Annotated in this window: 48 protein-coding genes, 2 tRNA genes and 1 pseudogene (1 of these 51 running past the window's edge); 20 read left to right on the forward strand and 31 right to left on the reverse strand. The window is 74.4% G+C overall.

Translation table 11 applies throughout. From position 1 onward, the window contains the following. Positions 1-332 (reverse strand): annotated as a pseudogene (locus LWC35_RS09600) (nucleoside triphosphate pyrophosphohydrolase); the annotation flags it as partial. 100 nt (positions 333-432) lie between these two features. Next, complete coding sequence (locus LWC35_RS09605) at positions 433-1344, reverse strand: hypothetical protein (protein ID WP_232869698.1); 912 nt, start codon at positions 1342-1344, stop codon at positions 433-435. Positions 1345-1541: 197 nt separating this feature from the next. On the opposite strand from LWC35_RS09605, the gene LWC35_RS09610 reads away from it, so the two are divergent. After that, positions 1542-1832, forward strand: a complete 291-nt coding sequence (locus LWC35_RS09610; RefSeq protein ID WP_232869699.1) for a hypothetical protein — start codon at positions 1542-1544, stop codon at positions 1830-1832. Between the two features lie 9 nt (positions 1833-1841). Here the strand turns inward: LWC35_RS09610 and LWC35_RS09615 are convergent, their stop codons facing one another. Next, positions 1842-2414 (reverse strand): RDD family protein, encoded by a 573-nt coding sequence (locus LWC35_RS09615; protein ID WP_232869700.1) that lies wholly within the window; start codon positions 2412-2414, stop codon positions 1842-1844. Between the two features lie 257 nt (positions 2415-2671). On the opposite strand from LWC35_RS09615, the gene LWC35_RS09620 reads away from it, so the two are divergent. After that, on the forward strand, positions 2672-3403 hold the full coding sequence (locus LWC35_RS09620) for a VOC family protein (RefSeq protein WP_232869701.1): 732 nt from the start codon (positions 2672-2674) through the stop codon (positions 3401-3403). On the opposite strand, the gene LWC35_RS09625 is transcribed toward LWC35_RS09620, so the two are convergent. The 8 genes from LWC35_RS09625 to LWC35_RS09660 form a co-directional block, all read right to left on the reverse strand. Continuing rightward, the gene (locus tag LWC35_RS09625) at positions 3400-4038 is read right to left on the reverse strand and encodes a response regulator (protein ID WP_232869702.1); all 639 of its coding nucleotides are present in this window, start codon (positions 4036-4038) and stop codon (positions 3400-3402) included. The genes LWC35_RS09620 and LWC35_RS09625 overlap by 4 nt on opposite strands. After that, the gene (locus LWC35_RS09630; protein WP_232869703.1) at positions 4020-5135 is read right to left on the reverse strand and encodes a hypothetical protein; all 1116 of its coding nucleotides are present in this window, start codon (positions 5133-5135) and stop codon (positions 4020-4022) included. The genes LWC35_RS09625 and LWC35_RS09630 overlap by 19 nt, the downstream gene beginning before the upstream one ends. Continuing rightward, entirely contained in the window at positions 5132-6241 is a 1110-nt protein-coding gene (locus LWC35_RS09635; RefSeq protein ID WP_232869704.1) for a sensor histidine kinase, read from the reverse strand. Before LWC35_RS09635 ends, LWC35_RS09630 begins: the two co-directional genes overlap by 4 nt. 77 nt (positions 6242-6318) lie before the next feature. Continuing rightward, positions 6319-9900: a transcription-repair coupling factor gene (gene mfd / locus LWC35_RS09640; protein ID WP_372463026.1), complete on the reverse strand. Its 3582-nt coding sequence runs from the start codon at positions 9898-9900 to the stop codon at positions 6319-6321. Positions 9901-10030: 130 nt separating this feature from the next. Continuing rightward, the gene (locus LWC35_RS40200; RefSeq protein ID WP_232869706.1) at positions 10031-13387 is read right to left on the reverse strand and encodes a S41 family peptidase; all 3357 of its coding nucleotides are present in this window, start codon (positions 13385-13387) and stop codon (positions 10031-10033) included. A gap of 192 nt (positions 13388-13579) precedes the next feature. Then, a complete protein-coding gene (locus LWC35_RS09650; RefSeq protein ID WP_232869707.1) occupies positions 13580-13849 on the reverse strand; it encodes a DUF2277 domain-containing protein in 270 nt (89 codons plus the stop codon). 45 nt (positions 13850-13894) lie between these two features. Then, the gene (locus tag LWC35_RS09655; protein WP_232869708.1) at positions 13895-14926 is read right to left on the reverse strand and encodes an NAD-dependent epimerase/dehydratase family protein; all 1032 of its coding nucleotides are present in this window, start codon (positions 14924-14926) and stop codon (positions 13895-13897) included. Positions 14927-14987: 61 nt separating this feature from the next. Further along, positions 14988-15659: a PIG-L deacetylase family protein gene (locus LWC35_RS09660; protein WP_232869709.1), complete on the reverse strand. Its 672-nt coding sequence runs from the start codon at positions 15657-15659 to the stop codon at positions 14988-14990. 207 nt (positions 15660-15866) lie between these two features. On the opposite strand from LWC35_RS09660, the gene LWC35_RS09665 reads away from it, so the two are divergent. Next, positions 15867-16750 (forward strand): IS5 family transposase gene (locus LWC35_RS09665; RefSeq protein WP_232869710.1). Its coding sequence is split into 2 segments (ribosomal slippage): positions 15867-16248 and positions 16248-16750, totalling 885 coding nucleotides; the frame shifts between segments, so codons are not numbered across the junction. 24 nt (positions 16751-16774) lie between these two features. Here the strand turns inward: LWC35_RS09665 and LWC35_RS09670 are convergent. Then, positions 16775-18004 (reverse strand): class I SAM-dependent methyltransferase, encoded by a 1230-nt coding sequence (locus LWC35_RS09670; protein ID WP_232869711.1) that lies wholly within the window; start codon positions 18002-18004, stop codon positions 16775-16777. Positions 18005-18170: 166 nt separating this feature from the next. Here LWC35_RS09670 and LWC35_RS09675 point away from each other — a divergent pair. Next, positions 18171-18241 (forward strand) — tRNA-Gln (locus LWC35_RS09675). 212 nt (positions 18242-18453) lie between these two features. Here LWC35_RS09675 and LWC35_RS09680 read toward each other — a convergent pair. Continuing rightward, entirely contained in the window at positions 18454-18891 is a 438-nt protein-coding gene (locus LWC35_RS09680; protein ID WP_232869712.1) for an OsmC family protein, read from the reverse strand. Between the two features lie 112 nt (positions 18892-19003). Further along, complete coding sequence (locus tag LWC35_RS09685) at positions 19004-19477, reverse strand: L,D-transpeptidase (protein ID WP_232869713.1); 474 nt, start codon at positions 19475-19477, stop codon at positions 19004-19006. Between the two features lie 149 nt (positions 19478-19626). Here LWC35_RS09685 and glmU point away from each other — a divergent pair, with 149 nt between their 5' ends. The 4 genes from glmU (at position 19627) to pth (ending at position 23853) form a co-directional block, all read left to right on the forward strand. After that, entirely contained in the window at positions 19627-21123 is a 1497-nt protein-coding gene (gene glmU, locus LWC35_RS09690) for a bifunctional UDP-N-acetylglucosamine diphosphorylase/glucosamine-1-phosphate N-acetyltransferase GlmU (protein ID WP_232869714.1), read from the forward strand. Then, positions 21120-22100 carry a ribose-phosphate diphosphokinase gene (locus LWC35_RS09695; protein ID WP_504937472.1) on the forward strand — a complete coding sequence of 327 codons (981 nt, stop codon included), beginning with the start codon at positions 21120-21122 and terminating at the stop codon, positions 22098-22100. The genes glmU and LWC35_RS09695 overlap by 4 nt, the downstream gene beginning before the upstream one ends. Before the next feature lie 472 nt (positions 22101-22572). Beyond that, positions 22573-23253, forward strand: coding sequence for a 50S ribosomal protein L25/general stress protein Ctc (locus LWC35_RS09700; RefSeq protein WP_232869715.1), 681 nt, complete (start codon positions 22573-22575; stop codon positions 23251-23253). A gap of 3 nt (positions 23254-23256) precedes the next feature. Continuing rightward, positions 23257-23853, forward strand: a complete 597-nt coding sequence (gene pth / locus LWC35_RS09705; RefSeq protein ID WP_232869716.1) for an aminoacyl-tRNA hydrolase — start codon at positions 23257-23259, stop codon at positions 23851-23853. A gap of 45 nt (positions 23854-23898) precedes the next feature. On the opposite strand, the gene LWC35_RS09710 is transcribed toward pth, so the two are convergent. Beyond that, complete coding sequence (locus LWC35_RS09710; protein WP_232869717.1) at positions 23899-25566, reverse strand: fatty acyl-AMP ligase; 1668 nt, start codon at positions 25564-25566, stop codon at positions 23899-23901. A 190-nt stretch (positions 25567-25756) separates the two neighbouring features. Between LWC35_RS09710 and LWC35_RS09715 the strand changes: the two genes are divergently transcribed. Next, positions 25757-27121: a dipeptidase gene (locus LWC35_RS09715; protein ID WP_232869718.1), complete on the forward strand. Its 1365-nt coding sequence runs from the start codon at positions 25757-25759 to the stop codon at positions 27119-27121. A gap of 57 nt (positions 27122-27178) precedes the next feature. Further along, the gene (locus tag LWC35_RS09720; protein WP_232869719.1) at positions 27179-30256 is read left to right on the forward strand and encodes an AfsR/SARP family transcriptional regulator; all 3078 of its coding nucleotides are present in this window, start codon (positions 27179-27181) and stop codon (positions 30254-30256) included. Here LWC35_RS09720 and LWC35_RS09725 read toward each other — a convergent pair. Together LWC35_RS09725 and LWC35_RS09730 are read right to left on the reverse strand one after the other, a co-directional pair. Continuing rightward, positions 30238-31083 carry an ABC transporter permease gene (locus tag LWC35_RS09725; protein ID WP_232869720.1) on the reverse strand — a complete coding sequence of 282 codons (846 nt, stop codon included), beginning with the start codon at positions 31081-31083 and terminating at the stop codon, positions 30238-30240. The two genes, LWC35_RS09720 and LWC35_RS09725, sit on opposite strands and share 19 nt — an antisense overlap. Then, entirely contained in the window at positions 31080-32042 is a 963-nt protein-coding gene (locus LWC35_RS09730) for an ATP-binding cassette domain-containing protein (protein WP_232869721.1), read from the reverse strand. The genes LWC35_RS09725 and LWC35_RS09730 overlap by 4 nt, the downstream gene beginning before the upstream one ends. Positions 32043-32351: 309 nt before the next feature. On the opposite strand from LWC35_RS09730, the gene LWC35_RS09735 reads away from it, so the two are divergent. Continuing rightward, the gene (locus LWC35_RS09735) at positions 32352-33902 is read left to right on the forward strand and encodes an MFS transporter (protein ID WP_232869722.1); all 1551 of its coding nucleotides are present in this window, start codon (positions 32352-32354) and stop codon (positions 33900-33902) included. A 104-nt stretch (positions 33903-34006) separates the two neighbouring features. Here the strand turns inward: LWC35_RS09735 and LWC35_RS09740 are convergent, their stop codons facing one another. The 4 genes from LWC35_RS09740 to rsmA all read right to left on the reverse strand — a co-directional run bounded on the left by LWC35_RS09740 (position 34007) and on the right by rsmA (position 39226). Then, positions 34007-35794, reverse strand: a complete 1788-nt coding sequence (locus LWC35_RS09740) for an ABC-F family ATP-binding cassette domain-containing protein (RefSeq protein ID WP_232869723.1) — start codon at positions 35792-35794, stop codon at positions 34007-34009. Between the two features lie 10 nt (positions 35795-35804). Beyond that, the gene (locus LWC35_RS09745; RefSeq protein ID WP_232869724.1) at positions 35805-36779 is read right to left on the reverse strand and encodes a 4-(cytidine 5'-diphospho)-2-C-methyl-D-erythritol kinase; all 975 of its coding nucleotides are present in this window, start codon (positions 36777-36779) and stop codon (positions 35805-35807) included. Between the two features lie 9 nt (positions 36780-36788). After that, entirely contained in the window at positions 36789-38282 is a 1494-nt protein-coding gene (locus tag LWC35_RS09750; RefSeq protein WP_232869725.1) for a DHA2 family efflux MFS transporter permease subunit, read from the reverse strand. 62 nt (positions 38283-38344) lie between these two features. Then, complete coding sequence (gene rsmA, locus LWC35_RS09755) at positions 38345-39226, reverse strand: 16S rRNA (adenine(1518)-N(6)/adenine(1519)-N(6))-dimethyltransferase RsmA (protein WP_232869726.1); 882 nt, start codon at positions 39224-39226, stop codon at positions 38345-38347. Between the two features lie 43 nt (positions 39227-39269). On the opposite strand from rsmA, the gene LWC35_RS09760 reads away from it, so the two are divergent. Genes LWC35_RS09760 through LWC35_RS09770 form a run of 3 tightly spaced genes read left to right on the forward strand, consistent with a single transcriptional unit; the run spans position 39270 to position 40624 of the window. Further along, complete coding sequence (locus tag LWC35_RS09760; RefSeq protein WP_232869727.1) at positions 39270-39737, forward strand: VOC family protein; 468 nt, start codon at positions 39270-39272, stop codon at positions 39735-39737. Then, complete coding sequence (locus LWC35_RS09765) at positions 39734-39955, forward strand: hypothetical protein (protein WP_232869728.1); 222 nt, start codon at positions 39734-39736, stop codon at positions 39953-39955. Before LWC35_RS09760 ends, LWC35_RS09765 begins: the two co-directional genes overlap by 4 nt. 12 nt (positions 39956-39967) lie before the next feature. After that, positions 39968-40624: an HAD-IA family hydrolase gene (locus tag LWC35_RS09770; RefSeq protein ID WP_232869729.1), complete on the forward strand. Its 657-nt coding sequence runs from the start codon at positions 39968-39970 to the stop codon at positions 40622-40624. Here LWC35_RS09770 and LWC35_RS09780 read toward each other — a convergent pair. The 3 genes from LWC35_RS09780 to metG all read right to left on the reverse strand — a co-directional run bounded on the left by LWC35_RS09780 (position 40621) and on the right by metG (position 45697). Further along, positions 40621-42747, reverse strand: coding sequence for a resuscitation-promoting factor (locus LWC35_RS09780; protein ID WP_308194502.1), 2127 nt, complete (start codon positions 42745-42747; stop codon positions 40621-40623). The genes LWC35_RS09770 and LWC35_RS09780 overlap by 4 nt on opposite strands. A gap of 199 nt (positions 42748-42946) precedes the next feature. Then, positions 42947-43819, reverse strand: coding sequence for a TatD family hydrolase (locus LWC35_RS09785; RefSeq protein WP_232869730.1), 873 nt, complete (start codon positions 43817-43819; stop codon positions 42947-42949). A gap of 87 nt (positions 43820-43906) precedes the next feature. Beyond that, positions 43907-45697 carry a methionine--tRNA ligase gene (metG, locus tag LWC35_RS09790; protein ID WP_232869731.1) on the reverse strand — a complete coding sequence of 597 codons (1791 nt, stop codon included), beginning with the start codon at positions 45695-45697 and terminating at the stop codon, positions 43907-43909. A 187-nt stretch (positions 45698-45884) separates the two neighbouring features. Here metG and LWC35_RS09795 point away from each other — a divergent pair, with 187 nt between their 5' ends. Next, on the forward strand, positions 45885-46247 hold the full coding sequence (locus LWC35_RS09795) for an ATP-binding protein (RefSeq protein WP_232869732.1): 363 nt from the start codon (positions 45885-45887) through the stop codon (positions 46245-46247). A 230-nt stretch (positions 46248-46477) separates the two neighbouring features. Here the strand turns inward: LWC35_RS09795 and LWC35_RS09800 are convergent, their stop codons facing one another. Both LWC35_RS09800 and zwf read right to left on the reverse strand, forming a co-directional pair. Next, entirely contained in the window at positions 46478-46702 is a 225-nt protein-coding gene (locus tag LWC35_RS09800; protein WP_232869733.1) for a trehalase-like domain-containing protein, read from the reverse strand. After that, positions 46699-48105 (reverse strand): glucose-6-phosphate dehydrogenase, encoded by a 1407-nt coding sequence (gene zwf / locus LWC35_RS09805; protein WP_232869734.1) that lies wholly within the window; start codon positions 48103-48105, stop codon positions 46699-46701. Before zwf ends, LWC35_RS09800 begins: the two co-directional genes overlap by 4 nt. Before the next feature lie 78 nt (positions 48106-48183). Here zwf and LWC35_RS09810 point away from each other — a divergent pair, with 78 nt between their 5' ends. Further along, positions 48184-48666 carry a cation:proton antiporter regulatory subunit gene (locus tag LWC35_RS09810; protein WP_232869735.1) on the forward strand — a complete coding sequence of 161 codons (483 nt, stop codon included), beginning with the start codon at positions 48184-48186 and terminating at the stop codon, positions 48664-48666. Between the two features lie 3 nt (positions 48667-48669). Then, positions 48670-49863 carry a cation:proton antiporter gene (locus tag LWC35_RS09815; protein ID WP_232869736.1) on the forward strand — a complete coding sequence of 398 codons (1194 nt, stop codon included), beginning with the start codon at positions 48670-48672 and terminating at the stop codon, positions 49861-49863. A 34-nt stretch (positions 49864-49897) separates the two neighbouring features. Here the strand turns inward: LWC35_RS09815 and rsmI are convergent, their stop codons facing one another. Beyond that, a complete protein-coding gene (gene rsmI, locus LWC35_RS09820; RefSeq protein ID WP_232869737.1) occupies positions 49898-50719 on the reverse strand; it encodes a 16S rRNA (cytidine(1402)-2'-O)-methyltransferase in 822 nt (273 codons plus the stop codon). 174 nt (positions 50720-50893) lie between these two features. On the opposite strand from rsmI, the gene LWC35_RS09825 reads away from it, so the two are divergent. Continuing rightward, the gene (locus LWC35_RS09825) at positions 50894-52462 is read left to right on the forward strand and encodes a dolichyl-phosphate-mannose--protein mannosyltransferase (RefSeq protein WP_372463028.1); all 1569 of its coding nucleotides are present in this window, start codon (positions 50894-50896) and stop codon (positions 52460-52462) included. Positions 52463-52468: 6 nt separating this feature from the next. Here LWC35_RS09825 and LWC35_RS09830 read toward each other — a convergent pair whose 3' ends face one another. Continuing rightward, positions 52469-53302: a DMT family transporter gene (locus LWC35_RS09830; protein WP_232869738.1), complete on the reverse strand. Its 834-nt coding sequence runs from the start codon at positions 53300-53302 to the stop codon at positions 52469-52471. Positions 53303-53409: 107 nt separating this feature from the next. Between LWC35_RS09830 and LWC35_RS09835 the strand changes: the two genes are divergently transcribed. Next, positions 53410-54024, forward strand: coding sequence for a helix-turn-helix domain-containing protein (locus LWC35_RS09835; protein WP_232869739.1), 615 nt, complete (start codon positions 53410-53412; stop codon positions 54022-54024). Between the two features lie 175 nt (positions 54025-54199). Beyond that, positions 54200-55570 (forward strand): FAD-binding oxidoreductase, encoded by a 1371-nt coding sequence (locus LWC35_RS09840; RefSeq protein ID WP_232869740.1) that lies wholly within the window; start codon positions 54200-54202, stop codon positions 55568-55570. A gap of 75 nt (positions 55571-55645) precedes the next feature. On the opposite strand, the gene LWC35_RS09845 is transcribed toward LWC35_RS09840, so the two are convergent. The 3 genes from LWC35_RS09845 to LWC35_RS09855 all read right to left on the reverse strand — a co-directional run. Next, positions 55646-55721, reverse strand: a tRNA-Ala gene (locus LWC35_RS09845). A gap of 45 nt (positions 55722-55766) precedes the next feature. Next, positions 55767-57116: a divisome protein SepX/GlpR gene (gene sepX / locus LWC35_RS40870; protein ID WP_372463027.1), complete on the reverse strand. Its 1350-nt coding sequence runs from the start codon at positions 57114-57116 to the stop codon at positions 55767-55769. A gap of 238 nt (positions 57117-57354) precedes the next feature. Beyond that, positions 57355-57671, reverse strand: the 3' end of a protein-coding gene (locus tag LWC35_RS09855; protein WP_232869741.1) for a GNAT family N-acetyltransferase. It continues 346 nt past the right edge of the window; 317 of the gene's 663 nt are visible here — the last part of the coding sequence; its start codon lies beyond the right edge, outside the window; the stop codon is at positions 57355-57357.

Raw genomic sequence — 57671 nt, forward strand, 5'->3', positions numbered from 1 at the left:
ACGAGGTACTGCAGCAGCGACTCGTGGGTCTGCTCCGCGTCCCACGGGCAGCCGCCCGGCGAGCGCAGCCGGTCCATGACGGCCACGGCGTCGAGCAGCGCGGCGCCCTGCGGCTCGGGCACCGCGACGGCACCCGCGGTCGGCTCGCAGGTCAGCAGCACCGCGTCGGCGGCGAGCTCCCCTGCCGGGGGCTCGGCCCCGGCCGCCCGCGCGACCTCCTCGGGCACCGAGGGGTCCGCGTACACGGCGGAGGCGGCGCGCAGGGCGGGCAGCGCGGCGGCCGGCAGGACGGCGCCGAGCCGCCGGGACAGGACGATCACCGTGGGAGCCACGCCCCCAGTCTCCCCCGGGGCCGCCCGCGGAGGGCGCGGAGGGCGCGCGGGGGCGCGCGGGGGCGCGGAGGGCGCGGGGGAGACTGGGGCCGCGGGGGGCTCAGCCCCTGGCCGGCCCGATGATGCTGCCGGCCTGCTGGCCCTCGGCGACGACCCGCATGCGCACCGGGTCCCACACCCCGAACCGGGGGTTGACCTGGACCGTCCCGGCGTCGGGCTGGGTGAGCCGCTGCCCGATCGACGCCAGGGTGTCCTGGTCGATCGAGGTCGCCGCCGAGGAGCCCGCCGCGGGCGCGTCCGTCACGCGGTCCGTCACGGGCAGCACGAGCCAGACGCCCTGCCCCGGCGAGGGCTGGAAGGCCACGGTCTGCCCCGCCGGGGTGCCGAAGAGCACCGTCGTGGCGCTGTCGGGGTCGGTCGCGGCGCGGTAGGTCTGGCCGGGCTGGGCGGTGCGCGGGTCGGACAGCACCGCGCGGGCCCGGTCGCCGCCGGCGGCGAGCGCGCGGGCCTTCTCGTCGGCGTCGGCCTGCGAGGTCGCGGCCACCACGTCGGCCGTGACCGCCAGGCCGTCGACGTACCTCTCGGCGAGGGCGATGGCGAGCAGGCGGTCCCGGGCCCGCTCGCGCAGGGCGGCGCCCTCGAACAGGCTGCGGTCGAGCTGCAGGGCCGAGGGGTCGGCGAGCAGGGCGTCGACCCGGTCCTCGCCGACGGCGATCCCGTCGCGTGCCGCCGCCGCGGTGATCAGCTCGTGGCTGACCTGCGTGCTCACGACGTAGCGGGCGATGTCCGCGTCGGCGACCTCGCCGGTGCTCTGCGCGGAGAGCTCGGCCTTGTGTGCCAGGGCCGTGTCGATCCGGGTCTGGACCTCACCGAGGCCCACCGACCGGTCCGCCACGATCACCGCCGAGCCGACCTGGCCGGGGCCGCTGCCGCACGCCGTGGCCACCGTGGCCACCGCGCACGCGGCGACGATCACTCGGCCGATCCGGCCCGGGCGTCCGATGCTCCGCACGGCGGTCACCTTCTCACGGCCTGACGTGGGCCAGGTCACCCGACCCCGGTCACCGCACGCCGACGACGACCGCCTCGCGCACCCCGTCCGTAGTTCTGCGTATTGACGCCCTCGGACGGGCGGCGGGGCGCTCTACTTCTCGGACCGCCACCGTGCCGGGTGGCGGTCCGAGTCGCCCGACCGGACGGAGGTCCGTCATGCGCATGCTGCTCGTCGCCCAGCCCGACGTCGACAAGGGGAGCGAGGCCATCGTCAGCGGCGACATGGCCAAGACGATCCAGGCGACGATCGAACTGATCAAGCCCGAGGCCACCTACTTCGCGCCCGTGCGGGGCCGGCGGACCATGATCGCGGTGTTCGACCTGGACGACCCGGGCCAGCTCCCGAGGATCAGCGAGCCGTTCTTCAGGATGGGCGCCGTGGTCGAGATCGTGCCCGCGATGAACCTGGAGGATCTGCAGCGTGGTCTCGCCGCGATCGGCGGCTGACCCGGCCGGTCAGAGCCGTACCACCACGGTGTCGCACACCTTGTCCGCGAAGGTCTGACGCCGCTCGTCCCACAGCGGCCACAGGTAGCCGAGATACAGCGGCACCGCGTCGAGGACGTGCGCGAGCTGGCGGGCGAGCGTGGCCCAGAAGCCGAGCGTCCCGCCGCCCCGGGCCCGGACGAGCCGCGTGCCCGTCACCTGCTTGCCGAGGCTCTGCCCGGTCGTGCCCTGCCGGTAGCAGGTGTTCCACAGGGCGAAGGCGAAGGCGGCCAGGTAGGCGACGCCGGCGATCCCGAGGACGACCCCGAGATCGCTCGAGAGGGCGAGGCCGACCAGCCCGAGCGAGGCGACGACGCCCGGGATCAGCCCGTCGACGAGCGCCGACCCCACGCGCGAGCCCCACGACGCGTAGTCGGTCCGCGGCGGGACGGGCTGTGGCGGGTACGGCGGCGAGTACTGCGGCGGGTACTGCGGCGCGGAGGGCCCGCCGTAGGGCGGCGGGGCGTACCGCTGAGGTGCGTACCGGGGCTGCTGCGGCTCCCACGGCGCGCGGGCCGGCTGCGGTGGCGGGGTGACGGTCACGAACTCCTCCTGGCTGCCTGGACGATCACGGCAGCCCGCACTCGACCGGTGGGCCCGCGCCGTTAGCACCAGGGGGCCGGTGCCGTGCGCAGCGGGGGGCGGACGCCCCGACCAGCTGTCGGGCGATCGCCCGATCCCCACCCGCCCGGGCCTGTCCTACCGTCGACGGTGCCCGGCGCCTGCGGTCCACCGCCCCACAGGTGCCGGGCCCCGCGTCGATCCCGGCATTCCGCCGATCCGGCCCGTACGCTGCGGCGATGACGCACCGGCTGGCCAACGTCGTGGTCGACAGCGCGGACCCGCGGCGCCTGGCCCGGTTCTGGGCCGAGCTGCTGGGCTGGCCGGTCGCGCACGAGGCCGACGACGAGGTCGACGTCCGGTCCCCGCACGCGCCCTGGACGTTCGACCTGGTGTTCGTGCCGGTGGCGACACCGCGCAGCGGGAAGAACCGGGTCCACCTCGACCTCGCGAGCAGCTCGCCCGGCCAGCAGCTCGAGCTCGTCGAACGCGCGGTCCGGCTCGGCGCCCGGCCCGCCGACGTCGGCCAGCACGCCGTCCCCTGGGTGGTGCTCGCCGATCCCGAGGGCAACGAGTTCTGTGTGCTGGACCCCCGCCCGGAGTACGCCGACACGGGTGCGCTGGCCGCGGTCGTCGTCGACGTGCCGGAGCCCTCGGCGGCCGCCGCGTTCTGGTCCGCGGTGGCGGGGCTGCCCGTCGGGCGCGACGACGGCGAGGTGGCCGGCCTGCGCCCGCCGCCCGGCCTGCCGTGGCTGGAGTTCCTGCCCGCGACGGCGCCCAAGACCGGCAAGGACCGGCTGCACCTCGACGTCGACCCGGTCGGCGACCAGGCCGCGGCGGTGGCCGAGCTGGAGCGGCGCGGCGCGACCCGGGCGGACGTCGGGCAGGGACCGGGGGTCTCCTGGGTGGTCCTCACCGACCCGTGGGGCGGGGAGTTCTGCGTGCTCCGGGCGGGAGCCACCGGAACCTAGAGACCCGCCAGGTCGATCAGGCCGTCCTGCAGGGCACGGGCGACCAGGGCGGCCTTGGTGGTGGCCGGGCGGCCGGCGTCGGCGTACTTGATCCGCACCCGGCCGATGTAGGTGTCCACGGTCTTCACCGACAGGTGGAAGCGCTCCGCCACCAGCTGCTTCGAGTCGCTCTCGAACCAGGCGAGCAGGACCTCGCGCTCGCGCTCGGAGAGCACCGGGCGGTCCGGCCCGGGGTCCGCGGCCATCGCCCCGCCGAGCACCGGCGGCGTGTACGGCCGGTCCTGCACCGCCGCGCGCAGCGCCGGGATCAGGTGCTCCGGCCCCTCCGCCTTGGTCAGGTAGGTCGCCGCGCCCAGCTCGAGGCAGCGCAGGGCGGTGTCGCTGTCCGCGTGCTGCGAGTAGACGACGACGCGCCGGCCGGCGTCGACGAGCCGGGTCAGGTCGCCGAAGGCCGGCGCACCCGGCGTCAGCTGCAGGTCGAACACCACGGCGTCGGCAGCGGGCTCGTCGAGCGCCACCTCCGTGCGGGGCCCCGAGGCGAGCACCCGGATCTCCGGCTCGGCGCGGGCGCACCAGGCGCGCACGCCGGCCACGATCGCCGGGTGATCGTCGACGATCACGATCGAGGGGCCCATCTCGCCTCCACCCATGTCGCACCGCCGGCCTCGACCGTGCTGGTACCCACATCCGCGACGTCCTGCACCGGTACCCGCGCCGCGCCGTCCGTCACCACTCCGACGACGACCGCCCCGCCGACGCCGGCGAGGGTCACCCGCGCCGCGGCCCGTGCCGCGTGCAGCGCCGCCTCGGCCGACGCGAGGAGCGCGCCGGCGGCGTCGGGCGGGAGGACGGGGCGCCGCCCGCGCTCCGAGTAGCGCACCACGACGCCGCGCCGCTCCGCGATGTCGATCAGCGCGGCGAGCTCGCCGGCGAGCGCGTCGCCCGCGTCGCCCTCCTCGGCGAACATCCGGCGCAGCCGCGCGGCCGCCCGGGCCGCCGCCTGCTGCACCTCGGGGTCGGCCGGGGCGAGGGTGCCGTCGCCGATCCCCTGCAGCAGCGGCAGCGCGACGGCGCGCAGCTCGGCGTAGCGGGCCTCCCGGTCGGCATGCACCGTGCGGGCGACCTCCTCCGCGGTGCGCGCCCGCGCCTCCGACTCGGCGGCCTCCGCGGCCTGGCGGGCCACCCGGCGCAGCGCCGACCCCGCGAGCGCGACGGCGAGCTGGAACGACGTCACCCCGACCGCCGTGACCGCGAAGGCCACCAGCGTGATCCGGTCCGTCCGCCCGCTCGCGACGAGCAGCCCGAGCAGGAACAGCAGGTGCACCGCGATCAGGACGACGAGCCCGCGAAGCCGCGCGCCGGCGAACAGCAGCACCCAGATCCAGCCGACGACGCCGTACCCGACGTGCGGCGGCCCGGCGACCTGTGCGGGGTCCAGGGCCAGCGCCGTCAGGACCGCGAGCGCGAGAACCCCGAGCGCGACCGGGACCCGGGCCCGGCCCCAGAAGCGGTGCCGGGCCACCAGCACGGCGTCGACGGCGGCGACGAGGACGAACAGGCCCCAGCCGAGGGGGCCGGCCCAGGCCGGGTGGAACGCCGACGCCCCGGCGAGCAGGTTCGGCAGGCCGAGCCCGACGAGGATCACCAGCGTGATCACGGTCTGGGCGATCCGCAGGCCCCGCAGCAGCCGGACCTCGAGGTCGCAGGGCGCCTCCTCGGCGGGTCCGCTCACCGCGGCCACTCCAGCCGCACGTCGGTGCCCTCCCCCGGCCGCGAGCGGACGACGGCCCGGCCGCCGGCCCCCGCCATCCGCTCGGTCACCGACAGGGCCAGTCCGGCCCGGCCGGCCGGCACCCGCGCAGGGTCGAAGCCGAGCCCCGCGTCGTGCACGGTCACCCGCGCCCGGCCGTCGTCGACCACCGCGGTGACCTGTGCGTGGGCGGTCCCGGCGTGCCGGGCGACGTTCTCCAGCCCCTCCGCCAGGGCACCGCCCAGGGCACCCGCGGCCCCGGCGGGAAGCCACATGTCGCCGTCGACCTCGAGGTCCACCGGGACCCGGGCACCCTGGACGGCCCGCCGGACCACGTCCTGCAGGCACCCCGCGGTGACGGGGGCGCCGTCCAGGGCGGCGACGTCCCGGGCCACCTGCTCACGCAGCCACGGCTCACGTCCGTCGACGCCGCCCAGCCCGACCATGAGCAGCGTGCTCGCGGCGGTGTCGTGCACCGTCGCCCAGTGCGCGCGCTGCTCCGCCCGCCGCGCCCGGGCCAGCTCGGCCTCGCGCTCGGCGGCGAACCGGCGCGCCATCCGTTCGTCGGCCGCCGCTCCCCCGCGGTGCACCAGCCGCCGCACCAGCCGGGACAACCCGGCCTCGACGGCCGTCCAGAGCCCGCCGACGGCCAGCGCCTGGCCCACCGTGATCTCCGGGGCGAGGGAGGCCCCGACCACGAAGGCCACGCAGACCGCCGCGGCCGCCACGGCTCCGGGCCGCGGCCGCACGTGCCACTGCAATGCGACGACGGCGACCGACGCCACCGGCGACACCCACCCCAGCATCCGCAGCAGCAGCGCCGGGTCCACGAGCAGCGGCTGGGCCAGGCACAACGCGCACATCGCCGCGACGTCGACGACCCACACCCGGGCCCGCGGCCGGGTGCGCATCAGGTACAGGTAGGCGACGCTCCACCCGAACAGGACGACCGCGACCGCGCCGCAGAGCGCCGGGCCCGCGGGCGGGTCGGCGAAGGGCGCGGCCACCGCCATCAGCATCCCGACCAGCGCCCGGGCGCCCGCCGCGTAGCGCAGGGCGAACCGGTCGAGGAGGGCCGATGTCGACATGTCGGGAGGCTGGTCGCAGGGCGCGACCACGCCGTTACATCCCGCTGCTCAGGGGCCGACGACCGTCGAGCGTCCGCTCAGGCGTTCACCGCGACGGGGGCCGCCAGCTCCTTCACCAGGGCCGCGAGCCAGTCGAGCAGCTCGGTGTCGCGCAGCGCGGCGCCGCCGATCCGGTTGCCCGCCGCCGGCTTCGGCACCGTGACGAGCCGCGCCGCCGCCTTGTACTGCCCCTTCGGGTGCAGCCGCTTGAACCGCATCTGCTTCGACTCGGGCAGCTCGACCGGGCCGATCCGGATCTGCGTGCCCGCCGCGGCGACCTCCGCGATGCCCAGCTCGCGGCACAGCTGCCGGAACCGGGCGACCGCGAGCAGGTTGAGCACCGGCTGCGGCGGCTCGCCGTACCGGTCCTTCAGCTCTTCGACGATCGCTTCGAGGGCCGCCTCGTCGGCCGCCTCGGCGATCTTGCGGTAGACCTCCAGCCGCAGCCGCTCGCCGTCGACGTAGTCGTGCGGGACGTGCGCGTCGACCGGCAGGTCCACCCGAACCTCGGCCAGCGGCTCCGGCTCCTCGGCGCCCGGTCCGCCGCCCGCCTGCTGGCGGAACGCGGCGACGGCCTCACCGACCAGCCGGATGTACAGGTCGAACCCGACGCCCGCGATGTGGCCGGACTGCTCCGCGCCCAGGATGTTGCCCGCGCCGCGGATCTCCAGGTCCTTCATCGCCACGGCCGCGCCCGAGCCCAGCTCGGAGTGCTGCGCGATCGTGGCGAGCCGGTCGTGGGCGGTCTCGGTGAGCGGGTGCTCCGGCGGGAACAGGAAGTAGGCGTACCCGCGCTCGCGGCCACGGCCGACGCGTCCGCGCAGCTGGTGCAGCTGGGAGAGGCCCAGCGTGTCCGAGCGCTCCACGATCAGCGTGTTGGCGTTGGAGATGTCCAGGCCGTTCTCGACGATCGTCGTGCAGACCAGGACGTCGAACTCGCGGTGCCAGAACGCGTTGACGGTCCGCTCCAGCACGTCCTCGTTCATCTGCCCGTGCGCGACGCCGACGCGCGCCTCGGGCACCAGCTCCTGCACCTTCCGCGCGGCCTTGTCGATGGTCGAGACGCGGTTGTGCACGTAGAACACCTGGCCGTCGCGCAGCAGCTCGCGCCGGATGGCGGCAGCGGCCTGCTTGTCGTCGTAGGCACCGACGTAGGTCAGCGTGGGGTGCCGGTCCTCCGGCGGGGTGGTGATGGTGGACATCTCGCGGATGCCCGCGAGGCTCATCTCCAGCGTCCGCGGGATCGGCGTGGCCGAGAGGGTGAGCACGTCGACGTGGGTGCGCAGGGCGGTGATGTGCTCCTTGTGCTCCACGCCGAAGCGCTGCTCCTCGTCGACGATCACGAGGCCGAGGTCCTTCCAGCGGATCCCGGTCTGCAGCAGCCGGTGCGTCCCGACGACGACGTCGACGGTCCCCGCGGCCAGCCCCTCGATCGTCTCCTTGGCCTCGCCCGGGTCGGTGAACCGGGACAGCCCCTTCACCGTGACGGGGAAGGCGCGCATGCGGTCGGCGAAGGTCTGCAGGTGCTGCGTGGCCAGCAGCGTGGTCGGCACGAGCACCGCGACCTGCTTGCCGTCCTGCACCGCCTTGAACGCCGCGCGGACGGCGATCTCGGTCTTGCCGAAGCCGACGTCGCCGGAGATCACCCGGTCCATCGGCACCGGGCGCTCCATGTCCCGCTTGACCTCGTCGATCGCGGCGAGCTGATCGGGCGTCTCGGTGTAGGGGAAGGCGTCCTCGAGCTCGCGCTGCCACGGCGTGTCCGCCCCGAAGGCGTGCCCGGGCGACGACTGCCGCGCCGCGTAGAGCTGCACCAGGCCGGCCGCGATGTCCCGCACGGCCTTGCGGGCGCGGCCCTTGGTCTTGGCCCAGTCCGCCCCGCCGAGCTTGTTCAGCGAGGGCTGCTCGCCACCGACGTACCGGCTGATCTCGTCGAGTGCGTCCGTCGGCACGAACAGCCGGTCCGCGGGCTGGCCGCGCTTGCTGGAGGCGTACTCCAGCACCAGGTACTCGCGGGTGGCGCCCTGCACGGTGCGCTCGCGCATCTCGACGAACCGGCCGATGCCGTGCTGGTTGTGCACCACGTAGTCGCCGGGCTGCAGCGCAGCGAGGTCGACGGCGTTGCGACGGCGGGCGGGCATCTTCCGCGTGGTCGTGTCCAGGCCGGCGCGCGTGCCGGTCAGGTCCGCCTCGGACAGCAGCACCAGGCCGACCTCCGGCGCGGTGAAGCCGTCGGCGATCCGCCCGCAGGTGACCGTGACCAGGCCCTTCTCCGGGGCCTCGGGCAGGTCCTCGAGCAGCGTCGCCGGCACCTCGGCCTCGCCGAGCTGCTCCAGGCTCCGCTGCGCGGTGCCCTGACCCGCGACGACCAGGACGGCCGCCCCGCCCGCGGCCGTGTGCGCGCGCAGGTCGACGAGCGCGCGGTCGGTGTCGCCGCGGTAGGACTCGATCTCGTGCATGCCCGGGACCACCGCGTCGTCGGCCCCGGAGAGCAGCGGGGACAGGCTGACGACGGGCCGTCCGCTCGCGGTGGCGTGCCCCAGGACCTCGGTGAGGTCCCGGTAGGCCGAGGCGCCGACGTCGATCGGCGCCGTGCCGCCGGTCCCCGCGGCGAGCCAGCTCGCCTCCAGGAACTCCTGTCCGGTCCGGACGAGGTCGTGGCTGCGGGTGCGGACGCGCTCGGGGTCGGCGACCAGCACGCGGGAGTGCGCGGGCAGCAGGTCGGTCAGCAGCTGCAGCTCCCCCGCCACCAGCGCCGGGATCAGCGACTCCATGCCCTCGGCCGGGATGCCCTCGGCGAGGTGCTCCAGGAGCTCGCGCAGCTGCGGGTTGTTCTCGTGCTCGCGCGCCAGCGCGGCGGCACGCTCGCGGACCGGCCCGGTGAGCAGCAGCTCGCGGCACGCCGGCGCGACGACCTCGTCGATCTCCGGCTCCTGCATCGACCGCTGGTCGGCGACGGAGAAGGCGCGCAGCTCGGAGACCTCGTCGCCCCAGAACTCGATGCGGACGGGGTGGTCGGCGGTCGGCACGAACAGGTCGAGGATGCCGCCGCGGACGGCGAACTCGCCGCGCGCGGTGACCATCTCGACGCGGGTGTAGGCCAGCTCGACCAGCCGCTCCAGCAGCTGCTCGAAGTCGTGCTCGGTACCGACCCGCAGCGTGATCGGGTCGAGGGTGCCCAGCCCCGGCGCGATCGGTTGGATCAGGCTGCGCGCCGCGGTCGCGACGAGCCGCGGCGGGTTCTCGGACCCGAGCGTGCGGAACAGGGTGAGCCGGCGGCCGACGGTGTCGGGGCGCGGCGAGAGCCGCTCGTGGGGCAGCGTCTCCCAGCTCGGCAGGACGGCCACCCCGGCCGGGTCGATCAGCTCGGCAGCCGCCGCGGCCAGCTCCTCGGCCTCGCGGTCGGTGGCGGTGACGGCCAGCACCGTGCCGTCCCCGGCCAGGCCGGCGGCCAGGAAGGGGCGCAGCGCGGCAGGGCCCTCTGCCCGGGCCGCGGGCGTGTCGGCCGTGCGGGTGTCGACCGTGCGGGCGGCGTCGAGCACCGCAGCCAGGCCGGGGTCGGAGAGGACGGCGGTGAGCAGACCGGACAGTGGTGCGGCCACGGGACTCCTCGAGAGCATGCGGACAGACCCCTGCCCGGGTCGGGTGCCCGTGCGGGGGTTGTTGACATCGACGATACGCCCGCCCGATTTCTTCCCCACAGGTCGGCACGTCCGGACGCTCGCGGGCACCCGGACGTGCCGCTCGGGGTCACGGGCGGGGCGGCAGCGCCGGCTTGGCCCGGCTCGGACGCGTGGCCGGGTCCGGCGGCCCCACCGGCGGCGAGGTCTGCAGCGCCTCCAGCGCGATCCGGACCGCCGTCTCCAGCTGTGTGTCGCGGCCGGCGACCCAGTCCTGCGGCGTCATGACGACCTCGACGTCCGGGTCCACGCCGTGGTTCTCCACCGACCAGTGCAGGTCGTCGAACCAGAACGAGTACCGCGGCTGGGTCACGCGGGTGCCGTCGACCAGCGCGTACCGGCTGTCGATGCCGATCACGCCGCCCCAGGTCCGGACGCCGACGACCGGGCCCAGGCCCATCCGCTTGAACGCGGCCGTGACGATATCGCCGTCCGAGCCGGCGTGCTCGTCGACCACCGCCACGATCGGCCCGCGTGGCGCCCCCTCCGGATAGGTGGCGGGCGCGCCGTGTCGCACGACGTCCCACCCGATCACCTTGCGGGCCAGCTTCTCGATCACCAGCTGGGACGTGTGCCCGCCGGAGTTGCCGCGGACGTCGAGCACCAGCCCGTCCCGCCGGGCCTCCCGGGCGAAGTCGCGGTGCAGCTGGGCCCAGCCCGACGCCACCATGTCCGGCACGTGCAGGTAGCCGAGCCGGCCCTCGGAGCGGTCGGCCACGAACGCCCGCCGCCCCGCGACCCAGTCGTGGTAGCGCAGGGTCGCGTCACTGCCGAGCGGCCGCACGACGACGCGGCGCACCTCCCCCGCGGCCGTCCGGATCGTCAGCTCGGTCAGCGTGCCCGCGGTGCCCACCAGCAGCGGGGCCGGGCCGAGCTCCGGGTCGACGGGCCGGCCGCCCACCTCGAGCAGCACGTCGCCGGCGCCGACGTCGACGCCCGGGTCGGACAGCGGGCTGCGCGCGCTCGGCGCCGACGTCTCCGGCGGGAGCACCCGGACGATCCGCCAGCCCCCGTTCCCGTCCGGCTCCAGGTCGGCCCCGAGCACCCCGGGCCGGCCGGACCAGTCCCCGCCGGCGCCGCGGCCCACCACGTACGCGTGCGACGACCCCAGCTCGCCCTGGACCTCGTAGAGCAGGTCCACCAGGTCGTCCGCGCTGCCGACGGCCTCGACCAGCGGCCGGTACCGCTCCAGCTCGGCCGCCCAGTCGACGCCGGCCATGTCCTCGATCCAGAAGTGGTCGCGCATCAGCCGGCCCGCCTCGTCGAACATCTGGCGCCACTCGGCGGCCGGGTCGATCGTCACGGAGATGCGCCGGACGTCGACCTCGAACTCGTCCGCGTCGCCCTCCGACGGCGCCGACGAGCCCGAGCGGTCCGGGCGCAGCACCCGCAGCGTGCGGCCGTCCCGCACGACGAGCCGGTTGCCGTCGCCGCTGACCGCGTAGCCGTCGGCCGGGTCGGCGATGGTGTCGACCTTGCGCTTCTTCAGGTCGTAGCGCTCGAGGACCGGGCGCGGGTCGTCGCCGCCGTGCCGACCCTCGCCGAGCACACCGGTGACCGGCACCCACAGCCAGAGCAGGCAGTCCTTCGCGGCACCGAGCGCGCGGTAGCGGCCCTCGGGGACCGGGATCGGGACGACGCGGGCGGTCAGGCCCTCGACGTCGACCACGGTCTCCGGCGGGGCGTCCTTCTCCTCGTCCTTCGGCGCGTCGTCCGAGACCTTCCCCACCGCCTTCGCGGCGGCTCGCTCGGCGGCCTCCGCCTCCTCGCTGCTCTCCGGGGCCGGGAGGTCCTCCGGCTCCTCGTCGGCGGCGGAGACGGGCCGGCCGTCCGGCCCCGCCCCGAACGGCGACGGGGTGCGGGCCGCCAGCGGCACCAGGAAGGGGCGCCAGGAGGCCGGGAAGGTGAGGTCGAAGGAGTGCTCGTCGTAGATCGGGTCGAAGCTGCGGCGCGAGAGGAAGGCCAGGTACTTCCCGTCGTCCGTGAACACCGGGTCGGTGTCGACGAACCGCGGCTCGGTGACCGCCACGAGGGTGTCGGGTCGGTCTCCCTCGGCCAGCTGCACGAGCATGATCCGGCTGAGCTCCGGTTCCACCGGGTCCTCGTAGGCCAGCCAGCGGCTGTCCGGGGAGAAGGCCAGCCCGGCGATCTCCCCGGCCGCGCCGCGGGCCGGTTCGCGCAGGGCACCGGTGGCGGTGTCGAGCAGGAGGAGCCTGCCGTCGTGCGTGGCGAGCGCCGCGAGCGCACCGTCCGGCGAGGGCTCCAGCTCCAGCACCCGGCCGAGCTCGCCGGAGCCGTGGCGGACGAGCGCGGGCGCGCCGTCGGCGTGCGGGTCGAGCGCGGAGATCGCGACGGCGTCCTCGCCGGTCGCGTCGTCGACCCAGATCGCGCGGTCGGCGCCGAGCGGCTGCGCCATCCGCGCCCGGACGCCCGGCTCGGCGAGCAGCGTGCGCGCCGGGCCGTCGCGGTGCGTGAGGCGGTGCACGGTGCCGCGGACGCCCACGATGCTCGCGCGTCCGGTCCGGTCCGGGTACGCGCCGCCGACCCAGGCGGCGGTGGTGATGCGGTGCGGCTCGCGGTCGGTCCGGGGCCCGCCGAGGCGGATGTCGAGGCGGCGCGGCCCCGGGTCGTCGGCGGGGTCGAGGGAGTCGAGCAGGTACAGCTCGCCGGCGGACTCGTAGACCACGCGGCGACCGTCCGTGGCGGCGTGCCGGGCGTAGAAGGCGGGCGCGCCCTCGCCGCCGTGGTCGGTGTGCCGGCGTAGGTCACCGAGGCCCGCGCGGTCGACCGAGTACAGGTTGCCCCAGCCCTCGTGGTCGGAGAGGAAGGCGATGCGGTCGCCGACCAGCATCGGGGCGTCGAGCTGACCCTCGAGCTCCGCGAGGATGCGGCGGAACTCGCCGCTGCCCTCGGGGTCCCACCAGAGCGTGCCCGCCGTGCCGCCGCGGTACCGCTTCCACCAGGCCATGTCGCGCGCCATGGTGCGGCCGACCAGCACCCCGGGGTCGCCCTGCGCGACCGCCGACACCGGGCCGTAATCCAGCCGCTGCGGCCGCCCGGCCTGCGCGGGGACCGCGTACGCCCACGTGTTGGCGCCGGTGTGCTCCCCGATCGCGGAGACCGCGAGCACCTGCCCGTCGGCGGTCCAGCCGGCCAGCCGGGTGCGCACGTCGCCCCAGAACGTGAGGCGGCGGGCGGCGCCGCCTTCCGCGTCGGCGACCCGGATCTCCGGCGCCCCGTCCTTCCACGACGTCCAGGCGACAAGCGTGCCGTCCGGCGAGAACCGCGGTCGGGCGGCCGGGACGTCGTCGGCCGTCAGACGGACGGCGCGGCCCCCGGCGAGCGGGGCGGTCCAGACGTCGTCCTCGGCGACGAACACGACCGTCTCGCCGGCGAGGTGGGGGAAGCGGAGGTAACTGCGGGACACGGCGCCACCGTATCCGTCGGGTCCGACAGGTCCCGGCGACGGCGGCCGGGCGGGCGGGTACCCGCCGACCCACCTGACGGAACGACGCGAACCGGGCAGATCACGCGCGGCTGACACGAGATCGGCCAGGGTCCTTCTTCGCGCCCACGCTGCTGCCCCGCCCGGCAGGCACTCGGCGTGGCGCAGGAGTGCTCAGCGCGCGTAGCGCTCCTGCGCGCGGGCGCGTGCCTTGGCCGCCTCCACCTCGCGGTCCTTCGGCGGGGCTGTGGTCACGAGGTCGTCGAGCAGGTGTTGGGTGACGTGCGCGATCTCCGCCACGGCCCGGTCGAACGCCTCCTGGTTGGCTTGCGACGGCCGGGTCGCCCCGCTGATCTTGCGGACGTACTGCAACGCCGCCGCCTCCACCTCCGACCGGGTCGCGGGCGGCTCGAAGTTGTGCAGGGTGCGGATGTTGCGGCACATGCGCGTTCTCCCGGGCTCGACGTCGGCACCCGCCGTTGTAGCAGCTCAGGCCCCGCGGATCACGTGCATACCCGCGTCGAGGGTGCCGGCGGCCTGGCGCGCCTTCAGCACCGCGAGCCGGGTGAACCGGTTGTCGAACGCCTCCCGGGTCAGTCCCCGCGCCCGGTACTCGGTCGCCAGCTGCCGCGCCCCGGCCGGGATCGTCCACGCCGCCTCGAAGCCGAGCTCCTTGCGGGCCCGCGAGAAGTCCACCCGGTACGAACGCGGGTCGTTGCCGGCCTCCCCGGTGATCGCCAGCTCCGCGCCGGGGACCGCGTCGACCACGGCCTGCGCGATCTCGGCGACCGTGCGGTTGTTCTGCTCGGTGCCCACGTTGTAGGCGCGCCCGCGCACGACGTCGGCGGGTGCCGCGAGCGCCGCGACCACCGCCCCCGCGATGTCCTCGGCGTGGGCGAGCGGACGCCACGGGGTGCCGTCGGAGAGGACCTTGACGACGTTCGAGAGCACGGCGTGCCCGGTCAGGTTGTTCAGCACGATGTCCGCCCGCAGCCGGGCCGAGAAGCCGAAGGCGGTGGCGTTGCGCATCGAGACGGGGACGAAGTCGGCGTCGGCCAGGTCGACGAGGTCGTCCTCCACCCGCACCTTCGACTCGGCGTAGGGGGTGACCGGCTTGAGCGGGGCGTCCTCGTCGACGAGGTCGTCGCCGGACTGGGCGCCGTAGACGGAGCAGGTCGAGGCGTACACGAACCGCCCCACCCCGGCCTCCTTCGCGAGCCGCGCCAGCCGCGTCGACGCGTGGTGGTTGATGTCGTAGGTGATGTCCGGCGCGAGCGAGCCGAGCGGGTCGTTGGACAGCGCCGCCATGTGCACCACGGCGTCGAAGCCCGCCAGCTGGTCCGCCGAGACGTCGCGCAGGTCGACCGCCAGGCCGGGGACGTCCGGGGTGTCGAGCGAGCCGAGGACGCAGTCGGCGAACAGCCCGCTGTCCAGACCCGTGACGTCGTGCCCGGCGGTCGCCAGGATCGGGGCCATCACGGTGCCCAGGTAGCCCTGGTGGCCGGTCAGCAGTACGCGCACTGGTGTCTCCTCGTCGCCGTTCCGCGGTGCACCCGTTGACTCGTCCGCGGCACGGGGAGCATTAGTCGACGGGGTCGATCCCGGTGAGCGGCGCCACGCCCAGGACCAGTTTCTGGGCGTGGAAGGCCTCGGCGTAGCGCGCGTGGCACTGCACGCCGCGCACCCGGGCGAGTCCGGCGAACGTCTCGGCGTCGAACCAGGTCCGGTCCCGCTGGCTGCCGTAGTGCTCGAGGAGCTTGGTGACCTTCTCCCGGAGCACCGGCTCGGCGAGGGGCAGGTAGACCGACGGCTGCGCGAGGTCGCTCTCCCACTTCAGGATCTCGTAGCCGAGGGCCAGGTGGTCGCGGAAGACCGTCGGAATGATCTTCGACAGGGTGCGGTGGTCCTGGTGCGCGTCGTGGGCCGTCGGTCCGAGGATCAGGTCCGGCTCCCCCATCGCCCGGACCTCCTCGACCGCCTGCTTGGCGCGCTCCCAGCGCACCGGCACGCGCCCGTCGGGCAGGTCGTGCACGATGATCTCGAGCTTGGCGCCGGGGCAGAAGGCCGCGAGCGCCTCCCGCTCCTCCTCCTCGCGCAGCGAACCGCCCCCCGTCAGCACCATGGCCGTGACGGAGACGCCCGGGTGGGCCCGGCAGAGCTCGAGCAGCGCTCCGCCCGCGCCGATCGCGATGTCGTCGCAGTGGGCTCCGAGCAGGACCATCCGGTCCAGGCGCTCGGGCAACAGGCTCAGCATCGTCGGGCTCAGCGCTCCTCGCGGACGGGACGGCGACGGGCGGACGCCGTGGTGCGGTCGGTGACGACCCTCAGCATCCCCCGTCGCATCCCGCGCCGACAGAGCCGAACGATCACTCCCGGTGCTCTCAGAGAGTGTTGTGAAACCTGGTGATCGCTCGGCGTGGCGGCGGTGATAGGCGCAGGGACGTGGTGATCGTCCGGTCGGGTGTGTGTCTGTAGCTGCAAGCCGGCTTATGACTCGTCGGTGACCGACGGGCAGTGGGTGGTGATCGAGCCGTTGCTGCCACGCCCGGCGGCGGTGTTGGGTGGGCGCCCGTATGTGCACTCTCGCAGGTTGATCGTCGACACGATCTCCTATGTACTGGTCAGTGGGTGCGCGTGGCGGCTGGTCCCGCACGATCTGGCCCCGTGGAGCATCGCCTACCAGTGGTTTCGGGCCTGGACTCGCGACGGCACCTGGGACCGGGTCCATGAGGTGCTGCGCGACCGGGTCCGCATCGCCGACGGCCGTGACCCGCAGCCCTCGGCCGGGGTGCTGGACTCCCAGTCGGCCCGCTCCAGCGAGGGTGGTGAGCAGATCGGCTACGCGCCGGGAAACGCGTGCGGGGCCGCAAACGCCACTTGCTTGTCGACACCCTCGGCCTGATGCTGCACGTGGTGGTGCACTCGGCGTCGGTGCAGGACCGGGCGGGTGCCCGGTTGATGCTCTCCGGTGCCCGGGCCCGGTTCCCGCTGCTCGGGCTGGTGTGGGTCGACGGCGGCTATGTCAACTCCGTGGATGCCGGACTGGTCGGCTGGGCGCGACGTACCGAGGGGCTGGAGGTGGTCGCGGTCCCGCGTAACGCCGACGTGAAAGGGTTCCAGGTGCTGCCCCGCCGGTGGGTGGTGGAACGAACCTTCGGCTGGTTGACGAGGTGTAGACGGTTGGCCCGGGACTACGAACGCAAGACCGCTCACGCCGAGGCGATGATCAAGTTCGCGATGATCCGGCTGATGGCCGCCCGGCTCGCCGGTGAGGAATTCCCCGCTCCCCGCAGTGAGATCGAGAAGGAAGCCGCTCGCCGGTTAGCAGAAGACCTCAAGGACTGATCGCGGAGGTTCTACAACACTCTCTCAGACGACCTCGAGGGACGGGATCGGGAACACGAGCCGCCCGCCCCACTCCCGCACGGGCGCGAGCTGCTCGACGAGCTCGTCGCGCAGGTTCCACGGGAGGACGAGCACGTAGTCCGGCCGGTCGGCCTCGATGCGTTCCGGCGGCAGGACCGGGATCCGCGTGCCCGGGGTGAACCGGCCGTGCTTGTACGGGTTGCGGTCCACCGTGTACGGCAGCAGGTCCGGCCGGATGCCGCAGTAGTTGAGCAGGGTGTTGCCCTTGCCGGGCGCCCCGTACCCGACCACGGTCCTCCCGGCGCGCCGCGCCTCGATCAGGAAGGCCACCAGGTCGTCGCGCACCCGCGAGACGGCCTCGGCGAAGCCGTCGTGACCGTCGGCGGTGTGCAGCCCGGCCTTCTCCTCCGCGGCCAGCACCTCGCGCACCCGGGCCGAGGGCTCGCCCGCGACGGCGGCCGGCCGGGCCCAGACGCGGATGGACCCGCCGTGGGTGTCCAGGAGCTCGACGTCGACGACCGTCAGCCCGCCCGACGCGAGGGCGCGCTGGGCCGTGAGCAGCGTGTAGTACTGGAAGTGCTCGTGGTAGACGGTGTCGAACTGGGTCCGCTCCACGAGCGTGAGCAGGTGCTGGACCTCGATCGACACCCAGCCGTCGTCGGCGACGAGCGCGCGCAGGCCCTCGGTGAAGCCGACGACGTCGGGGATGTGGGCGTAGACGTTGTTCAGGGCCACCAGGTCCGCCGGCCCGTGCTCCGCGCGGACCTGCGCTCCGGTCTCCGGGGTGAGGAAGGCGGTCAAGGTGGGGACGCCCCGCTCGCGCGCGGCCTCACCCACGTTGCGCGACGGCTCGATGCCCAGGCACCGGATCCCGCGCGCGACCACGTGCTGCAGCAGGTAGCCGTCGTTGCTGGCCACCTCGACGACGAACGAGTCCGGCCCGAGCCCGAGCCGCTCGCGCGACGAGTCGACGAACCGCTCCGCGTGCTCCACCCACGACGTCGAGTACGAGGAGAAGTAGGCGTACTCGGTGAAGGTCTCCTCCGGCGTGATCAGCGGGGGGAGCTGGGCGAGCAGGCACTCCTCGCAGACCCGCACGTGCAGGGGGTAGGTCGGCTCCGGCCGCTCGAGCGCGTCGGCGGTGAGGAACAGCTCGCACGGGGGCGTCGCCCCGAGGTCGAGGAAGCTGCGCAGGGCACTGGCCCCGCACAGCCGGCAACGGAGATCGGTCACGGTTCTGATGCCCCCACGGCGACGGCCTGCACGACACGTCCGGGTTCGCCCGCTCCCGTGCGGCCGTTACCCCGCGGTTGCGGCCGTTCGGCCGAGCGCGCCGCCCCGACCCGGCCGGACGCGCCGCCGCAGCCGCCGGACACGCCCGTGACAGGATGGAGGCCTGTCCGCCGTGGTGTAACGGCAGCACCTCGGATTTTGGTTCCGATGGTCCAGGTTCGAATCCTGGCGGCGGAGCGGCGTCGCGGGGCCCTCGTGCCCGACCCGGCACACGCGGAAGGGCGGCCCGCCGGATCGCGGCGGACCGCCCTTCGCGTCGGTCGCGGCCCTGGGGGTCAGGGACCGCAGGCGGGCTTCGGCGGGGACGGCGGCGGGGGCCGCCCGTTCCCCGTGCACCCCGGGCTCGTGGTCGTGCGCATGCGAAGTCCCTCCCGCCCGACGGGCGCGCCTCAGTCCAGCGCGGCGTCGAGCGTGATCGTGGTGCCGGTCAGCGCCTTGCTGACCGGGCAGCCCTCCTTGGCGGCCTGGGCGGCCTTCTCGAAGGCGGTGGCGTCCATGCCGGGGACCTCGCCCCGGACGGTGAGCGCGATGCCCGTGATCCGGAACCCGCCGCCCTGGTCCGGGCCCAGCGAGACGTCGGCCTTGACGTCGAGCGCCTCGGGCGTGGCGCCCTCCTGGCCGATGAGCGCGGAGAGCTGCATCGCGTAGCAGGCCGAGTGGGCCGCGGCGATGAGCTCCTCCGGGCTGGTGGTGCCGCCGGCCTCCTCGGCCGCGCGCTTGGGGAAGCTGACCTCGTAGGTACCGACCTTGCTGCTGGTCAGCTCGACCTGGCCGGATCCCTGCTCCAGGGAACCGTTCCAGGCCGTCCGTGCGGTGCGAGTGGGCATTCGGGCCTCCCGTCGGCGATGGTCCGTAGGGGGAACCCACCACGCGGGCCCGGCTACACGCGAGGTGGGTGCGAGATCGCCGACCGGTCCGATCGGGACGACGAGCGGAGGATCAGCGCACCTGGACCGCGTCGCCGACCTGGAGGAAGTCGTAGAAGGCCCGGGCGTCCTCGTTGGCCAGGCGGACGCAGCCGGCCGACGGCGTCTGCAGGTTGCCCTCGTGGAACGCGATGCCGCCCTCGGCGAAGAACACCGCGAACGGCATCGGCGCGTCGTTGAACTCCTTGCTGCGGTGCGTGTCGTTCTTCCACTCGACCACGAAGTCGCCGCGCGGCGTCTCGTGGCCGGGCCCGCCCGGGCTCGTGGCGACGGGGCCGCGGACCACCCTGCCGTCGTCGACCAACCAGGCCTTCTTCCCGGCGAGGTCCACGCAGGCCCGCGCCTCCGCGGTGCACGGGGTCCCCTCGACGGGGCCGGGCCCCGCGACGGCCTGGCCCTGGCCGGCGGCGAGCGTCCCCACCCCGACCAGTCCGGCCGCGACCGCCCCACGGACCCGCGGCGGGCGCGCCCTGCTGTGCCTTCCCATCTGTCCGCTCGGCACCTTTCATCCCGTTCGCCCCGGCCGACAGCACAACGACCGGGACGGGGCGAGGTAACGAGGCCGGCGAGCGGCCCGACAGGCCCGCGTAGGATTCGCCCCGCATCGGGGACCCGACCATCTCTCGAGGAGCGCCCATGCCCGACCGCCCTTCCGCCCGCCCCGCCGCCGCCGTGGTGCTGGCCGCGGGTGAGGGGACCCGGATGCGGTCCGCGACCCCCAAGGTGCTGCACGAGATCGGCGGCCGTAGCCTGCTCGGGCATGCCGTGCACGCCGTCGCGGAACTGGAGCCGGAGCACCTCGCGGTGGTCGTCGGGCACGCCCGCGAGCAGGTGGGCGCCGCGCTCGAGCGCCTCGGCGACGAGGTGGCGCGCCGGGTCCTGCCCGCCGTCCAGGAGCAGCAGAACGGCACGGGCGACGCGGTCCGCTGCGGTCTCGCCGCCCTGCCCGGCGGGCTGACCGGCACCGTCCTGGTGACCTACGGGGACGTGCCGCTGCTCGACGCCACGACGTTCACCGAGGTCCTGCGGCTCCACGAGACCGCGGGCGCCGCCGTCACGCTGCTCAGCACGGACCTGGACGACCCCACGGGGTACGGCCGGATCGTCCGCGACCCCACGGGCTCGGTGCTGCGGATCGTCGAGCAGAAGGACGCCACGGAGGAGCAGCGCGCGCTCACCGAGATCAACTCCGGCGTCTACGCCTTCGACGCCGCCTTCCTCGCCTCCGGCCTCGGCCGCCTCGACACCGCGAACGCCCAGGGCGAGCTCTACCTCACCGACCTGGTCGCGCTCGCGGTCGCCGACGGGCTGCGCGTGGAGGCGGTGCGCGTCGACGACCCGTGGCTGGTCGCGGGCGTCAACGACCGGGTGCAGCTCGCCGCGGTCCGCGCGGAGCTGAACCGGCGGGTGCTGGAGCGGTGGATGCTCGCGGGCGTGACCGTCGTCGACCCCACCACCACGTGGGTCGACGTCCAGGTCCGGCTCGGGCGGGACGTCGTCGTCGAGCCGGGGACGCAGCTGCGCGGGCAGACCACGGTGGGCGACGCGGCGGTCGTCGGGCCGGACACCACGCTCACCGACGTCGAGATCGGCGAGGGCGCCTCGGTGGTCCGGACGCACGGCTCGTCGTCGTCGATCGGCCCCGGCGCCTCCGTGGGCCCGTTCGCCTACCTGCGCCCGGGTGCGCGGCTGGGGCCCGACGGCAAGATCGGCACCTTCGTCGAGGTGAAGAACGCGGACATCGGCCGCGGCTCCAAGGTGCCGCACCTCACCTATGTGGGCGATGCCACGATCGGCGAGCAGAGCAACATCGGCGCCTCGTCGGTCTTCGTCAACTACGACGGTGTGGCCAAGCACCGCACCACCATCGGGTCGCACGTCCGGACCGGGTCCGACACCATGTTCATCGCCCCGGTGAGCATCGGCGACGGCGCCTACACGGGTGCCGGCACGGTCGTCCGCGAGGATGTTCCACCGGGGGCGCTGGCGGTGTCGTCCGGGCCACAGCGCACCATCGACGGGTGGGTCGTACGGAAGCGACCCGGCACGCCGGCGGCCGAGGCCGCCGAGCGGGCCAGCGACACGGCCGCCCGGGGCGCGGCCGACAGCGGCCGAGGAGGCACAGCGCAGTGAGTGCGATGTCGGGTCAGCCGAAGAAGAACCTGATGTTCTTCTCCGGGAGGGCGCACCCCGAGCTGGCCGAGCAGGTCGCCAAGGAGCTCGACGTCACCGTCACGCCGCAGTCGGCGTACTCCTTCGCGAACGGCGAGATCTTCGTCCGTTTCGAGGAGTCGGTGCGCGGGTGCGACGCGTTCGTCCTGCAGGCGCACAGCGCGCCGATCAACGACGCGATCATGGAGCAGCTGATCATGGTCGACGCGCTCAAGCGCGCCTCGGCCAAGCGGATCACCGTGGTCATGCCGTTCTGGGGCTACGCCCGCCAGGACAAGAAGCACCGCGGCCGCGAGCCGATCTCGGCCCGCCTGGTCGCGGACCTGTTCAAGACGGCCGGTGCGGACCGGATCATGACCGTCGACCTGCACACGGCGCAGATCCAGGGCTTCTTCGACGGCCCGGTCGACCACCTCTTCGCGCTGCCGGTGCTCGCCGAGCACATCAAGCAGAACTATGCGGGGGCCGACCTCGCCGTCGTCTCGCCGGACTCGGGGCGCGTGCGGCTGGCCGAGCGCTGGGCGGAGACGCTGGGCGGCACGCCGCTGGCCTTCATCCACAAGACCCGCGACCCGCTCAAGCCGAACGAGGCCAAGGCGAACCGCGTGGTCGGTGAGATCGACGGCCGCACCTGCGTGGTCATCGACGACATGATCGACACCGGCGGCACGGTGGCGAAGACGGTCGAGGTGCTGCTCAAGGAGGGCGCGAAGGACGTGATCATCGCGGCCACGCACCCGGTGCTCTCCGGCCCCGCGGTCGAGCGGCTGTCCACGTGCGGCGCCCGCGAGGTGATCTTCACCGACACGCTGCCGATCCCGGACGAGAAGCGGTTCCCGAACATGACCGTGCTCTCGATCGCCCCGCTGCTCGCCGAGGCGATCCACCAGGTGTTCGACGACGGCTCGGTCACCAGCCTGTTCGACGGCAACGCCTGAGCGGACGTGCCGAGGGGCGGGAGGCACGAGCCTCCCGCCCCTCGGCGTTCTCGGCGGGGCGGCCCACCCTGGTCGAGGTGCAGCCGCCGATGAGGGCGTCCCCCGAGGACCCCGCCGACGACCCCGCCGACGACCCGGCCCCGTGGCCGGCAGCGACACCTCCCGCGTGACCCTCACCGCCGCCGGCGCCGGCGCCGGCGCGGAGCGAGTACGGACGACCGGCTCATCGCCGCAGGCCGGACGGCCCTCGGCCACCGCCGCGGGAATCATCGATTCTCCCGAGCCCGCCCCGGGTGTCCGCCTTGGCGGACCCTGCGACGAGCCCGTTCCGGTGCGGGCGTACTCTTGTCGGCGGTTCCGCGGCGAGGGCGGGTTGTTCGACGAGCCCGCCGTCATCGACGTGTGGTCGGCTGTTCCGCCGCCTCCTCGCCGCGCGCACGCGACATCAGCAGTTCGAGGAGAGAGACCCACCGTGGCCCAGTCCAAGATCGCCGCCGAGACCCGGACCGAGTTCGGCAAGGGCGCCGCGCGGCGCACCCGCAAGGCGGGCAAGATCCCCGCCGTCCTCTACGGGCACGGCACCGACCCGCAGCACCTGACGCTGCCGTCGCTGGAGTTCGCCGCCGTCGTCCGCGAGCAGGGCCGCAACGCCGTGCTCGAGCTGGACATCGTCGGGGGCAGCAGCCAGCTGGCGCTGACCAAGACCGTGACCTTCCACCCGATCCGCCCCTACATCGAGCACGTCGACCTGCTCGTCGTGCAGAAGGGCGAGAAGGTCGTCGTCGAGATCCCGGTGATCATCACCGGTGAGGCGGCCCCTGGCTCCCTGGTCACCCAGGAGCTGAACACCATCGAGGTCGAGGCCGACGCCCTGAACATCCCCGAGAACGTCGAGGTCTCGGTCGAGGGCGCCGAGGTCGGCACCCAGTTCCTGGCGGGCCAGGTCGCGCTGCCGACGGGTTCGGAGCTGCGCACCGACCCCGAGTACCTGGTCGTCAACGTGGTCGCCGCGCCGACCGCCGAGGACCTCGAGGCGACCGAGGACGCCGAGGGCGCCGGTGTCGTCGAGGACGCCCCGGAGACCCCGGCCGACGTGTCCGAGGCCCCGGCCGAGGGCGAGTCCGCCGAGGGCGACGCCTCCGCCGAGAGCTGATCGGTGGCGCCGGCACCGTCCGCCGGCACGGCGCTGGTGGTCGGGCTCGGGAACCCCGGGCCCGGCTACGCCGACACCCGGCACAACGTCGGGTTCGGCGTGGCCGAGTTGCTGGCCGAGCGCGCCGGCGCGCGCTTCTCCCTGCACAAGCGGTCCAACGCCGAGGTCGCCGAGGGCAGGCTCGCCGGCCGCAAGGTCGTGCTGGCCAAGCCGCGGACGTACATGAACGAGTCCGGCGGCCCGGTCGCCGGGCTGGTCCGGTACTTCTCCGTGCCGCCCGAGGAGCTCGTCGTGGTGCACGACGACCTCGATCTCGGCTTCGGCGTGATCAGGCTGAAGCGGGGCGGCGGCGAGGGCGGGCACAACGGCCTGCGCTCGATCAGCCGCTCGCTCGGCACCAAGGACTACCTGCGGGTGCGCTTCGGCATCGGTCGCCCGCCCGGCCGCCAGGACCCGGCGGACTACGTGCTCAAGCGGTTCTCCGCGACCGAGCGCAAGGAGCTGGACTTCGCGGTCGACCTGGCCGCCGACGCCGCGGAGGCGCTGCTCGAGCAGGGCCTCGAGCCCGCGCAGAACCGCTTCCACGCGCTGTCCGGCTGATCCCGAGGGGCCCTTCCGCCACCGTGCGGGAGGGCCCCGTCGGCGTCAGGACCGGGAGGCGAGCAGGTCGGCGGTGGCGGCCCGGCGCAGCTTGCCCGAGGGCGTCTTGGGCAGGGTCCCCGGTGCGAGGACCTCCACCCGCGCGGGCCGCACCCCCACCGCGGACACGACCCGCGCGGTCACGTCCTTGCGGATCACGGCGGCCTCGGCCTCGTCGTCGGCCTTGCGGGCCTCGACGGCCACCGCGAACGACTCGCGCCGCTGTCCCTCCCCCGCGAACAGCCGGACCGCCACCGCGTTGCCCGCCCGCACGCCGTCGGCCTCCGCGGCGGCGCGCTCGATGTCGGTCGGGTAGATGTTGCGCCCGCCCATGATGATCACGTCCTTGCGCCGCCCGCACACCACGACCTGGCCGTCCTCGACGACGTAGCCCTCGTCGCCGGTGTCGAACCAGCCGTCGGCGTCCCGGGTGGCGACCGGGCCGTGCACCGTCAGGTAGCCAGGCGTCACGGACTCGCCGCGCAGCTGGATCACCCCGACCCCGCGGGTCCCGAGCACCTCGCCCGACTCCCCGACGACACGCGCCTCGATCCCCGGCAGGGGCGGCCCGAGCAACGGGAACGCTCGCCTCGGCCCCTCGCCGGCGGGCTCGGCGCGACGGCCGGACTCGAGGGCGTCGGCGTCGATCTCGTCGACGGCCAGGCCCGTCTCGACCGGTGCGAACGCGACGCCGAGCGCCGTCTCGGCCATCCCGTAGGCGCAGAGCACGGACTCGGGGCGCAGCCCGAACCGCGCCCCGGCGTCGACGAAGGCGCCGACGGCCACCGGGTCGACGGGCTCGGCGCCGTTGAGCGCGATCCGCAACGACGACAGGTCCAGCTCCTGGTCGGTCCGGGCGAGCTGGCGGGCGAGCACGGCGTAGGCGAAGTTCGGCGCGGCCGTGACCGTGCCGCGGTACTTCGAGATCAGCTCCGCCCAGAGCAGCGGCCGGGACAGGAAGTCGACCGGCGTGACCGTGACGAGCTCGAGCGCGGTGACCATCGGGACCGTCAGGAACCCGACCATGCCCATGTCGTGGAAGAGCGGCAGCCAGGAGACCATCACGTCGCGCTCGACGTCGAGGCGCGCGGCCTCGCGCATGGCGGTGATGTTCGCGTGCAGATTGCGGTGCGTGATGCGCACGGCCTTCGGCTCGGCGGTGGAGCCGCTGGTGAGCTGCAGGAGCGCGGTGTCGTCCTCGTTCGCCACGTCGGCGTCGGGTGTGACCGCGGCCGGGTCGCCCTGCAGCGACTCGAGCAGCCGGAACGGGATGCCGCGGTCGGTGAGCACCGGGGCCAGCCCGTCGAAGGGGGCGCCGAGCAGCACCATGCTCGCGTCGATCATCCGCAGCACCGCGACCGTGTCCTCGGCCCAGTGCATCAGGTCCGTGCGGGCGGTGGGCTGGTGCAGCATCGTGACGCTGCCGCCGGTGAGCCAGACCGCCTGGGCGAGCGGGGCGATCGCCGCCGGGTCGCCCGCCAGCACGCCCACGGCACCGCCGCGGGTGAGGGCGGGGGTGTCGCCGTCGGGCCGGCGCAGGGCGTCGGCGATCCCGCGCGCGGTCCCGTGCACCTCGCTCCACGACCGACGGATGGGGGCGGCGGGTTCGCCGGTGGTCATGCCGCGGGAGGTGTCGGCGGCGGACTCCAGCAACGTCGCGAGGAACCGGGACATGGGCGCAGCCTAAGGCCCGCACCGGTGATCGCAGTATGGATCCATAACGCGATCAAGCCGCCCGCCCGAGCGCAGTATGGATCCATAACGCGACCAGAGAGCCCATGAGAGCCCGTTATGGATCCATAACGCGATCCGGCGGCCCCGTCCGCGCCGGTCCCGAGGGCAGGGGCGGGCGTAGGGTCGGGCCGTGGCTTCCACCCGTGACTCGATCGCCGCGGCCGTCGAGGCCGTGATCCCGGGCGCCCGCGCCGATCTCGAGCGGCTGGTGCGCATCCCCAGCATCTGGGCCGACCCGGCGCACGCCGCCGACACCGAGGCGAGCGCCGCGGCCGTCGCGGAGCTCGCCGGCGCCCTGAACCCGGCGGACCTGCAGATCCTGCGGGCGGAAGGGGGCGCGCCCGCCGTCGTCGCCCGGTGGCCCGCGCCCGAGGGGCAGCCGACCGTGCTGCTCTACGCCCACCACGACGTCCAGCCCACCGGCGGCGACGAGCGCTGGACCAGCCCGCCGTTCGAGCCGACCGAGCGCAACGGCCGGCTGTACGCCCGCGGCGCCGCGGACGACAAGGCCGGCGTGATGACCCACCTCGCCGTGCTGCGTGCGTACGAGGGGAAGCCCCCCGTCGGCGTCACGCTGTTCGTCGAGGGCGAGGAGGAGTCCGGCTCCCCCACGCTCCCGCAGCTGCTGCGCGAGCACCACGAGCTGCTCGCCGCGGACGTCATCGTGATCGCCGACGCCGCCAACCCGGCCGTCGACGTCCCGGCGCTGACCACGAGCCTGCGCGGCCTCGTCGACGTCGTGATCGACGTGTCGCTGCTGGAGCGACCGCTGCACTCCGGGGTCTTCGGCGGCCCGGTCGGCGACGCGCTCACCGCGCTGACCCACGCCCTCTCGAGCCTGCACGACGAGAAGGGCGAGGTCGCCGTCCCCGGGCTGCACGCGAACACCGGTACGGACGCCGCCGCCAAGAACGTCCCCGACATCCCCGAGGCGGAGTGGCGCGCCGAGGCGGGCCTCGTGGAGGGCGCCGAGCTGCTCGGGACCGGCACGCTGGCCGAGCGGATCTACCACAAGCCGGCGATCGCGGTCCTCGGGATCGACGCACCCTCGGTCGCGCAGGCCGCGAACGTGCTGCTCCCGCGCGCCCGCGCGATGGTCAGCATGCGGCTCGCCCCCGGCGAGGACGCCCTCGCCGCACGGGAGAAGCTCGCCGAGCACCTCCGGGCGCACGTGCCCTGGGGAGCGCAGGTCACGGTCGAGCCGGGATCGGGCGTGGCCGAGCCCTTCTCGCTCGACGCCGACGGCGGCGCCTACGACGCGGCCAGGCGCGCCTTCTCCGAGGCCTTCGGCACCGCGACCGTCGAGATGGGCATCGGCGGCTCGATCCCCTTCATCGCCGAGTTCGCCCGCACCTTCCCGGGCGCGGCCGTCCTCGTCACGGGCGTGGGCGACCCCGCCTCGCGGTGGCACGGGATCGACGAGTCGCTGTCGTTGTCCATGTTCGCCACCGGAGCCCGCGCCGAGGCCTTCCTGCTCGACGAGCTCCGCCGCTGAGCGACCGCTCTCGATATATCGCTAGCGCCAGGCCGGTGCGCCCGGCAGACTGAGCCGATGCGGATCGGCGTGCTGGGCCCGGTGGCGGCGTGGGCCGCGTCGGGTGCCGACGTCGCACCGGCCGGGCTGCGCCTGCGCGGGCTGCTGGCCCGGCTCGCGCTCGCGCCGGGCCGCACCGTCACCGCCGAGACGCTGGTCGACGACCTGTGGGGCACCGGAGCCGACTCGGCGCCGGCCTCGGCGAACGCCCTGCAGGCCCTGGTCTCCCGGCTGCGTCGCGCCCTCGGGCCCGATCTCGTGGTCACCGTGCCCGGCGGCTACCGCCTCGACCTGCCGCCCCCGGACGTCGACTGCGTGCGCGCGGCCCTGCGGATCGCCGAGGCCGAGCACGAGGCCGACCCGGGGACCGCCCGCGAGCTGGTCGGGCAGGCGCTCGCGCTGTGGCGCGGACCGGCCCTCGCCGACGTCCGCCGGTTGCCCTTCGCCGGCCCCGCCGCGGACCGGCTCGACGGCCGCCGGGCGGACGCCCTGGAACGCGCGGCCGGGCTGGATCTGGTGCTCGGCCGCGCAGCGGGCAGCGTGGAGCCGCTGACCACGCTGCTCGCCGAGCAACCGCTGCGCGAGACCGCTGCGGCCGCGCTGGCCCGCGCCCTGCACGCCACCGGTCGCCAGGCCGACGCCCTCGCGGTGCTCGACCGGACCCGCGCGCGGCTGGCCGACGAGCTCGGCGTCGATCCCGGCCCGGAGCTGGACGAGGCCCGCCTCGACGTCCTGCGCGGCACGGTCGTGCCGGCGGCTCCCCCTCCGCGTCCGGCCCGCTCCGCGCCACCTCCGCCGCTGACCAGCTTCGTCGGCCGGGAGGCGGACGTCGACCGGCTGCGGGAGCTGCTGGAGACGGGCCGGCTCGTCACGCTCGTGGGGCCCGGCGGCGCCGGCAAGACCAGGCTCGCCCGGGAGGCCTGCCCCGAGGGGGCGGTCGCCGAGCTCGCCGCGCTCACCGGCCCGGACCAGCTGGCGGAGACGGTGCTCGCCGCGGTCGGCACACCGGAGCTGGTGATCCGCCAGGAGGAGCACCCCGACGTCGAACGGCTGGTGGCCGCCGTCGGCCGGCGCGACCTCGTCCTGGTCCTCGACAACTGCGAGCACCTGATCGGTCCGTGCGCGGACCTCGCGGGCACGCTGCTCGCCCGCTGCCCGGCGGTGCGGATCCTGGCCACCAGCCGCGAGCCGCTCGCCGTGCCCGGGGAACGGCTGCACCCCGTCGAGGCGCTCGACGGCGCCGCGGCCGCCCGGCTGTTCGCCGACCGGGCCGACGCCGTCGCACCCGGGTTCGCGGCCGCCGCGCACGCCCCCACGATCGCCGAGATCTGCCGCAGGCTGGACGGCCAGCCGCTCCCGATCGAGCTCGCCGCCGCCCGGCTGCGGGCGCTGAGCCCGGAGGAGATCCTCACCCGGCTCGACGACCGCTTCCGCCTGCTCACCACGGGCGCCCGGACGGTGCTCCCGCGACACCAGACCCTCCGCGCGGTCGTCGACTGGAGCTGGGACCTGCTCGACGAGGCCGAACGCGCCCTCGCCCGCCGGCTCGCCGTCTTCTCCGGCGGCGCCACCGCCGACGCGGCGGACCAGGTGTGCGGCGACGGGCTGGACGACCCCTTCACCACGCTCGCCGCGCTCGTCGACAAGTCGCTGGTCGTCGCGGTCCCGCAGGCCGGGGCGCCGACCCGGTACCGGATGCTGGAGACCATCCGCGAGTACGCACGGGAGCGCCTCGTCGCCTCGGGCGAGGAGGCCGCGACGGCGGCGCGGCACGCGGCCTGGACCGTCGCCCTGGTCGAACGGGCCGAGCCGGAGCTGCGCGGCCGGGACCAGCTGCGGTGGCTCGGGGTCCTGCGCGCGGAGGCCGGCAACATCACCGGGGCGCTGCGCCGGGCCGTCGCCGAGCAGGACGCCGCGACCGCGTACCGCCTGGTCGCCGGCATGTTCTGGGGCTGGCTGATCCGCGGCGCCACCGAGGAGTCGATGACCTGGGTGCGCGCGGTCGGCGCGCTCCCCACGGAGGGCGCCCCGCTCGACGTGGTCGCCCGGGTCACCGCGTTCCGGGCGATCGAGGCGCTCGGCCGCGGGGAGATGGAGGAGGCGCAGCGGCACGTCGCACGGGCGACCGTGCAGGCCGCGTCGGTCCCGCGGCCCCGGCATCCCGCGCTCGACCTGCTGGCGCCGCTGGGCGAGGCCTTCGCGACCACCGACCAGGCGCCGCTGACCTCGATCAGCACGACGCACCCGGACCCGTGGGTGCGGGCGTTCGCGCTGGAGATCCGCGCGACGCTGTCCGAGAACGCAGGCCTGATCGACCTCGAACGCGAGCTGGTCCGGGCCGCGCACGCCCTGTTCACGCAGGTCGGTGACCGCTTCGGGCTGGGGATGACGCTGACCACGCTCGGCGAGCTGGAGGCGTGGGCGGGCAACGCCGACGCCGCCGCGGCGGCCTTCGAGGAGGCCATCGCGCTCGCCACCGAGCTCGCCAACGACGACGACCTTCCGCAGTACCTCGTCCGCCGCGGCAGCCTGGCGGCGCGCACGGGCGACCACGCGCTGGCCCGCAAGCTCTACACCGAGGCGTTGGGGATGCTGGACGGCTCCGAGTACGCCTCGCCGGAGATGGTGCACGTCTCGCTCGCCGAGCTGGACCGTCTGGAGGGCGACGTGGCCGGGGCACGCGCCCGGCTCGCGACCGTCGACCCGGAGCCCGGCGGCATCGCCGTCGCCCAGCGGAGCGCCCACCTGGCCGCGCAGCGCGCGCTGGTCGAGCTGGCCGCGGGTGATCTCCGCCGGGCGGCCGAGCTGCTGGTCGAGGCCGTCGACGCCGCGGACGCGAGCAAGGACGGCCCGGTCGTCGGCTTCGTCGCCGAGACCGTCGCCCAGCTGGCCATGGCGCACGGGGACCGCGAGGGCAGCGCCCGGGCGCTGGGCGTCGCCGAGGCCCGCCGCGGCGTGCTCGACCGGGGGGACCCCGCCGTGGTCGCCCTGCTGACGGCCCTCGGGCCCGAGGCGGACGGCCTGCGGCGGGAGGCCCGGAGCCTCCCGCCGCAGCCCGGTTTGGACCTGCTGCGGGCTCAGGTCCGCCGGCGGTAGAGCGTCACCGCGATCGGCGCGAAGACCAGCGTGATGCCGGCGGCCCACAGCAGGGCGGTGCCCGCCGGGCCCGCGACCGGGCCGCCGAGCAGCAGGCCGCGCACGGCGTCGGCGGTCTTCGACACCGGGTTCACGTCCACCCAGCCCTGCAGCCAGCCGGGCATGGTCGACGCCGGCACGAAGACGTTGCTGCCGAAGGTCAGCGGCAGCGAGATGAGCGCGCCCAGGCCCTGCACCGAGCGCGGGTCCTTGACCAGCATCGCCAGGGCCGTGAACACCCAGCAGAGGGCGAACGCGAACGCCATGACCAGCAGCAGCGCGGCGACGATCGCCAGCGGGCCCGCGGAGGTGCGGAAGCCGAGGATCGTGCCGAACACGAGCATGATCACGCCGGACGTCGCGTAGCGGGCCAGGTCCGCGCCGATCGCGCCGAGCAGCGGGGCCGCCCGGGAGATCGGCAGGCTCCGGAACCGGTCGAAGATCCCGGTGTGCAGGTCGTCGGCCAGCCCCGTGCCGGTGCCGGCCGAGGCGAAGATGACCGTCTGCACCAGCACGCCCGGCAGCGCGAACTGCAGGTACGCCGAGGTGTCGCCGGCGATCGCGCCGCCGAAGACGTACACGAACAGCAGCAGGAAGATGACCGGCTGCAGGGTGACGTCGATCAGCGCCTCGGGCGAGTGCACCGTCTTGACCAGTCCTCGCCAGGCCAGCGTGGCGCCGTGCCGCAGCGTCGACGGCCCGTGGCGGGCCCCGGTGCGCGGCGGGGGTTGGGCGACGGTCGTGGGGACGGGGGCGGTGTTGGTGGCGGTGTTGGTGGTGGTGGTCATGCGGCCTCCTCGGTCGCGGGGCCGGCCTCGGCGGGGCGGCCGGTCAGGGTCAGGAACACGTCGTCGAGGCTCGGCAGCCGCAGCCCCAGCTCGGCGACGGGCACGCCGTCCTCCTCGAGCCGGACGCCGAGCCGGTGCAGCAGGGCGGGCGTGCCGGACAGGGTCAGCTCGCCGGTCGGGTCGATCGCAGGCGTCTCGGCGGTCAGCTCGCCGAGCAGCGTGGCGACGGCGCCGACGTCGGCCCGGTGCAGCGGCCGCACGTGCAACAGCTGCCCCCCGACGTCGGCCTTGAGCGACGCCGGGGTGCCGCTCGCGATCACCTCGCCGTGGTCGAGGACCACGAGGTCCTCGGCGAGCTGGTCGGCCTCCTCCAGGTACTGGGTGGTGAGCAGGACGGTCGTCCCCTCGGCGGCGAGGGCGCGGACGTGCTCCCACACCTCGTTGCGGTGCCGCGGGTCGAGGCCCGTGGTCGGCTCGTCGAGGAAGAGCACGTCGGGCCGGCCGACGAGGCTGGCGGCGAGGTCGAGCCGCCGGCGCATGCCGCCGGAGTAGGTCTTGACCCGGCGGCCGGCGGCCTCGGCCAGGCCGAACCGCTCGATCAGCTCGTCCGTGCGACGGCGGGCGTCGCGCCGGGACAGGTCCAGGAGGCGGCCGATGAGCCGCAGGTTCTCGACGCCGGACAGGGCGTCGTCGACCGCGGCGTACTGGCCGGTCAGGCCGATCCGCAGGCGGACGGCCGGGGCGTCGGCCACGACGTCGTGGCCCAGCACGGTGGCCCGGCCGCCGTCCGGGCGCAGCAGGGTGGACAGGACGCGGACGGTGGTGGTCTTGCCGGAACCGTTCGGCCCGAGCAGGCCCAGCACGCTGCCGCGCCGGACCTCCAGGTCGACGCCGGCGAGGGCGGTGGTGGCGCCGAAGGTCTTCACGAGACCCTCGACGCGGATGGCCGGTTCGTTCATGGCCACCACTGTCGGCGGGGGCGCTGCCATCCGGCTGACACCGGCCTGCCCCGCCGCGTCAGCGGACGTGGCGAGCCGTCAGATCCGGGTGCGCCGCCTGCCACCGCTGCGCCGATCGGCGGATCTCACGGCGGACCCGCGCGGGTTCGTCCCGCTCCGTCCGGTTTGCCGGTGTACGCAGCGGAACCGGCCGTTGACCCCTCGCTGTGACCGGGGTTACGGTCCCGCTTAACGATCGTTCGGCAGATGGGTACCCGCCCGTCTCCGCTCCCGGGATGCAGCGTCGCCGAGGGAACGAGGACCTCCACTGTGGATTCGACCGTGCGCTCCACCCTGCCCGGAACCGGTACGGAGGCGTCTGCGCGCCGCCGCTGGGCCTTCCTGATCGACCGCAGGCTCGACCGCTATCCGACCGGCGGCGAGCGCTACGCCCGCCTCGTGCTCGCCGTGCTCGCCACGGTCGTCATCTACTACGAGCAGTACACGCTCGGTGCCGTCTCGACGCTGGTCTCCCAGCAGCTCGGGATGTCGTTCCTGTTCCTCACGACCGGCCTCGCGGTGGCGAACCTGTTGGGCGCCTTCGGATCCCTCGCCGCCGGGCTCGCCGACCGGCTGGGCCGGGCCAACATCGTGGTCTACGGGATGCTGGTGGTCGGCGCGGTCACGGCGTTCGCCGTCACCCAGGTCCAGGACAAGTGGACCTTCATGATCCTCTCGACGATCGTCGCGATCATGGAGGGCATGCTGCTGGTGGCCACGCCGGCACTGGTGCGTGACTTCAGCCCGCAGATGGGGCGGGCCCGGGCCATGGGCTTCTGGAACGTCGCACCGCCGGCGGGCTCGCTGCTCGCGTCCGCGGTCGCGGCGATGACCCTCGGTTCGCTCGTCACCTGGCAGAGCCAGTTCCGCATCGCCGGTATCGCCGGGATCGTCGTCGCGGTGATCGCGCTGATCTGGATGAAGGAGCTCAACCCGGCACTGCGCGACCAGGCCGCGGTGTCCGAGGAGGACCGCGAGCTGCTCGAGGCGCGGGCCGCGCGCGGCGAGGTGAAGGTCGATCTCGCGCACCCGTGGCGACAGCTGCTGAAGGTCGACGTCGTGGTCCCGGCGCTCGGGTTCTCGATCGCGCTGCTCTTCTACTACACGATCGTCGGCTTCGCGCCGGTCCTGTTCACCACGGTCTGGGGCTTCGACCTCGCCGCGGCGAACAGCGTCATCGCCTGGGCCTGGGCGTTCAACGTGCTGCTCTCGCTCACCTACGGCGCGCTCGTCGACCGCTTCCTGGTCCGCAAGCCGTGGATCCTCGGCGGCGCGGTGCTGTGCATCGCCATGCAGATCGTGCTGATCACGCTGGTCGGCGGGAAGCCGAGCTACCTCACGCTCGCGATCATCATGGCCGTGCTGGCCACCTCCTGGGCCGGGTTCGCCGTGCCCTGGTACGCGGCCTTCACCGAGACCGTCGAGGCCCGCAACCCGGCGCTCACCGCGACCGGCCTCGCGATCTGGGCGTGGATCATCCGCGTGGTGGTGTTCCTGTCGTTCCTGATCGTGCCGCACGTGGTGACCTCGGCGAACACGCTGGTCGCCGCCGAGCCGTACGTCGCGGAGGCCGAGCGGCTCCAGGCCGCCGGGCAGGCGATCCCGCCGGACCTGGCGGCCAAGCTGGGCGAGATCCAGCAGGCCGCGGCTGTGACGGGCGACCAGTGGCGGCTGTGGATGTGGATCGCGGTGGTGTGTGCGGTGGGGCTGGCCGCCACCGTGCCCCTGCTGCGCGGCCGGTGGAGCGTGGCGAAGGCGCGCGCCGACCTGGCCGCGCACGAGCGGCGGCGCGCCGAGGAGCTGGCGGCCCTCCGTGGCTGAGGTGGGGCGGCTGACGCTGGCCAGCTGACAACCCCCGCATCATGGTTCCATAACGCGCGAGAAAGGTCACTGAATGTGCGTTATGGAACCATAGTGCGAGCAGGTCAGGCTTCGGCCTTCTCCGCGGCCTCGAGCCACTCCAGCTCGATGGTCTCCCGCTCGGCCTCGACGGACTTCAGCTCGGCGGAGAGCTCCATCAGCCGGGCCGGGTCGGTCGCGGCCTCGGCAAGCTTCGTGTGCAGCTGCTCCTCGCGCTTGGTGAGCTGCTCCATCTTCCGCTCGAGCCGCGCCGCCTCCTTCCGGGCGGCGCGTTGCTCGGCCGCGTTGACCGCCGGGGCGGCCTTCGGCGCCGGCGCCGCGGCGGCCTGCGGGGGCGCCGTGGAGGTTCCGGCCGCCTGCCGCCGGCGGAGGTACTCCTCGATGCCGCCGGGCAGGTGGGTGATCTTCCCGTCGCCGAACAGCGCCACGACGGTGTCGCACACCCGCTCCGTCAGGTAGCGGTCGTGGCTGACCACGACCAGCGTGCCCGGCCAGCCGTCGAGCAGGTCCTCGAGGTTGGTCAGGGTGTCGACGTCCAGGTCGTTGGTCGGCTCGTCGAGCAGCAGCACGTTGGGCTCGGCCATCAGCAGCCGGGTGAGCTGCAGCCGACGCCGCTCGCCGCCGGAGAGCCGGCCCACGGGCGTCCACTGGCGGGCGGGCGGGAAGCCCAGCCGCTCGGCCACCTGCGAGGCCGTCATCTCCTCCTTGCCGAACCGCACGTACTTGGCGACGGCCTCGACCGCCTCCAGCACCCGCATGTCCTTCGGCAGGTCCACGAGGTCCTGGGTGAGCTGTGCGAGCTGCACCGTCTTGCCCTCGATGCGCGTGCCGCCGTCGAGCGGGCGCTCGCCCGTCAGCGACCGGAGCAGCGTGGTCTTGCCCGAACCGTTGACGCCGACGATCCCGATCCGGTCGCCCGGGCCCAGCCGCCAGGTCTGGTGGTCGAGCAGGGTCCGGTCACCGATCGTCACCGTGGCGTCCTCGAGCTCGAGGACGGTGCGGCCGAGCCGGTTCGTGGCGAAGTTCAGCAGCTCGACGGTGTTGCGCGGCGGCGGCACGTCGGCGATCAGGGCCTCGGCGGCCTCGATCCGGTACCGCGGCTTCGACGTCCGCGCGGGCGGCCCGCGCCGCAGCCACGCCAGCTCCTTGCGGGCCAGGTTGCGCCGGCGCATCTCCGCCGCGTCGGCCTGGCGCGCGCGCTCGGCGCGCGCGTACACCCAGTCCTGGTAACCGCCGAGGTAGCTCTCGACGCGCCCGCCGGCGACCTCCCAGGTCCGGGTGCAGACGGCGTCGAGGAACCAGCGGTCGTGCGTCACGACCACGACGCCGCAGCGCCGGGACAGCAGGTGCTCCGCGAGCCAGCTGATCCCCTCGACGTCGAGGTGGTTGGTGGGCTCGTCGAGCACCACGAGATCGGGCTCGCCGAGCAGCGCGCGGGCCAGCGCGACCCGGCGCTTCTCGCCGCCGGACAGCCCGTCGACCGTCCGCTCGAGGTCGCGCAGGCCGAGGCCGCCCAGGACGTCGCGCGCCTTCGGGTCCGAGGCCCACTCGTGGTCGGCGTCGTAGTGGGCGAGCACGACGTCACGGACCCGCGCGCCGGCCGGGAAGTCGTCCCCCTGGGTCAGGTAGGCGAGCTTCAGGCCGCCGAGGCGGGAGACCCGGCCGCCGTCGGGCGCGCGACGGCCGGCCAGCACCTCGAGCAGGGTGGTCTTGCCGCCGCCGTTCAGGCCGACGACGCCGACCCGCTCGCCGCGCTCGACACCGAGGGACACGGCGTCGAGCAGCACGCGGGAGGCGTCGCCCGGGACGTGCGCGGTGACGTTCTCCAGGTTGACCAGGTTCTGTCCGGCCATCTGTCCTCTCTCAGGCCCGGGCCGGCGGCCAGGGCGACCCGCTCGGGGCGGGCGGTACGGGTGGGGGTTCGTCCGCGTCGACGACGCGGGCCCCGGGGACGGGCCCGTGCGCCACGCGGACGGTGCGGCAGACGCCGACACCGGCGAGCTCCGCGGCGACCTCGACCGCCGACTCGGCGTCGGAGCAGAGGAACGCGCAGGTGGGGCCGGAGCCGGAGACGATCCCGGCCAGCGCGCCGGCGCTGACCCCTGCCCTCAGGGTACGGCGCAGGTCGGGCGCGAGGCTCACCGCGGCGGCCTGCAGGTCGTTGCCCAGCGAGAGCGCGAGCTGGCGCGGGTCGCCCTGGGCGAGGGCCCCCAGCACCGGCTCGACCGGGCGCTCCGGCGGTTCCTCCTCGCCGCGCAGCCGGTCCAGCTCGGTGAAGACCGTCGGGGTGGACAGCCCGCGCCGGGCCAGCGCGATCACCCAGTGCATCGGGTGCCGCGACAGGACCGGGACGATCTGCTCGCCGCGGCCGGTGCCGAGCGCGGTGCCGCCGTGCAGGGCGAAGGTGACGTCGCTGCCCAGCTCGGCCGCCATGGACGACAGCTCGTCCCGGTTGAGATCCAGCTTCCACAACGCCGAGAGTGCGACCAGTGTTCCCGCGGCGTCGGCGCTCCCGCCGGCCATCCCGCCGGCCACGGGGATGCCCTTGCGCAGCACGACGCGCACGTCCGGGTCGTGGCCGGAGCGCTGGGCCAGCAGCTCGACGGCCCGCCAGGCCAGGTTCGTGTCGTCGACCGGCACCTCGGAGACGCCCTCGCCGTGCACCTCGAGGCCCGGCCGGTCGCTCGCCGAGACCGCCACCTCGTCGAACAGGCTCACGGCGTGGAAGACCGTGACCAGGTCGTGGTAGCCGTCCGTGCGCACGCCGCCCACCGCCAGGTGGAGGTTGATCTTCGCGGGCACCCGGACGGTGACCGGAGGACGAACGGCGGAGAGCACCACCCAACCCTACTGACCGCGTGCGACCGGTGACCTGAGGCTGACGGTGAAGGTGAGCACGGCCACCAGGCCCACCAGCAGCACTCCGGCGGGCAGCAGCAGGGCCTGCGCCATCGCCGTGCTGAAGGGGCCGTGCAGCGCCACCGGGATGGCGCTGATGCTCTCCGTCCGCGCCCCGCCGCCCCCACCGACGTTCGCCGCGATGCGGGACTCCATGAGCACGGCGATGCCTGCGCTGCCCAGCACCGCGCCGACCTGCCGCGTGGTGTTGTAGACGCCCGCACCGGCCCCGGCCTGCGCGGGCGGCAGGTTGCGGTTGGCGGTCGTGGCGACGGGGCCCCAGACGAACGCGTTGCCGACGCCGAGCAGCGCGATCGGCAGCTCCAGGGTCCAGATCGCGGCGTCGGGCTTCATGACGGCCGCGAGCCAGACCAGCGACGCCGCCCAGCAGGTCATGCCGAACCCCGCGATCCAGCGCGGGTGCGCCCGGTCGGTGAGCCGGCCGACGAACGGGGCCAGGGCCCCGGAGAACACCGCCAGCGGGATGAGCAACAGGGCCGCGCGCGTGGGGCTGAGCCCCAGGACGCCCTGCGCGTAGAAGGTGATCGGGAAGGCCATCGCCGTGACGGCGAACCCGACCGTGGTGATCGCGATGTTGGCCAGGCTGAAGTTGCGGTCGCGGAACAGGCTCAGCGACATCAGCGGCTCGGCCGGGTTGCGGCCCTGCCACCAGACGAACCCGGCCAGCACCGCGAGGCCGGACACGATCAACGCCCAGACGCCGGCGCCCCAGTCGTAGCTCTGCCCCTCCTGGATGCCGAAGACCAGCAGGAACATCCCGACCGCGCTCAGCACCACGCCCAGGACGTCGAAGCGGCGCACATGGGTGGGCAGCGCGGGCACGAGCCGCAGCGCCAGCACGAACCCGACCACCCCGACCGGCACGTTGACGAAGAAGATCCACTCCCAGCCGAGCCCGTCGACCAGCACCCCGCCCAGGATCGGCCCGACCAGCGTGGCGACGCCCGCGACCGCGCCCCACAGGCTCATCGCCTGGCCGCGCTTGTTCGGCGGGAAGGTCCGCGTGATCACCGCCATGGTCTGCGGGGTCATCATCGAGGCGCCGAGGCCCTGGAGGACCCGGGCGACCACCAGCCACGCGATCGTGCCGGTGAGCCCGCACCACAGCGAGGCGACCGTGAAGATGGCCAGCCCCGCGAGGTAGACCCGGCGCGGGCCGAACCGGTCCCCCAGGCGGCCGGTGATCAGCAGCGGCACCGCGTAGGCCAGCAGGTAGGCGCTGGTCACCCACACCACGGCGTCGACGCTCGCCCCCAGGTCCGACTGGATCGCGGGCGTGGCGACCGAGACGATCGTCGAGTCGACCAGGATCATGAAGAAGCCGAGGACCAGCGCCCAGAGGGCCGGCCACGGACTCGACGGCTCCGTGACGCCGGGGCGCGTGCCGGGTTCGGCGCTCGCGCCGGTGTCGCTGACGGCCATGGTTCTCCTCGGGTCGGTGCGCGGTGAAAGGGTAGGCCGCCGCACCGACGGAAAGCCCGGGGTTACCGGGGGCGGTGTGCGGCCAGCCGGGCGAAGTCCTCGACACCGAGTGTCTCGGCGCGGGCCATCGGATCGATACCGGCGGCGCGCAGGGCCTCCTCGGCGGCCGCGGGGGATCCGGCCCATCCGGCCAGCGCGGGCCGCAGGGCCTTGCGACGTTGCGCGAAAGCGGCGTCGACCAGCGCGAACACCTCGGCCCGGTCCACCCTGCCCCGATCTGCCGCGGCCCCGTCGCCGGGCGGCGGGTCCCGGCGGGTGAAGGCCAGCAACCCGGAGTCGACGTTGGGCACCGGCCAGAACACCGCCCGCGGGACCGGCCCGGCGCGGCGGGCGTCGGCGAACCAGGCCAGCTTGACGCTCGGGACGCCGTAGGTCTTGCTCCCGGGACCCGCCGCGAGCCGGTCCACGACCTCCTGCTGCACCATGACCAGGCCCTTCTCCAGGCTCGGCAGGGCGGCCAGCAGGTGGAGCAGGACGGGCACGCCGACGTTGTACGGCAGGTTCGCGACGACCGCGGTGGGCGCCGGGTCCAGCGCCTCGACCTTCATGGCGTCGACGTTCGTGACCGTCAGCCGGTCGGCCAGCGCCGGCGCGAACTCGGCGGCCGTGCCGGGCAGGGCGGCGGCGAGCGCCGGGTCGATCTCCACCGCGTGCACGTGCGCGGCGGCGGGGAGCAGCGCGAGGGTCAGCGAGCCCAGCCCGGGCCCGACCTCGACCACGACGTCCTCGGCCGTGAGGTCCGCGGCCCTGACGATCCGGCGGACCGTGTTCGGGTCGTGGACGAAGTTCTGCCCGAGCTTCTTGGTCGGGCGGATGCCGAAGCGCTCGGCGAGCGCACGCACCTCTGCCGGGCCCAGCAGGCGGGAGGTGGCGGGTTCGGTCACGGATCCATCATCCGGGATCGCACCCGCACGGCAGACTGCGGGGATGCGGAGACTGCGCCGGCCCACCCTGCTCACCGGCGATCCGGAGGCTCTCGACGCCCGGATCGCCGGCGACCTGGGCCTGTCCCGCTGCTCGTTCGAGGCCGAGCTCGAGGGCTTCGGCGTCTCCAGCGCGATCTACCCGCTGGGCCGCGACCGGTTCCTGGAGGTGTGCGCGGCCGTGCGGGAGGGGACGTCGGCGGCACGCCGGCTGGAGCGCGCGGGCGAGGGCATGTCCATGGTGATCCTCCAGGTCGCGGACCTGGAGGGGCAGCGGGAACGGCTCGCGGGGCACGGCATCCGGGTGGTCGCGGAGTTCGACCGCCCGCAGACCCGGGGCCGCTGGGCCTCCCGGCACCTGCATCCCGCCGACACGGGGCCGCCCTGCTCTCGCTCGACGTCTCGGACCCGCCCGAGGACTTCACCGTCGTCGAGGGGCCGTGGCGCGAGCACGTCCGCACCGGGGTCGTGACGGATCTGCGCGGGATCGAGGTCGTGGGCCCGGCGGGGCGCTGGGCGGCGGCGACCGGCGCCCCGCTCGACGGCGACACCCTGCGGCTCGACGACGCCACGGCCACCTTCCGGGGCGGCCCCGTCGAGGCCGTGACCACCGTGCTCCTGGAGGCGCGCGCGGACCGTGAGCTGGACCTCGGCGGCGTCCGGTTCGTTCTGCGCAGGCCGCAGCCGTAATACAGTCGCATCATGACCGACCTCCCGGCCGTGGTGTTCGACTTCGGCGGCGTGATCACCGCCTCCCCCTTCGAGGCGTTCGCCCGGATCGAGGCCGAACGCGGGCTGCCCAGGGACCTCGTCCGCCGGATCAACTCCACGAACCCGGACACCAACGCCTGGGCCCGGTTCGAGCGTGCGGAGATCGACGCCGCGGCGTTCGACGCCGAGTTCGCCGCCGAGGCCCGCGCGCTCGGCCACGACCTGCCCGGCAGCGTCGTGCTGGCGGTGCTGTCCGGTTCGGTCCGGCCGCGGATGGTCGCGGCGCTCGACTTGCTCAAGGAGCGGGGCCACCGGCTCGGCTGCATCACCAACAACGTGCCGGCGGGGCACGGCGCCCAGATGTCCGCCACCGAGGAGCGCGCCGCCGAGATCGCCGCGATCATGGCGCGGTTCGAGTACGTGGTGGAGAGCAGCAAGGTCGGGGTGCGCAAGCCCGATCCCGCGATCTACGAGCTGGCCTGCTCGGGGCTCGGCGTGCGCCCCGAGGACTGCGTCTACCTCGACGACCTGGGCATCAACTGCAAGCCCGCGGCCGCGCTGGGCATGCGGGCGATCAAGGTGACGAGCGAGGACCAGGCCCTCGCCGACCTGGAGAAGGCCCTCGACCTCGCCCCGGGCACCTTCTAGCGGGGCAGGCCGAGCTTGCGGGCGCAGGCGGGCCAGGCTCCGTAGCCGCCGCGGGAGTCGCGGACCTTGCTGGCCACGGTGATCTGCTCCTCGCGGCTGGCCTGGTGCGGCAGCGGCGCGTACTGGGTGCCGCCGTAGGCGCGCCAGGTGGAGGCGTCGAACTGGACGCCGCCGTAGTAGCCGTTGCCGGTGTTGATCGCCCAGTTCCCGCCGGCCTCGCACTGCGCGAGCCGGTCCCAGACCGCGCCGTCGGAGATCGCCGGCACCTCGGGCTCCTCGTCGTTGGTGCCGACCTTGACGATCCGCGGCCGCGGCGGGGTGCTCGCGCCCGCGCGGATCTGCTCGCGGCGGACCTCCTGGCCGTTCTGCACGTACACGCGCATCACGGCGGTCTGCTCGCCGGGCGCGCCCGGGTCGACGACCTCGCGCTTCCCACGGGGCAGCTCGGGGTCCTCGATCTCCTGCACCGGCGGGTCGGTCCGGCGCACCTCGACGACCTCGCCGACGCCGTTGCGCACCAGGTGGATCTGCATGCCGTCGGTCAGCTGGGTGTCGCTGCTGGGCACCGACACGTCGTCCGGGCCGAGGGTGACGCCCTTGTCCGCCAGCAGCCCGGCGATCGTCCCGGCGCTGGTGGTGATCTGCTCGGGCGCGCCGGTGCCGTCGGTGAGGGTGACGGTGCGCTGCACCTCGACGCGGACGTCGAGGCCGCCCATCGGGATCTGCGTGTCCGGCGCGAGCGACATCTGGATCGGCTGCACGTTCACGCCCAGGCCCTTGAGCGCCTCGTCGACCGACGACGCCGTGGTCCAGACGTTGCGGGTCTGCCCGCCCTCGGTGAGCGTGAGCATCCGGGCCCGGTTGACGATCACCTGGTCGCCGTCGGCGATCTCCGTGGTCGGCGCGGGCTCGACGCGGTCCTGGGGGTTCGCGGCGATGCCGGCCGCGGCCAGCACGCCGGCGACGTCGCCGGCGTAGGTGTGCAGGACGCGGTCCTGGCCGTCGACCGTCACCGTCACGGACTTGTCCACCGCGAGCGCCGTCGCGCTGCCCGCGGTGAGCGTGAGCAGGGCGGCGAGGGCGACCGCGCGGGCACCGAAGCCGGACCTCCGGCCGGCACGGGCGGGCGGCGTCGCGCGCGGCGTCGCGGTGCGGGGGGCGGCGGTGCGAGACGTGCGGGGGGTGGCGGGCGCGGCGGTGACGCCGAGCGGCTCGGGCTCCGCCGGCGCCGGAGGGGCGACGACGGCGAACGCCTCGGTCTCGGGCTCGGCAGGGGGCACGGTGTCGGGCCGGGTGTCGGGCCGGGTGTCGGGAGCCGCCGGGGCGACGACGGCGAGGGCGCCCGAGTCCAGCCGCCCCGTGTCCTCGACCTCGGCGAACCGCCCCGAGTCGACCCGCCCCGTGTCGTCGAACGCGGTGAACCGCCCCGAGTCGACGCGCCCCGTGTCCTCGAACGCCGCGAACCGGCCGGAGTCGACGCGGCCGGTGTCCTCGAGCGCCGGGAAGCGGCCCGTGTCCTCCAGCGCCACGAACCCGCCGGTGTCGATGCGCGCGGTCTCGTCCTCCCGGACGGACGGCTCCACGCGCGGCATCCCGCCCGTGGGCGCCTCGTCGAACCAGCTGCCGCCAGCGGGCACGGTGTCCAGGGCACCCGGCCCCGCCGGCGCCTCGGGTTCCGAGGGCAGCTCCGGCGTCCCGACGACCTCGATCGCCGCGAACGGGGCGGTGAACGGCTCGGCCTCGCCGCGCGGGCCGTCCTCGGCCCAGGTGCCGCCGGCCCAGATGTCCTCGACGTGCTCGGAGCGGTCGAGCCAGGCGCCGGCCGCCCGGCCGGACGCCCCGTCGGCCTCGCTCTCCTCGACGCTCTCCTCGGCGCTCTCCTCGGCCTCGGTCCACCAGGATCCCGGGACGTAGTCCCGGACCGCGACGCCGGAGTCGGCGTATCCGCGCAGGTCCTCCGCCGGGTCGGGGCTCTCGTCGGCCCCCTCGTCGTACTCCAGCCACGGTCCCGGGCGCAGCGTCGGTGCGTCGGTGGCGACCGGCGGCTCGGCGTGCTCCAGCGACTCGAGTCCCAGGCGGACCCGGACCGCGCGCCGGCGCGCGCGCGCAGATACGTCGACCACTGGCTTCCAGACGCTCGTCGGACCGGGCAGGGGTGGCGCGCGACGGTGACCGGGGCGGGGTCGGGGAACGCCCGGTCACGCGTCGCCGCACCGATGCTGGGGAGCGGACTCCTCCCGGCTGGGCGATCACGGAACCGTAACGGGCTGTGCTCGCCGGGTTCGACCCCGACGCGCGCGGCAGCGCCGAACGGTGCGTCCGCTACGCCGAGCGCGGTGCCCGACCGTCGGGCGACGGCACAGTCGCGACGGGCGGCAGGTCGGCGAGCCCGAAGACCCGCTCGGCGTTGCGGCCGGTGGCCCCGGCGAGCGCATCCGCCTGCACGCCACGGACTTCGGAGAGGCCACGCACCGTCCACGGTAGGCAGTAGGGCTCGTTGGCGCGGCCGCGGTGCGGGTGCGGAGTGAGGAACGGGGCGTCCGTCTCGACCAGCAGGTGGTCGTCGTCGGGGATCGCCGCGGCCTCGCGGAGCGCGGCGGCGTTGCGGAAGGTCACCGGTCCGGCGAACGACAGAACGTAACCGGCGTCGGCGCACTCGCGGGCCATCGCGGCGTCGCCGGAGAAGCAGTGGAAGACCACGGTCTCCGGCGCGCCCTCCTCCCGGAGCAGGCGCAGCACGTCGGCGTGCGCCTCGCGGTCGTGGATCATCAGCGGCTTGCCGAGCCGCTTGGCGAGGTCGATGTGCCAGCGGAAGGAGGCCTGCTGGGCCTCGGGCGGCGAGTGGTCCCAGTAGTAGTCCAGGCCCGTCTCGCCGACCGCCACCACGCGCGGGTCGGCGGCCAGCCGCTCGATCTCGGCGAACTCGTCGTCCGTGACGGCGGCGGTGCGGGTCGGGTGCAGCGCGACGGCCGCCGCGACCCGCTCGTCCCAGTGCGCGGCCTGCACGGCCCATCTCGCGGCCGTGAGGTCGTCGGCCACGGTGACGGCGCGGCCGACGCCGACGGCGGCGGCCCGGTCCATGGCGGCGGCGACGTCCTCGGCCGTCTCGCAGCCACAGGCGTCGAGGTGGGTGTGGGCGTCGACGGTGGGCACGCCCAGCGGCTCGGGGGGCTCCGGCCGCTCGCGCCTAGCCATCGGCACCTGCGTGCGTCAGGGAACCACAACGAGTCGTAACGCCGTTACTCAACCCGTTGTGGTTCCCTACTGCGATCAGGGGGCGGGTCACTTCTGGATCGGTGCCCACTCCGGGCCGGTCTCGCCGAGCTCGGGGGCCAGCTTGGCGAACAGCGGGGTCGGCTTGGCCAGCGGGCGGCCGACCTCGATCGGCCGGGACTCCCAGGTGGCCTGCTGGTCGGTGTAGTCCCCGGTGAGGACGGAGTAGTCCGGGCCGTCGCCCAGGTCCTCCACCGACCGGATCTCCGGCTGTGCCGCCCACACGCCCTCGCCGCCCAGCGCCTCGTGCACCTTCTGCGCGGCGTGCGGCAGGAACGGCGTGAGCAGGGTGTTCGCGTCGGACACCACCTGCAGCGCGGTGTGCAGGATCGTGTCCCGGCGGTCCGGGTCGTCCTTGCGCTTCCACGGCTCCTGGTCGGAGATGTACTTGTTCGCCGCGCCCACGACCCGCATCGCCTCGGTGACCGCCTGCTTGAAGCGGTTGCGGCGCAGCAGGTCGCCGACGGTGTCGAAGCCGGCCCTCGAGGTGGCGAGCAGGGCCGCGTCGGCCTCGGTGGGCGCCGTGGGCTTCGGGATCGCGCCCACGTTCTTGTGCGCCATCGAGATCGAGCGGTTGACGAGGTTGCCCCACTCGTTGGCCAGCTCGAAGTTGATCCGCCGGACGAACTCCTCCCAGGTGAAGTCCGTGTCCTGGTTCTCCGGACCGGCGACGGCGATGAAGTAGCGCAGCGCGTCCGGCCCGAACTCCCGCAGGAAGTCCCCGACGTAGATCACGGTGCCGCGTGAGGTCGAGAACTTCGACCCGCTCATCGTGAGGTACTCCGACGACACGATCTCGCTGGGCAGGTTCAGCGTGCCGAACGTGCCGGGCTCGCCGCCGTGGTCGCCCTGGCCGTTCTGCCCGAGCAGGATCGCCGGCCACATCACCGAGTGGAAGGTGATGTTGTCCTTGCCCATGAAGTAGTAGCTCTGGGCGGCCGGGTCGGTCCACCACTGCTTCCACGCGTCCGGGTCGGAACCGCGGCGGGCCCACTCGACGGACGCCGAGAGGTACCCGATGACGGCGTCGAACCAGACGTAGATGCGCTTGAGCGGGTTGTCGCGCCAGCCGTCGAGCGGCACCGGGACGCCCCAGTCGAGGTCGCGGGTGATGGCCCGCGGCTTGAGGTCCTCGATCAGGTTGGCGCTGAACTTGAGCACGTTCGGCCGCCAGTCGGTGCGCGTGGACAGCCAGCGGCCCAGCGACTCGGAGAAGGCGGGCAGGTCGAGGAAGAAGTGCTCGGTCTCGACGAACTTCGGCGTCTCGCCGTTGATCCGCGACCGGGGGTTGATCAGGTCGGCGGGGTCGAGCTGGTTGCCGCAGTTGTCGCACTGGTCGCCGCGCGCGCCGTCGTACCCGCAGATCGGGCACGTGCCCTCGACGTAGCGGTCCGGCAGCGTACGGCCCGTGGACGGGCTGATCGCACCCATCTGGGTCTTGGGGACGATGTACCCGTTCTTGTACAGCGACAGGAACATCTGCTGCGTGACGTCGTAGTGGTTCGACGTCGTGGTCCGGGTGAACAGGTCGTACGACAGCCCGAGGCCCTGCAGGTCCTCGGTGATGACCTTGTTGTACTTGTCCGCGAGCTGGCGCGGGGTGAGGTTCTCCGCGTCGGCCTGCACCTGGATCGGGGTGCCGTGCTCGTCCGTGCCGCTGACCATGAGCACCCGGTCGCCCGACATCCGGCGGAAGCGCGAGAAGACGTCGGAGGGCACACCGAAGCCGGAGACGTGGCCGATGTGCCGCGGACCGTTGGCGTACGGCCACGCCACGGCGGTCAGCACGGAGGAACTCATGTGACCAGCGTAGGCCCGCCGCGGAACCGGCTTCCCGCCGCCCACGGCAGGGTGATCGGAGCCCGCCGCGACGGCGCGCCCGGCTGCGCGGACGGCCGCTCCACGGGGCCGCCGGTGGGGCCCCACGAAGGCTCGATCAGCCTGTCCGTGCCGGAGTCGAGGCCACGGCGACGGGCAGGTGAGGCCGGTGTTCGAGCAGACGGGGTCCCGTGCGGGCCCCGCCGGGGCGCGGACGGGCCGGCTGCCCGAGGCGGCGTGGGGCATCCGCGTCCCCGGTGAGGCCTGGTCGGTGGGACTCGTCCGCGGCGCGCTGCGGGTCTGGCTGGGCACGCTCGGGTGGCCCGACGGCCACGCCGACGACGTCGTCACCGCCACCGTCGAGGCGCTGACGCACGCGATCCGGCACGCCCACCCCACCCGTATCGAGGGCGGCCCGCTCTGGCTCGAGGCCGGCGTCGTCGTCGGCGCGGTCTCACGGTCCGTCGAGATCGCGCTGCGGCCCGGGGCGCCGCCGGTGCGGACGAGCTCCCCGCGCCCGTCCGCGACCTGACCGCCGCGGTGCAGGTCCGGTCCACCGGTGGCCCGGCCTGGGACAGCCGCGTGCTCCTTCGCAGCCACCCCGACCCGTGAGCGCGGGTCGGGCCTCCCGTCCCACCCCGGCGCGGTCCAGGTTGATCGCGGAGCTGATCATCCGCTGCCGGTGCTCGGCATCGTGGTCGCGCAGCAGCGGTATGAAGTCCGGCACCTCGACGATCCCGTGTTCGGTGAGGAACGGGGTGATCAGGACGTTGGAGTCGGGGAAGTGGGACTGCTGGCGGGAGGCGACCTCGCAGGTCGGGTGCAGCTCCAGTGGCCGCCGGTCTCCTCGTCGAGCAGCGCGGCGAAGGGGCTGGGCGAGTCGAGGCGGGGCGCGCAGAACCAGTCGACCGTGCCGTCGGTGCCGATCAGGGCCGCGGTCCGCAGGTCGCCGACCATGCCGTGCTCGGCGATCGGCAGCTGCGTCACCCGCGCTCCCGGGCGTCGCGCTCCTCGGGGATCCGCCAGCCCCGCGGGCCGGGCAGGTCGACGGCCTCCTGCGGCCCCCACGAGCCCTGCGGGTAGGTGTGCACGGGCGGCGGGTCGGCGAGCACCGGGTCGCACAGCTCCCACAGCCGCTCGACCTCGGCGGTGGAGGTGAACAGGGCCTGGTCGCCCCGCATGGCGTCGAGCAGCAGCCGTTCGTAGGCCTCGACGGCGGTCGAGCCGGGGAACGCCTCGACCAGCGCCAGGCTCATCCGGGCGTGCGCGATCTCCAGCGCAGGGCCCGGGCGCTTGGCGCGGAGGTCGACGAAGATCTCGGCGTCGTCGGTCAGCTCCAGGACGAGCTCGTTGGGCTCGCCGTCGGCGTCGCAGGGGAAGACCTCGAGCGGCGGCTCCCGGAAGCCGACGGTGATCGTGCGCCGGGTCTGCGCGAGCGCCTTGCCCGTGCGCAGGTAGAACGGCACGCCCTTCCACCGCCAGTTGTCGACGCGCGCCTCGAGCGCCACGAACGTCTCGACCTGCGAGTCGTCGGCGACGCCCTCCTCGTCCCGGTAGCCCTCGTACTGCCCGAAGACGACCTTCGCCGGGTCCAGCCGGCGGATCGCCCGGAAGACCTTCGCCTTCTCCTCGTGCAGCCCCTCGGCGTCGATCGCCGTGGGCGGCTCCAGCGCGACGAAGCCCAGCAGCTGGAACAGGTGCGTGGAGATCATGTCGCGGAACGTGCCGGTCGACTCCATGAACGACGCCCGGCCCTCGATCCCGATCTCCTCCGGGACGTCGATCTGCACGTAGGCGACGTGCTGCGCGTTCCACACCGGCTCGAACAGCCCGTTCGCGAAGCGCAGCGCCAGGATGTTCTGCACCGCCTCCTTGCCCAGGAAGTGGTCGATCCGGAACAGCTGCTCGGGCGCGAACACGTCGAGCAGCGCCGCGTCGAGCTCCTTCGCCGACGCCAGGTCGGTCCCGAACGGCTTCTCCAGCACCAGGTGGGCCCGCTCGTTCAGGCCCTCCTTCTCCAGCATCCGGACCATGCCGATCGCCGCCGACGGCGGCACGGACAGGTAGACGAGCCGGCGCGCGTCGCCGCCCAGCTCCTGCTCCACCGCACGTACGGCCTCGGCGAGCTCCGACCCGTCGTCGGCCGAGGAGGTCACGAAGCTGATCCGGGAGGCGAAGTCCTCCCACCCCTCGCCCTCCTGGCGGACCTCGTCCCGGAACTCCTCGTCCGTCCCGGGCGAGTGCCGACCGGACCCGATGATCCGGAAGGCCGCCGGCAGCAGCCCCTCGCGCCAGAGGAAGAAGAGCCCCGGGAAGAGCTTGCGCCGCGCGAGGTCGCCGGTGGCGCCGAAGAGGACGAGCACCTGGGGCGGGAGATCCGGACCGGTCATGGGGCCCTCTACCCCGCCCGGTCCAGCGGCCAATCCTCCGTGGCGGGACGTCACGATCGTCCGGGTTACCGTTGTGGGGTGAACGTGGAGGTCACTCCCCTGCCCGGGATCGGCGTACGCAAGGACTTCGCCCTGCGCAACGGCCGTCGCGTCGGTGTCGTCACCCATCGCGACGGCCAGATCGAGCTGATCCTGTCCAAGTCCGACGATCCGGACGCCTGCCTGGCCGAGCTGCCGCTGACCGCCGAGGAGGCCTCGGCGCTGGCCAACCTGCTCGGTGCGCCGCAGCTGGTCGCGCAGCTCAACGAGGAGCACAAGGACCTGCCGGGCATCCACACCAGGCAGATCCCGGTGCTCGAGAACAGCCCGTACGACGGGCGGACGCTGGGCGACACCGCCCTGCGCACCCGGACGAGCGTCTCGGTGGTCGCGGTGATGCGAGCCGGCCAGGCGCACCCGTCCCCCACTCCCGACTTCACCCTGACCGCCGGGGACCTGCTGGTCACCGTCGGCACGTCCGAGGGGCTCGACAACGCCGTCAAGATCCTCAAGAACGGATAGCCCGTGGACCACACCGCGCTCGAACTGATCGAGCTCGGCGCCGTCTTCTTCGGGCTCGGACTGCTCGGCCGGCTGGCGGGCCGGATCGGCCTCTCCCCCATCCCGCTCTACCTCGTCGGCGGGCTCTGCTTCGGCACCGGCGGCCTGTTCCCGCTCGGGGACATCGGCGAGTTCACGTCGCTGGCCAGCGAGGTCGGCGTCGTCCTGCTGCTGTTGCTGCTGGGCCTGGAGTACTCCGCCGCCGAGCTGATGACCGGGCTCAAACGCTCGTGGACCGGCGGCGTGCTCGACATCGTGCTCAACGCCGCGCCGGGCGTGGCGGTGGCGCTGATCCTCGGCTGGGGTCCGGTCGGGGCGATGGTGATGGGCGGCGTCACGTACATCTCGTCGTCCGGGATCGTCGCCAAGGTGCTGTCCGACCTCGGCCGGCTCGGTAACCGCGAGACGCCGGTCGTGCTGTCGATCCTCGTGTTCGAGGACCTGGTCATGGCGGTCTACCTGCCGATCCTCACCGCCCTGCTGATCGGCGTGACGTTCATCGGCGGGCTCGAGGCCGTCGGGATCTCGCTCGCGGTGATCGCCGTCGTGCTGCTGGTGGCGCTGCGCTGGGGCCGGTACGTCTCGGCCGTCGTCGACAGCCCGGACCGCGAGGTCTTCCTGCTCAAGGTGCTCGGCGCGGCGCTGCTCGTCGCCGGGCTCGCCTCGGCGCTGCAGGTCTCCGCCGCGGTCGGCGCCTTCCTGCTGGGCATCGCGATCTCCGGGTCCACCGCGCACAACGCCACCCGGCTGCTCGAGCCGCTGCGGGACCTGTTCGCGGCGGTGTTCTTCGTGGTCTTCGGGCTGAACACCGACCCGAAGGCCATCCCGCCGGTGCTCGGCTGGGCGGTGGTGCTCGCCGTCGCCACCTCGGCGACCAAGATCGCGACCGGCTGGTGGGCGGCCCGGCGGCAGGGCATCGGGAAGCTCGGCCGGGCCCGCGCGGGTGCCGCGCTCATCGCCCGGGGTGAGTTCTCGATCGTCATCGCGGGCCTGGCGGTGTCCTACGCCGCCGTGCCGGCCCAGCTGGCCGCACTGGCCACCGCGTACGTACTGATCATGGCGATCCTCGGCCCGATCGCGGCCAAGTTCGTGGAGCCGGTCGCCCGCGCGCTCCAGCGCCGGTCGGCGCCCGCGCCCGCCCCGACCGCGGGCAACTGACCCGTGAGTGGCACGTGCCGGCGGCACGTGCCACTCACGAGGACTGCAGGGTGGCGTTGTAGAGCTCGCGCTTGCCCACGCCGGCGGCCTTCGCCACCGCGGCCACGGCGTCCTTGAGCCGCTCGCCCTCGGCGACCCGCTCCTGCACCGCCGGCACCAGGGACTCGACCGGCGGAGCGGCCGAGGGCGCGGCACCGGCGAGCACCACCGTGATCTCGCCCCGCACCTCGCCCGCCGCCCACTCCGCCAGCTCGGCGAGCGGGCCCCGGCGGACCTCCTCGTAGGTCTTCGTCAGCTCGCGGCACACCGCGGCGGCGCGCTCCGGCCCCAGCACCTCGACCGCCGCCCGGAGCGTGTCGCCCAGCCGGTGGGGGGACTCGAAGAACACGACCGCCCGGGGCTCGTGGAGGAGCTGCCCCAGCCATCGCGTCCGCTCCCCGGCCTTGCGCGGTGCGAAGCCCTCGAAGCAGAAGCGGTCGCAGGGCAGGCCGGAGAGGACCAGCGCGGTCGTCACGGCCGACGGGCCGGGCAGGCAGGTGATCGGCAGGTCCTCGGCCGCCGCGGCCGCCACGAGCCGGTAGCCGGGATCCGACACCGCCGGCATCCCGGCGTCGGTGACGACCAGCACGGTCCGGCCGGCGCGGACGTCGTCGAGCAGGCCGGGCATCCGGGCCGTCTCCACGGCGTCGTAGTGGCTGAGCACCGTGCCCCGCACCGGGACGTCGAGGGCCGCGGCGAGCGCCCGGAAGCGCCGGGTGTCCTCGGCCGCGACGACGTCGGCGGTGGCGATGGCCTCCCGCAGCCGGACCGAGGCGTCCCGGGCGTCGCCCAGCGGGGTGGCGGCGAGAACGAGCATGACCGTGAGCCTACGATCGGGCCGGTGGAGCCGATCGGGGCGCGGGCCGGAACCCCTGTGGGCTCCGTGGGTTCGGTGGGCTCGGTGGGTTCGGTGGGCTCGGTGGGTTCGGTGGGTTCCGTCGGCGCAACGGGTTCCGGGGGCGCGAAGGGCTCCGTGCGGGCCGACCGGGTGGTGGCCGACGACGAACCCGACGTGACGGGAGCGGTCACCGTCGGCACACCGCCGCCGCTGCGCCCACCGGAGCCGGACCCCGCCGTCCGGCTCGGACCCCCACCGCCCACCGACACCCTCCGCAGCTGGCTGCTCGCGATAGCCCTCGCCGTGCTGGGCGGTGTGCTGCGGTTCGCCGGGCTGGGCTACCCGACCGACTCCGGCACCCCGGTCTTCGACGAGAAGCACTACGTGCCGCAGGCCTGGCAGATGCTGCGCAACGGTGGCGTCGAGGACAACCCGGGCTACGAGCTCGTCGCGCACCCGCCCCTCGCCAAGCAGCTGATCGCGGTCGGCGAGTGGCTCTTCGGCTACGACGCGGTGGGCTGGCGGGTGGCCGCGGCCTTCTGCGGCACGCTGATGATCCTCATGATCGTGCGGGTCGCGCGGCGGCTCACGCGGTCGACCCTGCTCGGCGGCCTCGCCGGGGTGCTCCTGATCTGCGACGGCGTGTCGCACGTGCAGGCCCGGGTCGGGATGCTCGACGTCTTCCAGGCCTTCTTCGTGCTCGCCGCCTTCTGCACGCTCGTCCGGGACCGCGACGACGTCCGGGAGCGGCTCGCATCGGTCGCCGACCGGATCACCGAGTCCCCGTTCGGCCCCCGGCTCGGGGTGCGCTGGTGGCGGCTGGCCACGGGCGTGCTGCTGGGCCTGGCCTGCGGCGTGAAGTGGTCGGGCATCTACTGGGTGGCGTTCTTCGGCGTCCTCGTCGTGCTGTGGGACGTGTCGGCACGGCGGGCCGCGGGCGTCGCGCGGCCGTGGGTGGGGACCCTGCGCCGCGACCTGGCCCCGGCGCTGTGGGCGCTGCTCCTGGTGCCCCTGCTGACCTACCTGAGCTGCTGGTGGGCGTGGTTCGGCAGCGAGGTCGGGATCGACCGGCACGCGGTGGGCAACCAGGTCGGGAGCGGCGGGCCCTGGTCGGTCGTCCCCGCCGCACTGCGGTCGCTCTGGTACTACAGCGGCCACGTCCTGGCCTTCCACGAGAGCCTGGACACCCCGGTCGGGCACCCGCACCCGTGGGAGTCCAAACCCTGGACCTGGCCCATGGGTCTGCGCCCGATGCTCTACTTCTACGAGTCCAGCGCGTCGGTCCACGGCTGCGACGCCACCGAGTGCACCAGCGCCGTGATGCTGGTCGGCACGCCCGCGCTGTGGTGGCCGGCGATCCCGGTGCTGCTCTGGGGGATCTGGCGCACGGTCACCCGCGCGGACTGGCGGTACGCGGCGGTGCTCGTCGGCTACGCGGCCGGCTTCCTGCCGTGGTTCCTCAACATCGACCGGCAGATGTACTTCTTCTACATGACGCCGGTGGCGCCGTTCCTGGTGCTGGCCACCGTGCTGGTCATGGGCGACATCCTGGGCCGGGCCCGCCGGGCGGGGTCCGAACGCCGGCGCACCGGCCTGCTCGTCGTCGGGCTGTGGGTCGGCGCCGTGGTGGCCAACTTCGCCTGGCTCTGGCCGATCCTCGTCGGGCTGCCGATCACGCCCGAGCACTGGCAGGCCGAGCTCTGGCTGCCGTCCTGGCGCTGAGGCCGCTCAGCCGCCGCCGGCCAGGGTGACGCTCGCCCCCACCGCCAGCACCACGCTCACCAGCTGCACCACCGTGAGGCGCTCGCGCAGGACCGCGCGGGCGAGCAGCACGACGGCGACCGGGTAGAGCGCCACGATCACCGAGGTCACGCCGAGGGAGCCGACCCGGGTGGCGAGCAGGAAGAAGACGTTGGCCGCGGAGTCCAGCACGCCGCTGGCGACCATCAGCCACACGCTGCCCGGCCGGCCTGGACGGCGGATCAGGGTGAGGACCAGCAGCAGGCTCACCGACGCCGTCCGCCCGAAGACGAGCGGCCAGAGGCCCGAGTCCGCCGGGGTCGCGTCGAGGATCACGAAGAACAGGCCGAACCCGGCCCCGGAGGCCAGGCCCAGCAGCACCCCGGCGAGCGCCGCCCTCTCCCGGCGGGAACCGGTGGTGGCCAGCACGATCGCGACCAGCGCGACCAGCATGCCGACGATCGTCCACGGCCCGGGGCGCTCCCCGCCGAGGATGCCGACCAGCAGCGGCAGACCGGCCGCGACGACGGCCGACAGCGGCGCGACCGTGCCCATCGGGCCCACGGCGAGGCCGCGGAAGTACAGCAGCAGCCCGGAGGCGCCGGCGAGCCCGGCCAGGGCGCCGATCCACGCCGCCGGAACGCTCGGGCTGCCGGGGATCAGCAGGAGTCCCGGGAGGAGCGCGACCAGGCCCGCGATCTGGGCGACCACGGTCACGGTGAGGACGGGGGCGCGACGGGCGGCGAACCCGCCCGCGAAGTCGGCGAACCCGTAGGTGACGGCCGACAGCAGGGCCGACGGCGCGGCGAATCCGGCGGCCATCAGCGGGGTACAACGAACTGGACGAACGAGGGCACGTCACTGAACTGTACGGTCGGCCCCGGAGAAGTACAACCGACTATCCCCCGGGGTACGGCAGAATGGATCGGGTGCAGTCCCCCGACGACGTCGCCACGGCGATCGGCCGCAACGTCCGCGCGCTCCGCCAGCAGCGCCGCATGACCATCGACGCGCTCGCCGCCGCGTCCGGGGTCAGCCGCGGCACGGTGATCCAGATCGAGACCGCGCGCGGCAACCCCAGCATCGGCACGCTGGTGCACCTGGCCGAGGCCCTGCGGGTGGGGGTGACCTCCCTGGTCGACGGCGACGCCACGCCCCGCGTCGTCGTCCGGCGGGCGGAGCAGGCCGTACCGCTGTGGAGCAGCGATGCCGGGAGCACCGCGGTGTTCCGGATCGGGACCGACCCCCCCGACGTCGTCGAGCTGTGGGACTGGACCCTGCAGCCCGGCGACGCCTTCGAGGGCGAGGCCCACCCGATCGGCACCGCCGAGGTGCTCTCCGTGCTGCACGGCCGGCTCGGGCTCCGGGTCGGTGCCGTGGAGCACGAGCTCGGCGAGGGCGACACGGTGATGTTCCAGGCGCAGGTGCCGCACCGCTACTCCGGCGCGGGCGACCGGCCCGTGCGGTTCACGATGGTCGTGCTGCAGCCGGGCGACGCCGGGCTCGTGCCGCCGACCTCGATCGCCCCCGCCGACCCGGACTGAGCGACCCGCACCGACCGCAGCGCCGATGGGCACGGCGTCGCTCGGAGCACGGGCATCCACCATCCGGCCCCCTCGCCCGCAGCGGGTGAGCTCGTCCCGGCAACGCGGTGGAACGATGCCCGCGCCCGGGCCGGTCAGGCAGGGAGGACGCCAGGGAACCGCGCGAGGAGGGATCATGACGACCATCGCTGAGCTGCGTGAACAGGTGCGCGGTCCGGTCATCGAGCCGGGTGGGGACGGCTACGACGAGCACCGCCAGGTCCACAACGGGATGCATGACCGCCGTCCCGCGCTCATCGTGCGGGCGACCTCGGCCGCCGACGCCGCCGCCGTGGTGAACTACGCCCGCGAGGCCGGGCTGGATCTCGCGGTGCGCGGCGGCGGGCACAGCGCGCCCGGGTTCGGGACCTGCGACGGCGGCGTCGTGCTCGACCTGTCGCCGCTGAACAACGTGTTCGTCGACCCGATCAAGAAGACCGCCCGGGTCGGCGGGGGCGCCACCTGGGGGGACTTCAACCACGCCACCCACGTCTACGGCCTGGCCACCACCGGGGGCATCATCTCCACCACCGGCGTGGGTGGTCTCACCCTGGGCGGCGGCATCGGCTATCTGACCCGCGGCTGCGGCCTCTCGTGCGACAACCTGGTCGGTGCCGAGGTGGTCACCGCCGACGGGCGCGTCCGTGCGGTCGGCGAGGACCAGCACGAGGACCTCCTGTGGGCGTTGCGCGGCGGGAGCGGGAACTTCGGGGTGGTCACCGCACTCGAGCTCGCCCTGCACGATGTCGAGACCATCTACGGCGGCCCCCTGCTCTACGAGGTCGCGGACGCCCCGGCCGTGATGCGGGCCTTCGACGACTACATCCAGCAGGCCCCCGAGCAGCTCGGCGCGTTCTTCGGCTGGCAGCTGGCCCCACCGCTCCCGTTCATCCCCGAGGACCGCCACGGCGACGTGTTCTGCGCCGTGGTCACCTGCTGGAGCGGGCGGCCCGAACACGGCGAGCAGGCGATCAAACCCTTCCGCGACATCGCCGAGGTCAAGGCCGAACTGGTCGGGCCGATGCCCTACCCCGCGCTCAACTCGGCCTTCGACGGGCTGTTCCACAAGGGCATCCGGCAGTACTGGAAGGCCGACTTCGTGCGCGAGCTGCCCGACGACGCCATCGCCAGGCACCTCGAGCACGGTCCCGGGACGCCGACGGTCGCCTCGACGATGCACCTCTACCCCGTCAACGGCGCGGCGGCGCGGGTCGGCGCCCAGGACACGGCGTTCGGTCACCGCGACGCGCGGTACGCCATGGTGATCGGCGCGTTCTGGGACCCGCCCGGCGACGACGACGCCAACACCCGGTGGGTGCGGGACTACTACGCCGCCGTGCACCCCTACTCGGGCACCGAGGGCGGGTACGTCAACTTCATGGGCGCCGACGACGCGGCACGCGCCCCCGAGAACTACGGCCCCACCTACCAACGACTGCGGCAGGTCAAGGCCACCTACGACCCCGGCAACCTCTTCCACCTGAACCAGAACATCGCCCCGGCCTGACCGAGGCCGTGACCCGGACACGACGACGCCGCCGAGGCGTGAGCCACGGCGGCGTCGAGTACCGCGGTGAGCGTGTGGTGGAGCTGAGGGGAATCGAACCCCTGACCTTCTCGATGCGAACGAGACGCGCTACCAACTGCGCTACAGCCCCAGGCCTGCAGGCCTTCCGGCCGTGCAGGAAGAACCATATCAGGCGCTATTCACCGGCTGCACGGCGGTATGCCGCTGCGGGGCCGCGCAGGTCCCCGGCGGCGTCGAGCGGCAGCTCGTCGTCGTCCGCGTCGACGTCGACCAGCTCCGTTCCCGCGGGCAGCGGAGGCGGCGGGGCCGGCTGGAGGCGCGGCAGGGCCGGCTCGAAACCCGCGTCGGCGGACCCGCCACCGTCGACCGTACGGCGCTTCGCCGGCAGCACCCCGACGGGCTCCCCGGTGCCGCGGACGCGGTCGGGCTCGCCGTCGTCGGCCGTCCAGTCCTCGTCGTCCTTGGCGTCCCCGGTGTCGTCGGTGTCGTCGTGCTCGGCGCCGACCGGGTCGCCGGGCTCCTCGTCGTCGTACCCGCGGTCCTCGAGCTCGCCGTCCGCGTCCTCCCGGGGCGCGCCGGCCTCGCGGCCCCGGCGGGCCCAGTCGTCGAGCGCGGGGTCGTCGGCGGCGGAGGGGCGGCGGGTGCCGGCCGACCGGGCCGCCCGGCGGGCACGGATCGCCTCCTCCAAGCGGACCTGGCGGCGCAGATAGACCAGGTAGCCGACCAGCCCGAGGTCGACCAGGCCGTGCACCCACCAGAGGGCGGGCAGCACCAGCAGCGCGGCGCCCGCCGTGACCACGGCCAGGACCAGCAGCGCGATCACCACCCGCTGCCGGAAGGCGTAGCGGGCGCGGGCGGCCAGCGCGGCGGCCTCGGCGTCGAAACCGCCGCGGCCGGGCCGGAACGAGGCCGGCGGGCGCTCCCAGCGCCGCTCGTCGAGGTCGGCGTGGGTGCGGGGCTCGTGCCGGGCGGGAGCCGCGCCCCCGCCGTCGCGGTGCCGGTCCTCCTCGTCCCAGGAGTAGTAGCCGGCGGCGGCGTAGCCCTCGTCCGGGTCACCGGTCGCCGGCCCGTCGAGTTCCCGCTCGTCGTCGGTCTCGTCCGCGTCGGCGCCGGTCTCGTGAGCGCCGGTCTCGACTGCGCCGACCTCGACCCCGTCGGCCTCGTCGTCGACGCGGTCGGCCCGGCCGTCCCGGACGTCGTGGTCCTCGTGGTCGTCGTGCTCGTCGTGGACCGCCGTGCCTCCGCGGTCCGCGGGCTCGTCCCGCTCGTCGTGAGCGGCCTCGCGGGCGGCGGGCACACGGGTCTCCGGGCCGGGTCCGGCGCCCGTCGCGACGGCGGCCCGCTCGTCGTGCGTGTCCATCCCGTACACCTCCAGGGTCCGGTGCCGCACGGGCCGCGCGAGCACCCGGCCGGAGAGTGCGGCCGGACTGGGCCGCACGACCTCCTGCTGACGCCGCGCGACCGCCGGGACGAGGATGAGCAGCCAGATCACCACGAGACCCGCGAAGATCAGCGAGCTGGGCACGGCTGCTTCCTCCCCCCGATCGGCGCAATCGAGACGCGTCCCCTCCGGCGGCCGGAGCCAAGATCACGCCCGGAGACACCACGGTAGTGAGCCCGAACGTGGGATCCGGCGAACGACGCGCCGTCATCCCCCACGGGATCTCTGATTCGCCCGGGACGGTTGTGACTGATGGTGTACGAGTGAGCACTGCCCGCCACGACGCACCGTTCCGGGCGGCCGGTACACCCGTCGGGGGCGCTCAGGCCCGGGAGGCCCGCCCCTCCGCGACCAGCCGGGCCGCGAGGCCGCCCGGCGGCAGCTCCTCGACGGTCTGCGCGAAGCAGAGATGATCGCGCCAGGCCCCGTCGACGTCGAGGTAACGGCGGAACAGCCCCTCCTCGCGGAAGCCGAGCTTGGTCAGGACCCGCAGGCTCGGCCCGTTCTCCGGGCGCACGGTCGCCTCCAGCCGGTGCAGGCCCACGGGCCCGAAGCAGTGGTCGACGGCGAGCGCGACGGCCGCCGTCGTGACGCCCTTGTTGGTGACCCGCGCGTCGCACCAGTAGCCGACGTACGCCG

Origin of the sequence: Pseudonocardia kujensis (assembly GCF_021283305.1) — a bacterium.
Taxonomy (GTDB): Bacteria; Actinomycetota; Actinomycetes; order Mycobacteriales; family Pseudonocardiaceae; genus Pseudonocardia; species Pseudonocardia kujensis.

What these genes read in the sequence shown, in the direction of transcription:
- LWC35_RS09610 (WP_232869699.1), top strand. Translation starts at nt 1,542, where the DNA reads ATGCGCATGCTGCTCGTCGCCCAGCCCGACGTCGACAAGGGGAGCGAG.
- LWC35_RS09620 (WP_232869701.1), top strand. Translation starts at nt 2,672, where the DNA reads ATGACGCACCGGCTGGCCAACGTCGTGGTCGACAGCGCGGACCCGCGG.
- LWC35_RS09625 (WP_232869702.1), bottom strand. Translation starts at nt 4,038, where the DNA reads ATGGGCCCCTCGATCGTGATCGTCGACGATCACCCGGCGATCGTGGCC.
- LWC35_RS09635 (WP_232869704.1), bottom strand. Translation starts at nt 6,241, where the DNA reads ATGTCGACATCGGCCCTCCTCGACCGGTTCGCCCTGCGCTACGCGGCG.
- mfd (WP_372463026.1), bottom strand. Translation starts at nt 9,900, where the DNA reads ATGCTCTCGAGGAGTCCCGTGGCCGCACCACTGTCCGGTCTGCTCACC.
- LWC35_RS09650 (WP_232869707.1), bottom strand. Translation starts at nt 13,849, where the DNA reads ATGTGCCGCAACATCCGCACCCTGCACAACTTCGAGCCGCCCGCGACC.
- LWC35_RS09660 (WP_232869709.1), bottom strand. Translation starts at nt 15,659, where the DNA reads ATGCTGAGCCTGTTGCCCGAGCGCCTGGACCGGATGGTCCTGCTCGGA.
- LWC35_RS09680 (WP_232869712.1), bottom strand. Translation starts at nt 18,891, where the DNA reads ATGCCCACTCGCACCGCACGGACGGCCTGGAACGGTTCCCTGGAGCAG.
- LWC35_RS09685 (WP_232869713.1), bottom strand. Translation starts at nt 19,477, where the DNA reads ATGGGAAGGCACAGCAGGGCGCGCCCGCCGCGGGTCCGTGGGGCGGTC.
- glmU (WP_232869714.1), top strand. Translation starts at nt 19,627, where the DNA reads ATGCCCGACCGCCCTTCCGCCCGCCCCGCCGCCGCCGTGGTGCTGGCC.
- LWC35_RS09710 (WP_232869717.1), bottom strand. Translation starts at nt 25,566, where the DNA reads ATGTCCCGGTTCCTCGCGACGTTGCTGGAGTCCGCCGCCGACACCTCC.
- LWC35_RS09720 (WP_232869719.1), top strand. Translation starts at nt 27,179, where the DNA reads ATGCGGATCGGCGTGCTGGGCCCGGTGGCGGCGTGGGCCGCGTCGGGT.
- LWC35_RS09725 (WP_232869720.1), bottom strand. Translation starts at nt 31,083, where the DNA reads ATGACCACCACCACCAACACCGCCACCAACACCGCCCCCGTCCCCACG.
- LWC35_RS09730 (WP_232869721.1), bottom strand. Translation starts at nt 32,042, where the DNA reads ATGAACGAACCGGCCATCCGCGTCGAGGGTCTCGTGAAGACCTTCGGC.
- LWC35_RS09740 (WP_232869723.1), bottom strand. Translation starts at nt 35,794, where the DNA reads ATGGCCGGACAGAACCTGGTCAACCTGGAGAACGTCACCGCGCACGTC.
- LWC35_RS09750 (WP_232869725.1), bottom strand. Translation starts at nt 38,282, where the DNA reads ATGGCCGTCAGCGACACCGGCGCGAGCGCCGAACCCGGCACGCGCCCC.
- LWC35_RS09760 (WP_232869727.1), top strand. Translation starts at nt 39,270, where the DNA reads ATGCGGAGACTGCGCCGGCCCACCCTGCTCACCGGCGATCCGGAGGCT.
- LWC35_RS09770 (WP_232869729.1), top strand. Translation starts at nt 39,968, where the DNA reads ATGACCGACCTCCCGGCCGTGGTGTTCGACTTCGGCGGCGTGATCACC.
- LWC35_RS09785 (WP_232869730.1), bottom strand. Translation starts at nt 43,819, where the DNA reads ATGGCTAGGCGCGAGCGGCCGGAGCCCCCCGAGCCGCTGGGCGTGCCC.
- metG (WP_232869731.1), bottom strand. Translation starts at nt 45,697, where the DNA reads ATGAGTTCCTCCGTGCTGACCGCCGTGGCGTGGCCGTACGCCAACGGT.
- zwf (WP_232869734.1), bottom strand. Translation starts at nt 48,105, where the DNA reads ATGACCGGTCCGGATCTCCCGCCCCAGGTGCTCGTCCTCTTCGGCGCC.
- rsmI (WP_232869737.1), bottom strand. Translation starts at nt 50,719, where the DNA reads ATGCTCGTTCTCGCCGCCACCCCGCTGGGCGACGCCCGGGACGCCTCG.
- LWC35_RS09830 (WP_232869738.1), bottom strand. Translation starts at nt 53,302, where the DNA reads ATGGCCGCCGGATTCGCCGCGCCGTCGGCCCTGCTGTCGGCCGTCACC.
- LWC35_RS09840 (WP_232869740.1), top strand. Translation starts at nt 54,200, where the DNA reads ATGACGACCATCGCTGAGCTGCGTGAACAGGTGCGCGGTCCGGTCATC.